Annotated in this window: 41 protein-coding genes, 3 tRNA genes and 4 pseudogenes; 29 read left to right on the top strand and 19 right to left on the bottom strand. The window is 70.8% G+C overall.

The window, feature by feature from the left end:
• Window positions 1–211 precede the first annotated feature (211 nt).
• The 3 genes from IF99_RS0106705 (at window position 212) to IF99_RS0106695 (ending at window position 3,597) form a co-directional block, all read left to right on the top strand.
• On the top strand, window positions 212–1,024 hold the full coding sequence (locus tag IF99_RS0106705; protein WP_030995419.1) for a TetR/AcrR family transcriptional regulator: 813 nt from the start codon (window positions 212–214) through the stop codon (window positions 1,022–1,024).
• A 236-nt stretch (window positions 1,025–1,260) separates the two neighbouring features.
• Complete coding sequence (locus IF99_RS0106700; protein ID WP_030995418.1) at window positions 1,261–2,478, top strand: alpha/beta hydrolase; 1,218 nt, start codon at window positions 1,261–1,263, stop codon at window positions 2,476–2,478.
• Between the two features lie 204 nt (window positions 2,479–2,682).
• Window positions 2,683–3,597 carry a DUF4429 domain-containing protein gene (locus tag IF99_RS0106695; RefSeq protein ID WP_030995417.1) on the top strand — a complete coding sequence of 305 codons (915 nt, stop codon included), beginning with the start codon at window positions 2,683–2,685 and terminating at the stop codon, window positions 3,595–3,597.
• A 12-nt stretch (window positions 3,598–3,609) separates the two neighbouring features.
• Here IF99_RS0106695 and IF99_RS0106690 read toward each other — a convergent pair whose 3' ends face one another.
• Window positions 3,610–4,062, bottom strand: coding sequence for a MerR family transcriptional regulator (locus IF99_RS0106690; RefSeq protein ID WP_030995416.1), 453 nt, complete (start codon window positions 4,060–4,062; stop codon window positions 3,610–3,612).
• Between the two features lie 117 nt (window positions 4,063–4,179).
• Here IF99_RS0106690 and IF99_RS0106685 point away from each other — a divergent pair, with 117 nt between their 5' ends.
• Window positions 4,180–4,998: a serine hydrolase domain-containing protein gene (locus tag IF99_RS0106685; protein ID WP_030995415.1), complete on the top strand. Its 819-nt coding sequence runs from the start codon at window positions 4,180–4,182 to the stop codon at window positions 4,996–4,998.
• A gap of 4 nt (window positions 4,999–5,002) precedes the next feature.
• Here IF99_RS0106685 and IF99_RS0106680 read toward each other — a convergent pair whose 3' ends face one another.
• Window positions 5,003–5,695 carry a pirin family protein gene (locus IF99_RS0106680; protein WP_030995414.1) on the bottom strand — a complete coding sequence of 231 codons (693 nt, stop codon included), beginning with the start codon at window positions 5,693–5,695 and terminating at the stop codon, window positions 5,003–5,005.
• Window positions 5,696–5,788: 93 nt separating this feature from the next.
• Here IF99_RS0106680 and IF99_RS0106675 point away from each other — a divergent pair, with 93 nt between their 5' ends.
• From IF99_RS0106675 to fabF, 5 genes are all read left to right on the top strand, one after another.
• The gene (locus IF99_RS0106675) at window positions 5,789–7,000 is read left to right on the top strand and encodes a PucR family transcriptional regulator (protein WP_030995413.1); all 1,212 of its coding nucleotides are present in this window, start codon (window positions 5,789–5,791) and stop codon (window positions 6,998–7,000) included.
• Window positions 7,001–7,089: 89 nt separating this feature from the next.
• On the top strand, window positions 7,090–8,040 hold the full coding sequence (locus tag IF99_RS0106670; RefSeq protein ID WP_030995412.1) for an ACP S-malonyltransferase: 951 nt from the start codon (window positions 7,090–7,092) through the stop codon (window positions 8,038–8,040).
• Between the two features lie 62 nt (window positions 8,041–8,102).
• Window positions 8,103–9,104, top strand: coding sequence for a ketoacyl-ACP synthase III (locus tag IF99_RS0106665; RefSeq protein ID WP_030995411.1), 1,002 nt, complete (start codon window positions 8,103–8,105; stop codon window positions 9,102–9,104).
• A 132-nt stretch (window positions 9,105–9,236) separates the two neighbouring features.
• The gene (locus tag IF99_RS0106660) at window positions 9,237–9,485 is read left to right on the top strand and encodes an acyl carrier protein (RefSeq protein WP_008748219.1); all 249 of its coding nucleotides are present in this window, start codon (window positions 9,237–9,239) and stop codon (window positions 9,483–9,485) included.
• A gap of 174 nt (window positions 9,486–9,659) precedes the next feature.
• On the top strand, window positions 9,660–10,925 hold the full coding sequence (gene fabF, locus IF99_RS0106655) for a beta-ketoacyl-ACP synthase II (protein WP_030995410.1): 1,266 nt from the start codon (window positions 9,660–9,662) through the stop codon (window positions 10,923–10,925).
• A 161-nt stretch (window positions 10,926–11,086) separates the two neighbouring features.
• Here fabF and IF99_RS0106650 read toward each other — a convergent pair whose 3' ends face one another.
• Window positions 11,087–11,638, bottom strand: coding sequence for a DUF3145 domain-containing protein (locus IF99_RS0106650; RefSeq protein ID WP_051703394.1), 552 nt, complete (start codon window positions 11,636–11,638; stop codon window positions 11,087–11,089).
• Between the two features lie 276 nt (window positions 11,639–11,914).
• Between IF99_RS0106650 and IF99_RS0106645 the strand changes: the two genes are divergently transcribed.
• Window positions 11,915–12,901 carry an SGNH/GDSL hydrolase family protein gene (locus IF99_RS0106645; RefSeq protein WP_030995408.1) on the top strand — a complete coding sequence of 329 codons (987 nt, stop codon included), beginning with the start codon at window positions 11,915–11,917 and terminating at the stop codon, window positions 12,899–12,901.
• Between the two features lie 103 nt (window positions 12,902–13,004).
• Here the strand turns inward: IF99_RS0106645 and IF99_RS0106640 are convergent, their stop codons facing one another.
• Window positions 13,005–15,509, bottom strand: coding sequence for a glycoside hydrolase family 3 protein (locus tag IF99_RS0106640; RefSeq protein ID WP_030995407.1), 2,505 nt, complete (start codon window positions 15,507–15,509; stop codon window positions 13,005–13,007).
• 237 nt (window positions 15,510–15,746) lie between these two features.
• On the opposite strand from IF99_RS0106640, the gene IF99_RS0106635 reads away from it, so the two are divergent.
• A complete protein-coding gene (locus IF99_RS0106635; protein WP_030995406.1) occupies window positions 15,747–16,322 on the top strand; it encodes a TetR/AcrR family transcriptional regulator in 576 nt (191 codons plus the stop codon).
• Window positions 16,323–16,490: 168 nt separating this feature from the next.
• Here the strand turns inward: IF99_RS0106635 and IF99_RS0106630 are convergent, their stop codons facing one another.
• Both IF99_RS0106630 and IF99_RS0106625 read right to left on the bottom strand, forming a co-directional pair.
• Complete coding sequence (locus IF99_RS0106630) at window positions 16,491–17,276, bottom strand: EI24 domain-containing protein (protein WP_030995405.1); 786 nt, start codon at window positions 17,274–17,276, stop codon at window positions 16,491–16,493.
• A gap of 180 nt (window positions 17,277–17,456) precedes the next feature.
• The gene (locus IF99_RS0106625) at window positions 17,457–18,473 is read right to left on the bottom strand and encodes an NADP-dependent oxidoreductase (RefSeq protein ID WP_030995404.1); all 1,017 of its coding nucleotides are present in this window, start codon (window positions 18,471–18,473) and stop codon (window positions 17,457–17,459) included.
• 94 nt (window positions 18,474–18,567) lie between these two features.
• Between IF99_RS0106625 and IF99_RS0106620 the strand changes: the two genes are divergently transcribed.
• Both IF99_RS0106620 and IF99_RS0106615 read left to right on the top strand, forming a co-directional pair.
• Window positions 18,568–19,044 (top strand): MarR family winged helix-turn-helix transcriptional regulator, encoded by a 477-nt coding sequence (locus tag IF99_RS0106620; RefSeq protein ID WP_051703393.1) that lies wholly within the window; start codon window positions 18,568–18,570, stop codon window positions 19,042–19,044.
• A 40-nt stretch (window positions 19,045–19,084) separates the two neighbouring features.
• A complete protein-coding gene (locus IF99_RS0106615; protein WP_030995402.1) occupies window positions 19,085–19,693 on the top strand; it encodes a hypothetical protein in 609 nt (202 codons plus the stop codon).
• A gap of 370 nt (window positions 19,694–20,063) precedes the next feature.
• Here the strand turns inward: IF99_RS0106615 and IF99_RS0106610 are convergent, their stop codons facing one another.
• Window positions 20,064–23,822, bottom strand: coding sequence for a S8 family serine peptidase (locus IF99_RS0106610; protein WP_030995401.1), 3,759 nt, complete (start codon window positions 23,820–23,822; stop codon window positions 20,064–20,066).
• A 536-nt stretch (window positions 23,823–24,358) separates the two neighbouring features.
• On the opposite strand from IF99_RS0106610, the gene IF99_RS0106605 reads away from it, so the two are divergent.
• A complete protein-coding gene (locus tag IF99_RS0106605) occupies window positions 24,359–25,390 on the top strand; it encodes a rod shape-determining protein (RefSeq protein ID WP_030995400.1) in 1,032 nt (343 codons plus the stop codon).
• Window positions 25,391–25,689: 299 nt separating this feature from the next.
• Here IF99_RS0106605 and IF99_RS0106600 read toward each other — a convergent pair whose 3' ends face one another.
• Window positions 25,690–26,250, bottom strand: coding sequence for a glycoside hydrolase family 25 protein (locus IF99_RS0106600; protein ID WP_030995399.1), 561 nt, complete (start codon window positions 26,248–26,250; stop codon window positions 25,690–25,692).
• An 822-nt stretch (window positions 26,251–27,072) separates the two neighbouring features.
• Complete coding sequence (locus IF99_RS0106595) at window positions 27,073–27,651, bottom strand: TetR/AcrR family transcriptional regulator (RefSeq protein WP_030995398.1); 579 nt, start codon at window positions 27,649–27,651, stop codon at window positions 27,073–27,075.
• An 87-nt stretch (window positions 27,652–27,738) separates the two neighbouring features.
• On the opposite strand from IF99_RS0106595, the gene IF99_RS0106590 reads away from it, so the two are divergent.
• The 5 genes and pseudogenes from IF99_RS0106590 (at window position 27,739) to IF99_RS30590 (ending at window position 31,734) form a co-directional block, all read left to right on the top strand.
• Complete coding sequence (locus IF99_RS0106590; RefSeq protein WP_030995397.1) at window positions 27,739–28,782, top strand: NAD(P)-dependent alcohol dehydrogenase; 1,044 nt, start codon at window positions 27,739–27,741, stop codon at window positions 28,780–28,782.
• 198 nt (window positions 28,783–28,980) lie between these two features.
• Window positions 28,981–29,493 carry a replication initiator gene (locus IF99_RS35560; protein ID WP_324604366.1) on the top strand — a complete coding sequence of 171 codons (513 nt, stop codon included), beginning with the start codon at window positions 28,981–28,983 and terminating at the stop codon, window positions 29,491–29,493.
• Between the two features lie 248 nt (window positions 29,494–29,741).
• A complete protein-coding gene (locus tag IF99_RS35555) occupies window positions 29,742–30,038 on the top strand; it encodes a replication initiator (RefSeq protein ID WP_324604365.1) in 297 nt (98 codons plus the stop codon).
• Window positions 30,039–30,305: 267 nt separating this feature from the next.
• Window positions 30,306–30,455 (top strand): hypothetical protein, encoded by a 150-nt coding sequence (locus IF99_RS0106580; protein WP_051703400.1) that lies wholly within the window; start codon window positions 30,306–30,308, stop codon window positions 30,453–30,455.
• Window positions 30,455–31,734, top strand: a pseudogene (locus IF99_RS30590) (tyrosine-type recombinase/integrase). The gene IF99_RS0106580 and the pseudogene IF99_RS30590 overlap by 1 nt, the downstream one beginning before the upstream one ends.
• A gap of 30 nt (window positions 31,735–31,764) precedes the next feature.
• On the opposite strand, the gene IF99_RS0106570 reads toward IF99_RS30590, so the two are convergent.
• The 3 genes and pseudogenes from IF99_RS0106570 to IF99_RS30585 form a co-directional block, all read right to left on the bottom strand.
• Complete coding sequence (locus IF99_RS0106570; protein ID WP_158716580.1) at window positions 31,765–32,274, bottom strand: hypothetical protein; 510 nt, start codon at window positions 32,272–32,274, stop codon at window positions 31,765–31,767.
• 496 nt (window positions 32,275–32,770) lie between these two features.
• Window positions 32,771–33,241, bottom strand: coding sequence for an NUDIX domain-containing protein (locus IF99_RS0106565; RefSeq protein ID WP_030995394.1), 471 nt, complete (start codon window positions 33,239–33,241; stop codon window positions 32,771–32,773).
• A gap of 2 nt (window positions 33,242–33,243) precedes the next feature.
• Window positions 33,244–33,963 (bottom strand): annotated as a pseudogene (locus IF99_RS30585) (XRE family transcriptional regulator).
• A gap of 273 nt (window positions 33,964–34,236) precedes the next feature.
• Here IF99_RS30585 and IF99_RS0106555 point away from each other — a divergent pair.
• The 5 genes and pseudogenes from IF99_RS0106555 to IF99_RS0106535 all read left to right on the top strand — a co-directional run bounded on the left by IF99_RS0106555 (window position 34,237) and on the right by IF99_RS0106535 (window position 36,629).
• Entirely contained in the window at window positions 34,237–34,488 is a 252-nt protein-coding gene (locus tag IF99_RS0106555) for a hypothetical protein (RefSeq protein WP_030995393.1), read from the top strand.
• A complete protein-coding gene (locus IF99_RS0106550; protein WP_030995392.1) occupies window positions 34,476–34,721 on the top strand; it encodes a hypothetical protein in 246 nt (81 codons plus the stop codon). Before IF99_RS0106555 ends, IF99_RS0106550 begins: the two co-directional genes overlap by 13 nt.
• Before the next feature lie 174 nt (window positions 34,722–34,895).
• Complete coding sequence (locus tag IF99_RS35695) at window positions 34,896–35,102, top strand: replication initiator (RefSeq protein WP_030995391.1); 207 nt, start codon at window positions 34,896–34,898, stop codon at window positions 35,100–35,102.
• A pseudogene (locus IF99_RS34720) lies at window positions 35,102–35,322 on the top strand (helix-turn-helix domain-containing protein). The gene IF99_RS35695 and the pseudogene IF99_RS34720 overlap by 1 nt, the downstream one beginning before the upstream one ends.
• The gene (locus IF99_RS0106535) at window positions 35,322–36,629 is read left to right on the top strand and encodes a tyrosine-type recombinase/integrase (RefSeq protein WP_030995390.1); all 1,308 of its coding nucleotides are present in this window, start codon (window positions 35,322–35,324) and stop codon (window positions 36,627–36,629) included. Before IF99_RS34720 ends, IF99_RS0106535 begins: the two are co-directional and overlap by 1 nt.
• A 79-nt stretch (window positions 36,630–36,708) precedes the next feature.
• On the opposite strand, the gene IF99_RS0106530 is transcribed toward IF99_RS0106535, so the two are convergent.
• Both IF99_RS0106530 and IF99_RS0106525 read right to left on the bottom strand, forming a co-directional pair.
• A complete protein-coding gene (locus IF99_RS0106530; RefSeq protein ID WP_030995389.1) occupies window positions 36,709–37,149 on the bottom strand; it encodes a hypothetical protein in 441 nt (146 codons plus the stop codon).
• 22 nt (window positions 37,150–37,171) lie between these two features.
• Window positions 37,172–44,359, bottom strand: a complete 7,188-nt coding sequence (locus tag IF99_RS0106525) for a polymorphic toxin-type HINT domain-containing protein (RefSeq protein ID WP_078655009.1) — start codon at window positions 44,357–44,359, stop codon at window positions 37,172–37,174.
• 525 nt (window positions 44,360–44,884) lie between these two features.
• Between IF99_RS0106525 and IF99_RS0106520 the strand changes: the two genes are divergently transcribed.
• A complete protein-coding gene (locus tag IF99_RS0106520; RefSeq protein ID WP_030995387.1) occupies window positions 44,885–48,340 on the top strand; it encodes a DNRLRE domain-containing protein in 3,456 nt (1,151 codons plus the stop codon).
• 575 nt (window positions 48,341–48,915) lie between these two features.
• On the opposite strand, the gene IF99_RS0106510 is transcribed toward IF99_RS0106520, so the two are convergent.
• Window positions 48,916–49,680, bottom strand: coding sequence for a zinc-binding dehydrogenase (locus IF99_RS0106510; RefSeq protein ID WP_199806462.1), 765 nt, complete (start codon window positions 49,678–49,680; stop codon window positions 48,916–48,918).
• Window positions 49,681–49,686: 6 nt separating this feature from the next.
• On the opposite strand from IF99_RS0106510, the gene IF99_RS34260 reads away from it, so the two are divergent.
• Complete coding sequence (locus IF99_RS34260) at window positions 49,687–49,827, top strand: hypothetical protein (protein ID WP_199806461.1); 141 nt, start codon at window positions 49,687–49,689, stop codon at window positions 49,825–49,827.
• Between the two features lie 492 nt (window positions 49,828–50,319).
• Here the strand turns inward: IF99_RS34260 and IF99_RS0106505 are convergent.
• From IF99_RS0106505 to IF99_RS0106495, 3 genes are all read right to left on the bottom strand, one after another.
• Window positions 50,320–50,393 (bottom strand) — tRNA-Ile (locus IF99_RS0106505).
• A gap of 134 nt (window positions 50,394–50,527) precedes the next feature.
• Window positions 50,528–50,600 (bottom strand) — tRNA-Asn (locus IF99_RS0106500).
• A 5-nt stretch (window positions 50,601–50,605) separates the two neighbouring features.
• Window positions 50,606–50,678, bottom strand: a tRNA-Asn gene (locus tag IF99_RS0106495).
• 496 nt (window positions 50,679–51,174) lie between these two features.
• Between IF99_RS0106495 and IF99_RS0106490 the strand changes: the two genes are divergently transcribed.
• The 3 genes from IF99_RS0106490 (at window position 51,175) to IF99_RS0106480 (ending at window position 56,401) form a co-directional block, all read left to right on the top strand.
• A complete protein-coding gene (locus IF99_RS0106490) occupies window positions 51,175–52,626 on the top strand; it encodes a xylulokinase (RefSeq protein WP_030995385.1) in 1,452 nt (483 codons plus the stop codon).
• Window positions 52,627–52,739: 113 nt separating this feature from the next.
• Window positions 52,740–54,473 (top strand): ABC transporter ATP-binding protein, encoded by a 1,734-nt coding sequence (locus IF99_RS0106485; protein WP_030995384.1) that lies wholly within the window; start codon window positions 52,740–52,742, stop codon window positions 54,471–54,473.
• On the top strand, window positions 54,473–56,401 hold the full coding sequence (locus IF99_RS0106480; RefSeq protein WP_030995383.1) for an ABC transporter ATP-binding protein: 1,929 nt from the start codon (window positions 54,473–54,475) through the stop codon (window positions 56,399–56,401). Before IF99_RS0106485 ends, IF99_RS0106480 begins: the two co-directional genes overlap by 1 nt.
• Window positions 56,402–56,484: 83 nt before the next feature.
• Here the strand turns inward: IF99_RS0106480 and IF99_RS0106475 are convergent.
• A pseudogene (locus IF99_RS0106475) lies at window positions 56,485–57,671 on the bottom strand (sigma-70 family RNA polymerase sigma factor); the annotation flags it as partial.

The raw sequence follows: 57,671 nt of genomic DNA, 5'->3' as shown, positions 1-57,671 counted from the left end.
CCGCGCAGGCTGCCGCGTGCTCCCTTGCCGAGGGGCGCGAGCGGCGTCCCGTCCTCCGGTCCGACGGTGGTCTGACTAGTCATGGGCGTCAAATTACTGTCAGAACAAGACAGTTGACAATCAATTTCATGTGCCGGCAACCGGCGGGCCCGCGCCCGGGGACAAAGGGGCAGCTCACGCGCGCGGGCCGGGCGAAGGAGCGAGGAGCAGGGTGACGGAGCAGAGGCAGGACGGCGGGGCGGACGGTGCGCCCGAGCGGGGCGGCCTGCGCGAGCGCAAGAAGACGCGCACCCGGGAGCGACTCCTGCGCACGGCGCTGGAACTCTTCGCCGCAGGCGGTTACGAGAGGACGACGGTGGACGAGATCGCCGCCCGCGCCGAGGTCTCGACCCGTACCTTCTTCCGCTACTTCGCCACCAAGGAGCACGTCGCCCTCGCGACCCAGGAACTCATCGAGCGCTGGTTCCTCCAGGCGCTGCGCGCCCGCCCCGCCGGTGAGCCGCCGGTGCTCGCGCTGCGCCGCGCGGTCCTGGAGTCCTGGGGCGAGCTGCCCGAGGTGGCCGGGCTCTCCGTCCCCGTGGACCTGCATCTGCGCACGTGCCGTCTCGTGGCCAGGACCCCCGCGCTGCTCGCCGCGCGGCTGCGGAGGGCGGGCGAGAGCGAGGAGGAGATGGCGCGGGTGATCGCCGCGCGCGAGGGCGTCGACCCGGAGAGGGACCCGCGCCCCCGCGTGGTGGTCGCGGCCTTCGGCGGCGTGATGCGGCTCGCCGAGTACCGCTGGGGCGCGGGCGAGGACGGCAGCGTCGAGGCGCTGCGCGCCCTCGCCGTCCAGCACCTGGACCACCTGGCCCCGTCCCTGCTCAGGGAGTGGGGCGGGAACGCCGACGGGAGGGGCGATCCCGGCGGTACGGGCGGCAGCGACGGGGAGCCGGGCGACCGCACGGGGCTCGTACCGCGCCAGTCCGCGACAGCCGAGCCGCCCGCCCGCGCCCGCCCGGCCGGCGAGGAGGCCGTGCCGTCCTGAACCGAGGAGGCCGGACCGCACCGGCCGGGGCACGGACCGGGAGCGGGCCGGGGGCGGGGAAGGGGCCGCGGGGCACGACCGGGACCGGGCGGGGGCAGCCTCGGGGCGCGGAAGGGCCGGTCGGTACGGCTTGTCCGGACGGGTGCGGGCCGATCGGCTTCCTTCCGGCGGGCGCCAGGGTGACGTGGCTCACCGGTTTGACCTCCGGTGCTTGCCGTCTCCTAGGGTGTGGCGCAGTGACTTCCTTCGACTCGTCCCCCCAACTCAACGCCTGGCGAGCGCTGCTCGCGGTGGCGGTCGTCTTCGTCATGCTCGCCACGACCGGCTGGACGGCGGTCAAGGCCCGGCACGCGCCCGGCGGCCCCCTCCAGTTGTCGGTACGGGCCTGGAACCACGCGCGCCTCGACCACCGCTCCCTGCCGGACGCCGCCTCGCCGCCGGAGCGCCTGCGCGAGTTCTTCGCCGCGCTGCGCCCCGCCCAGCGCGAGCGGCTCGTCCACCGCTATCCGCTGGCCGTGGGCAATATGAACGGCGCCCCGCTCACCCTGCGCTACGCCGCCAACCGGCTCGCCCTCACCCAGGCCCGCGACCACGAGGTGCGCCGCACCCAGGACCCGCGCCTGTCGCCGGAGGGACGCGAGGAGGCCGCGGACCGGGTGGCGCGCTACACGTCGATGCTCCGCCCGGACCGCGACTTCCTCGCCTTCGACCCGAACGGCTCGGGCCGCGCGGCGGAGGTCTTCGGCGATCTCGCGCACGCGCGCCGCGTCGCGGTCGTCGTCCCGGGGGTGGACACCGCGCTCATGACCTTCGAGCGCACGAACCGGCCCTTCACCGCGCCCTCGGGGATGGGCCGCTCGCTCTACGCCGCCGAACGCGCGGCGGCGCCCCGGGCCCGTACCGCCGTGGTCGCCTGGGCCGACTACACGGCGCCCGGCGGCATCGGCGTCGAGGCGGCGACGGCGACCCGCGCGCAGGAGGGCGCGGGGCTGCTCGATGCCTTCGTGCGAGGGCTGCCGGGCGGGCTGAAGGTCGCGCTCGTGTGCCACAGCTACGGCTCCGTGGTGTGCGGGGTCGCGGCCGGCCGGCTGCCGCGCACGGTCACCGACATCGCCGTCGCGGGCAGCCCGGGAATGCGCAGCCGGAACGCGGCGGGGCTCGGCACGAAGGCGCGGGTGTGGGCGACGCGGGATGCGGGCGACTGGATCAGGGACGTGCCGCACGTGGAACTCGGCTCGCTCGGGCACGGGGCCGACCCGGTCGGCAAGGACTTCGGCGCCCGGGTCTTCTCCTCGACGGGTGCGGTGGGGCACGGTGGCTACTTCGTGCCCGGTACGGCGAGCCTGCGCAATCTCGCGCGCATCGGCACGGGGGACTTCGCGGACGTCGGCTGCGCGCCGGGCGGCGCGGGGTGCAGGACGGGGGTGCCCGTGCGGGGGACGAGCCACGCCTGAGCGGCGGACCGTCCCGTGGCCGCACCGGCGGCACGCCGTCCGCGACGCGGAGCGGAGACGGAACGTCCGTACCCGCCACCGCGCGCACCGGGCGGGACGGGAGAGGGACCAGAGGTCGGGGCCCGGGAGAAAAGCGCCGGTCAAGCGGACCGGCGGGCCGCAGGAGAGGGGACGGAGAAGCGCGTGCCGCATACGATGAGCCGCATGGGTGATGTATTGGCCGGTTTCCATGCCACCTGGGAGTTCGCGGACGACTCCGTGCTCATCCGCTACGAACGGGGAATCCGGACACCGAAGCTGCTCCAGGTGCTCGGGGAGCGCCGGGTGCCGCTCGCGGCGCTCGACACGGTGACGCTCGCCCCGGGGCGGCGCGGCACCGTCGTGCTGCGCGCCGTGCCGCGCGCGGGGGCCGACCCGCTGATGGAGGCGGCGGCGGGCCAGCTCAAGGAGAACTGCGACCCGTACCGCCTCGTGCTGCCCGCCGAGCGCGAGGAACTGGCCGGGTTCCACGCGGCGCAGATCCGCGACCGCCTGGGGCCCGGCGCGGCCGAGCCCGCCGAGAGCTTCCTCGTGGCCGCGCCCGAGGGACCGCAGCAGTTCAAGGCGTACGACGGCAAGGCGAGCTTCGACGGCTCGGTGGTCTCCTTCCGCTGGTCGCGCACGGGCGCGTCGAGCGCCAAGTGGAAGGCGGGCGACCAGTCCTTCCCCGTCGCGGCGCTGAGCGGGGTCGAGTGGCGCTCGCCCGAGATACTCGACGGCTACCTGCGCCTGCTGCCCCGCCACCCCACCCCGTGCACGGCCACGGCCCCTGGCACCGCGCCGGGCCCGGACGCGGCGGCGGGACCCGCCGCCGACCACGACCCGGCGGCCGTCGTCTTCGGCCTCGGGTACGGCCCCGTGCACGAGTCCCTCCCCTTCGCCGCCGCCGTCCTCGCCGCCACCAGGAGCGGCGCGGCGAGGAGCGATACGAGCGAGACCGCCCCCGCGGTCGCCGCGCTGCGCTCCGACCCGGCCGACATCGCCGAGCGCATCCGCCACCTCGGCGAACTCCACCTCGCGGGGCTGCTCACGGACGAGGAGTTCACGACGAAGAAGAAGGAGTTGCTGGCGCAGCTGTGAGGCCCGCGCGCCTCACGGGCGCCCGGAGTAGATCCCGATCTTGTGGTCGAGCACCCCCAGCGTGTCCTGCAGGGCCGCGATCCGCGAACGGACCTCCTCGCGCGTCGCCTCCAGGAGTTCGCGGCGCTCCGCGACCGTGTGCTCCCCCGCCCGCGACAGCTCCCCGTAGCGCACCATGTCCGCCACCGACATCCCCGTCAGCCGCAGCTTGTTGACGAACGAGAGCCATTCGAGGTCGCGGTTGCGGTACCTGCGCTGCCCGGTGTGCGAGCGGTCCACCTCCTCCAGCAGCCCGATGCGCTCGTACCAGCGCAGGGTGTGGGCGCTGAGCCCGGTGAGCGTGACGACCTCGCTGATCGTGTAGTGGTCCCTGCCGTCCGGGCGCGGGTAGTCGGCGAGCTTCGCGAGGCACAGATCGCGGCCGTTGACCGGGCCTGCGGGGGCGACGGGGTGGGCGAGGGTCATGGCTGTCCCTTCGGGTGAGGCGGACCGCACCCACGGTAGAACCCTGGAGCGCACTCCAGGCAATACGCGCTCACCGGTGGCCGGAAGACGCCGCCTAGACTCGCCCGCATGGAGAGCCTGGAGAGCCTGAAGTCGATCGAAGCCTGGCCCGTCCCGACCGCCGCCGCCGGGGTCGTCCGCGGCGACGGGACCGTCGCGGGGCGGCACGGCCCCACGGACAAGCGCTTCTGGCTCGCGTCCGTGACCAAGCCGCTCGCCGCGTACGGCTTCCTGCTCGCCCACGAGGAGGGAGCGGTCGAACTCGACGAGCCCGCCGGGCCCGAGGGCGCGACCGTGCGCCACCTCCTCGCCCACACGAGCGGCCTCGCGTTCGACGAGGACCGCGTCCAGGCCGCGCCCGGCACCCGCCGCATCTACTCCAACGCCGGTTTCGAGGCGCTCGGCGCGCACGTCGCGCGGGCGACGGGCATCCCCTTCGCGGAGTACCTGCGCGAAGGCGTCTTCGCGCCGCTCGGGATGCGCGCGACGGCGCTGGAGGGCTCGCCCGCGAAGGACGGCCACTCGACCGTGGACGACCTGCTCCTGTTCGCCGCCGAACTCCTGGCCCCGCGCCTGCTGGACGCGGGCACCGTCGCGGACGCGACACGGGTGGCCTTCCCCGGCCTCAACGGCGTCCTGCCCGGCTACGGGCAGCAGAAGCCGAACGACTGGGGCCTCGGCTTCGAGATCCGCGACGGCAAGTCCCCGCACTGGACCGGTGCCCACTCCTCCCCGCGCACTTTCGGCCACTTCGGGCAGTCGGGGACCTTCCTGTGGGTCGACCCGGAGGCGGAGGCGGCGTGCGTCGCGCTCGCCGACCGCGCCTTCGGCCCGTGGGCGATCGAGGCGTGGCCGCCGCTGACGGACGCGGTGCTCGCGGAGCTGCGCGCCGCCTGACGGCTCACGCGAAGGGGTCGGCCAGCTCCAGGAGCAGCACTTCGCACGCCGTCCGCGCCCGCAGGACGGCGCCCCGCACGTCCGCTCCGGCCCGTACCCGTACGGAGTCGCCCGCGGCGAGCCGCTCCCCCGCCGCATCACCGCTGCGCAACTCGGCCTCCCCGCGCACGACATGGGCGTACCCGTACGGCGCGGCCGGCAGCGGCAGCGTCCCGCCCGGGTCCGGGCGGGCGACGCGCAGCAGCGCGCCCGCCTCGGGGACCTCGTACGCCCGCGAGAGCGCGCGGACGACGGTGTAGCGGGGAGTGAGGGCGGGAGCGCGGGCGGCGAGCCACAGTTGCAGGAAGACGAGAGGTCCGGCGCCGTCGTTGCGCTCGACGTGGTGGACGCCGGAGCCCGCGCCGAGGTGCTGGAGGTCGCCGGGGCGCACGAGGGTGGCCCGGCCCTGCGCGTCGCGGTGGCTCAGCTCCCCGGAGACCACCCAGGTGAGCAGTTCCGTGTCGCTGTGGCGGTGCTCGGCGAAGCCCGCGCCGGCCGCGAGGTGCTCCTCGTTGCAGGCGGTGAGCGGGCCGAGGCGCAGGTTGTCCGGGTCGTAGTGCGGGCCGAAGGAGAAGGCGTGCCGGGTCGTGATGCCCGCCTCCGGCTCCCCGCCCGGGTAGCGGTCAGCGCCGCGTCGTACGTCGATCACGGCGCCCACCGTAGCGTCGGCACACCGCGTGACCTGGCGGGTGCGGCACGTGACGGACCCCGGCCGCCCCGTCCGGCGACCCGATAAGGCAGTCTTGGTCCCGTGCCCGACTCCGTATCCCGCCCCGCCGCCTCGCCCGCCTCCCAGGCCCCCGCGCACCCGCACGCGGCGACCCTCAAGCGGCTGGAGCACTCCTCGGGACGGCTCGCCGCCCGTGCCATCCAGCGGATGGACGAGACGCTGCCGTGGTACCGGGCGATGCCTCCCGAGCACCGCTCGTGGATCGGCCTCGTGGCGCAGGCGGGGATCGCGGCCTTCACGGAGTGGTTCCGCCACCCGGAGGCCCCGCAGGCGATCTCCACGGACGTCTTCGGGACCGCGCCGCGCGAGCTGACCCGGGCGGTCACGCTGCGGCAGACCGTCGAGATGGTCCGTACGACGATCGAGGTCATGGAGACCGCGATCGACGACGTGGCCGCGCCAGGCGACGAGGCGGTGCTGCGCGAGGCGCTGCTGCGGTACGCCCGCGAGATCGCCTTCGCGACGGCGCAGGTCTACGCGCAGGCCGCCGAGGCGCGGGGCGCCTGGGACGCGCGCCTGGAGTCCCTGGTGGTCAATGCGGTGCTCTCCGGGGAGGCCGACGAGGGCACCGTCTCGCGGGCCGCCGCCCTCGGCTGGAACGCGCCGGAGTACGTGTGCGTCCTGCTCGGCACCGCGCCCGACGGGGACAGCGAACTGACCGTCGAGGCGATCCGGCGCGCCGCCAGGCACGCGAAGCTCCAGGTCCTCACCGGGGTGCTCGGCAGCCGCCTCGTCGTCATCGCGGGCGGCAGCGACAATCCGCTCGCCGTCGCGAAGTCCCTGATCGGCCCGTACGCGGCGGGTCCGGTCGTCGCGGGGCCCGTGGTCCCCGACCTGCTCGCCGCGACCCGCTCCGCGGCGGCGGCTGCGGCCGGGCTGCGCGCCTCGGCGGCGTGGCAGGACGCCCCGCGCCCGGTGCTCGCGGACGACCTGCTCCCCGAGCGCGCGATGGCATCGGACCCGGCAGCCCGGGACCAGCTGGTGGAGGAGATCTACAGACCACTTCAGGAAGCGGGCTCGGCACTCCTGGAGACACTGAGCGTCTACCTGGAGCAGGCGAGCAGCCTGGAGGGGGCCGCCCGGATGCTCTTCGTGCACCCGAACACCGTGCGCTACCGGCTCCGACGTGTGACTGACGTCACCGGCTGGTCCCCCTCGGACGTACGTTCCGCGTTCACGCTGCGTATCGCGCTCATCCTGGGGCGCCTGGCCGCCGCCGAGCAGCGGTCCTAGGCTTTTGTACGCTCCCGACAATTACCCTGTCGGTTATTCGTCCCTGTCCCCACCGGTGGACCGGCCCCTTCACAAGAGAGAGTGTGAGCGTGCTTGTACTTGTCGCTCCCGGCCAGGGCGCCCAGACGCCCGGCTTCCTGACCCCTTGGCTCGAACTGCCCGGCGCGGCCGAGCGGCTCGCGGGCTGGTCCGAGACGGTCGGACTCGACCTCGTCCACTACGGGACGCGGGCCGACGCCGACGCGATCCGGGACACCGCCGTCGCCCAGCCGCTGCTCGTGGCCGCCGGGCTGCTCTCGGCCGCCGCGCTCTCCGGCACACTGGAGGAGCCGGGAGCCCCCGTGCTCGGCACGCTGCGCCCCGGCGCGGTCGCCGGGCACAGTGTCGGTGAGCTGACGGCCGCCACCTTCGCGGGGGTGCTCGACGCCGAGGCCGCGCTCGCGCTCGTACGGACCCGGGGGCTCGCGATGGCCGAGGCCGCCGCCGTCACCGAGACCGGCATGGCGGCCCTCCTCGGCGGGGACCTCGCCACGGTCGCGCCGCACCTGGAGAAGCTGGGCCTGACCGCGGCGAACGTCAACGGCGGCGGCCAGGTCGTCGCCGCGGGGACGGCCGCGCAGCTCGCGGCGCTCGCCGAGGACAAGCCCGAGGGGGTGCGCCGTGTCGTCCCGCTCAAGGTCGCCGGCGCCTTCCACACCTCGCACATGGCCCCCGCGGTCGACACGCTGGCGAAGGCGGCGGCCGGGCTGAGCCCGGCGGACCCGGCGCTCGCGTACGTGTCGAACAAGGACGGCGCCGTCCTGGCGACCGGCGGCGAGGTGCTCGACCGGCTCGTGGGCCAGGTCGCCAACCCGGTCCGCTGGGACCTGTGCACGGAGACGTTCAAGGAGCGGGGCGCGAGCGCCCTGATCGAGGTCTGCCCCGGCGGCACCCTCACCGGTCTCGCCAAGCGTGCCCTGCCGGGTGTCGCGACGCTCGCGCTGAAGTCCCCCGAGGACCTCGAAGCGGCGCGCGCGCTCCTCGCGGAGCACTCCGCCTGAGCCCGAAGCCCGAACCCGAACCGCCCGCCCCGAACCGCCCGGACGACGAGGAGCCCCGTCAGATGTCGAAGATAAAGCCCGCCAAGGGTGCCCCCTACGCGCGCATCCTGGGCGTCGGCGGCTACCGGCCCCACCGCGTCGTCCCCAATGACGTCATCCTGGAGACGATCGACTCCTCGGACGAGTGGATCCGTTCGCGCTCGGGCATCGAGAGCCGGCACTGGGCGGGCCCCGACGAGACCGTGACCGCGATGTCGGTGGAGGCGGGCGGCAAGGCCCTCGCCGACGCCGGTATCACGCCCGAGCAGGTCGGCGCGGTCGTCGTCTCGACCGTCTCGCACTTCAAGCAGACCCCGGCCGTCGCCACGGAGATCGCCGACAAGCTCGGCTGCGGCAAGCCCGCCGCCTTCGACATCTCGGCGGGCTGCGCCGGCTTCGGCTACGCGCTCACGCTGGCCAAGGGCATGGTCGTCGAGGGCAGCGCCGAGTACGTGCTCGTCCTCGGCGTGGAGCGGCTCTCCGACCTCACCGACCTGGAGGACCGTGCGACGGCCTTCCTCTTCGGCGACGGTGCCGGCGCGGTCGTCGTGGGGCCCTCGCAGGAGGTCGCGATAGGCCCGACCATCTGGGGCTCCGAGGGCGACAAGGCCGAGGTCATCAAGCAGACCGTGCCGTGGACGGACTACCGCTCCGGCGAGGTCGCACGCTTCCCGGCCATCACCCAGGAGGGCCAGGCGGTCTTCCGCTGGGCCGTCTTCGAGATGGCGAAGGTCGCCCAGCAGGCGCTGGACGCCGCCGGGATCACCCCGGAGGACCTGGACGTCTTCATCCCGCACCAGGCCAATATGCGGATCATCGACTCGATGGTGAAGACCCTGAAGCTGCCGGAGCACGTCCAGGTCGCACGCGATGTCGCGACCACCGGCAACACCTCGGCCGCCTCCATCCCGCTCGCCATGGAGCGGATGCTGGCGACCGGCCAGGCGAAGAGCGGCGACACCGCGCTTCTCATCGGCTTCGGGGCGGGTCTCGTGTTCGCCGCGACGGTCGTTACCCTCCCCTAGGCGCACCATCCGGCCGCGTCCGCGCGTGTTCCCGCTGCTCAACCCGGGCGACGGAGCGCGACACGGGCCGGCCGGAGGGGCGCCACCGCTGGAATCCCCGTAACAATTCCCCTCAACGAATGGAGCGCCGACATGGCCGCCACTCAGGAAGAGATCGTCGCCGGTCTCGCCGAGATCGTGAACGAGATCGCCGGTATCCCGGTCGAGGACGTCCAGCTGGACAAGTCCTTCACCGATGACCTGGATGTCGACTCGCTGTCCATGGTCGAGGTCGTCGTCGCCGCCGAGGAGCGCTTCGACGTCAAGATCCCCGACGACGACGTCAAGAACCTCAAGACCGTCGGCGACGCCGCCGATTACATCCTCAAGCACCAGAGCTGATCTCGTGCTCCGGTCCCGGTCCGCGTCCTCGGGCGCGGGCCGGGACCGGGCCCGGTCGTTCGGTGCCCGGGGCATCGCGCCACGCACCCTCGTGCCGTGATGGCCCACCCTGTGTGACTGCCGCCGCCCGGCGGTGGCGCCGCAATCCCTCGTATCCGTGGAGAAGGAATTCCTGTGAGCCCGACCAATCGCACCGTGGTCGTCACCGGTATCGGCGCAACCACACCGCTGGGTGGCGACGCGAAGTCGACCTGGGACGGCCTGCTCGCCGGCCGTTCCGGTGTCCGCGCCCTCACCGAGGAGTGGGCCGAGCAGCTGCCGGTCAGGATCGCCGCACGTGTCCTCGTCGAGCCCGGCGAGATCCTGCCCCGTCCGCAGGCGCGGAAACTGGACCGCTCGGCCCAGTTCGCGCTCATCGCGGCCGAAGAGGCATGGAAGGACGCCGGTTTCACCGCCAAGGCCGGTGAGGACGCCTCCGTCGACCCGGACCGCCTCGGCGCCGTGATCGCTTCCGGCATCGGCGGCGTGACGACCCTTCTGGACCAGTACGACGTGCTGAAGGAGAAGGGCGTACGCCGCGTCTCCCCGCACACCGTGCCGATGCTCATGCCCAACGGGCCCGCCGCCAACGTGGGGCTCGCCGTCAACGCCCGCGCCGGGGTGCACACCCCCGTCTCGGCCTGTGCCTCGGGCGCCGAGGCGATCGGCTACGGGATCGAGATGATCCGTACGGGCCGCGCCGACATCGTCGTCGCGGGCGGCACGGAGGCGGCGATCCACCCGCTGCCCATCGCCGCCTTCGCCAACATGATGGCGATGTCCAAGAACAACGAGGACCCCGAGGGCGCCTCACGTCCCTTCGACACGGCCCGTGACGGCTTCGTGCTCGGCGAGGGCGCCGGTGTCGTGGTCCTGGAGTCCGCCGAGCACGCCGCGAAGCGCGGTGCCACGGTCTACGCCGAGGCGCTGGGCCAGGGCATCTCGGCCGACAGCCACCACATCACTGCCCCCGAGCCCTCCGGCGAGGGCATCGCCCGCGCCCTGGAGAACCTGCTCTCCTCGACCGGGCTCGACCCGGCCGAGATCGTGTACGCCAACGCGCACGCGACCTCGACGCCGCTGGGCGACGCCGGTGAGATCAAGGCCCTCTCGAAGGTCTTCGGGCCCGAGCTGGAGCACATCGCGATCTCCTCGACCAAGTCGATGACCGGGCACCTCCTCGGGGGCGCGGGCGGCATCGAGTCCGTCGCGACGATCCTCTCCGTGAAGAACCGGACGGCCCCCCCGACGATCAACATCGCCGAGCTGGACCCGGAGATCAGCGCGGACATCATCCGCGACGAGTCCCGCGCGCTTCCGGCGGAGGGCCCCATCGTGGCGCTCAACGACTCCTTCGGCTTCGGCGGCCACAACGTGGTCCTGGCGTTCCGCAGCGTGTGAGTCACCGTCTGGGGGCCGGCACCTTGCGGTGCCGGCCCCCAGACGTCTGTCCGGGACCCGCCGAAAGGTCAAGCCCCGCCAAGGACCAGGCCCCTGCGGCGTTTGAGGAGCGGGACGTGGGGCGGAGCCCCGCGAAGCCCCGCGAAGCCCCCGGCCCCGGCTCACACCACCTGGTGGAGCCACCGCACCGGCGCTCCCTCCCCCGCGTAGCGGAACGGCTCCAGCTCGTCGTCCCACGGCTTCCCGAGCAGCTTGTGGACCTCGTCCGCGAGCACGCTCTCACCGGCCCCCGCCCGCGCCACGGCGGCCCGCAGCCGGTCCTCCGGGATGAGGATGTCCCCGTGCACGCCGGTGACCGCGTGGAAGATCCCCAGGTCCGGCGTCGCGCTGTACCGCTCGCCCTCGACGCCCGGCGTCGGCTCGGACGTCACCTCGAAGCGCAGAAGCTGCCAGCCCCGCAGCGCTGAGGCGAGCTTGGAGGCGGTGCCGGTCTCGGCCTGCCAGGAGAACTCGGCGCGCCAGGTGCCCGGCGCGGCGGGCTGTCTGATCCAGTCGAGGCTGACCCGCACGCCGAGCACGTTCGCCACGGCCCATTCGACGTGCGGGCACAGCGCGCGCGGTGCGGAGTGCACGTACAGGACTCCACGTGTCGTCGTCACCGGTACCTCCTGTGGGGGACGAGGTGCCAGACCCCTCGCGCCCGTGCCGAGCATTCTTCCCAAATGGGACAGAAGTGACGTGATGCAATGTAGCCGACCGGGAACAGCGGGCCGTCACCGGGCCGGGGCGGTCGCCGTGCCGGCCCCGCCGGAACCCGCCGGGGCGTGACATGCGCCGCCTCGGGCAAAACTACCCTGCGGGAACGCCCCTGGTGTGACGTACCGTCGACCTCAGCACTACGAGCACCTGGCTTTCACCCGCCAGGGCGCCCGGCGAGGCGCCGGGGCGCACGCCCCCGGGTCCGGCGTGCCGAAGGAAGGAGCCCGCGTATGCGGAAGGTGGCCACGGCGGTACGAGTCCTGCGCGCGCTCCCCCGCGCACACCGCGCGCTCCCCCGCACGGGTGCGCCGCTCCCCCGTCCGCGTGCCGCGCTCCCCCGTACCGGCCGCCGCACCGGCCGTGTCCTCGCGGGCGCCGGTACGGCCGCCCTGCTCGCCCTGCTGCCCGCCTGCTCGGGTTCCTCGGGCCGGCCGGGCCCGCCCGGCGAGGTGATGAGCACACCGCCCGCGACCGGCTGGGACCGGCATCCCTCATCCGTGGCGGCCGTGGGCGACTCGATCACGCGCGGCTTCGACGCCTGCTCCGTGCTCGCCGACTGCCCCGCCGTGTCGTGGTCCACGGGAACCGAGAAGGACGTGGACTCGCTGGCGTGGCGGCTGCTCGGCGGCAAGGACGTCGAGGACCACGCGTGGAACCTCGCGAAGTCGGGCGCCCGGGTGGAGGCGCTGCCCGAGCAGATGAAGGCCGCGGCGAAGCACCGTCCCGCCCTGGTGACGGTCCTCATCGGCGCGAACGACGCGTGCCGCTCCACCGTGGACGCGATGACGCCCGTGGCCGAGTACCGCGCGGACATCGAGAAGGCGCTCGACACGCTGCATGAGCGGGCGCCGGACGCGCGCGTGTACTTCTCCAGCATCCCGGACCTCAAGCGGCTGTGGGAGCTGGGGCGCACGAGCGACCTCGGCAAGGAGGTGTGGAAGCTCGGCATCTGCCCGTCGATGCTGAGCGACCCGGACGCGCTCGACAAGGCGGCGACGGAGCGCAGGGACAAGGTCGAGCAGCGCGTGAACGAGTACAACAAGGCCGTCCAGGAGATCTGCGCGAAGGACAAGCTGTGCAGGGACGACGGCGGCGCGGCGAACGCGACCCGTTTCACGGCGGGCCAGCTGAGCCGCTGGGACTGGTTCCACCCGAGCCGCGCGGGTCAGGCGACGCTGGCGCGGATCGCCTACGAGCGGATCACGGCCTCCGGCTGAGCCCGCCCGGGGACAGCCCCGGGACGGGCGCGGGAGCAGGGGGCCGCCCCCGGGAGCGGTCAGGCACTCCCGGGGGCGGCCGGTCCGTGTGCGGCGCCGGGCGTCAGCCCTTCCGTACTGCCGCGGCGACCCGCAGGTCCCGCACGGAGCGCCCGGCCTCGACGCCGTAGTCCCCCGGTACGAGGTGCCACGCGCCACGCGCCTCGTCCCAGATCTCGAAGGCGCGGCGCGCGACCCGCACGACGGCCTCGGCGCTCTCGCCGGGGGCCGCCTCGACCTGCGCGAAGCCCGCGAGCCAGCGCGCCGGACGCTCGGTGGCGGGGCTCGTGCCGGGCTCGGTGGGGGCGAGGTACACCTGCACGGTCTCCCGGCCCGTCCGGCTGCCGCTGTTGCGGACCCGCACGGTGACGGTGAGTCCGTCCTCGGGGGCGGGCTCGACGGTGACGGACTCGTACGTCCAGTCGGTGTAGCCGAGGCCGTGCCCGAAGGGGTAGGCGGGGGTGCGGTCCGCCCGCTCCCAGGCGCGGTAGCCGATGAGGACGCCCTCGGTGTACTCCAGCTTCCCGTCCGTCGGCGTCGTGTTGACGACGGGGGCGTCCTCCAGGACGGCCGGCCACGTGGTGGGCAGGCGCCCGCCGGGCTCGGCGGCGCCGGTGAGGACGTCGGCGAGCGCGGCGCCGCCCTCCTGGCCGGGGAACCAGCTCAGGAGCACGGCGGCGACGTCGTCGCGCCAGGGCATCTCGACGGGCGAGCCCGCGTTGACGACGACGACCGTACGGGGGTTGGCGGCGGCGACCGCGCGGACGAGGTCGTCCTGACGGCCCGGCAGCCGGAGGTCGGCGCGGTCGAAGCCCTCGGACTCGACGCGCTCGGTCGTCGCGACGACCACGACGGCGGTGTCGGCGGCCCGCGCGGCCTCGGCGGCGCGGGCGATCAGCTCGTCGGGGTCGTGCACGGGGTTCTGGTGCAGGACGGTGAAGCCGACCGCCTGGATGGGCAGGCCCTCGGGCTTGGCGACGGTGTGGAAGACGCTCAGTTCGACGGGCTCGCCCGCGGTCAGTTCCAGGCGCCCGCGCTCGGTGGGCTGGCCGAAGAACGCCTCGAAGGGGTCGCTCGCCGCGCTCATCTCGACAAGGCCGTCGAACAGCTCGCGGCCCGCGACGGCGACCTTGAAGCCGCCGATGCCGCGCGTGCCGAAGACGTGCTCGCCGCTCTCGCGCGGCGTGAAGGTCCCGGTGACCTCAATGGAGTGCAGGGTGTCGTACGTGACGCCGTCGGGCAGGTCGCTGCCCATCCACTGGATGTGGCCGCTCGCGAGCGGGACGTTCGCGAGGACCTCGCCCGCCTCGTCGCGGCACACGGCGCGCAGGGCGAAACCCTGGCCCGCCACGTCGAGTTCGTTGTTCGGGTCGGCACCGACCTCGTACGAGAGGGCGCCCTCGGGGAGCGCGGCGCGCAGGCCGTCGAGCGGCGAGACGACGTGCGCGGGGAAGACGGTCGCCGAGCCGCCGCCGAGGACGCGCGCCTCGCGGGCCGCGGCGCCGCTGAGGGCGACGCGGGTGCCGGGGGCGAGCGGGAGGGCGGCGTCCTCGTTGCGGACCAGGACGAAGGAGCGCGCCGCGAGTTCGCGCGCGAACGCCTCGCCGTCGATCTCGGCGGGGAGCGCGGCGGCGGGGACGACGGGCTCGGTCGTCTTCAGGGCCCCGGTGCGGGCGGCGAGGAGTAGGACACGGCGTACCGCGGCGTCCACGACGCTCTCCTCGACGTCGCCCGCGCGCACGGCGGCGGCCAGGTTCTCGCCGTAGACGGTCTTCGGGCCGGGCATCGCGAGGTCGAGGCCGCCGTGGGCGTCGGCGACGGTGTCGCGCGCGGCGGTCCAGTCGGAGACGTTGACGCCGTCGAAGCCCCATTCGCCGCGCAGGACCTCGTTGACGAGGTACCGGTGCTCGGTCATCGTCGTGCCGTTGACCCTGTTGTAGGCGGTCATGATGCCCCAGGGGTGGGCGTTCGCGACGATGGCGTCGAAGGGGGCCAGGTACAGCTCGCGCAGCGGGCGCGGGGCGATGCGGTTGTCCACGGTGAAGCGGTCGGTCTCCGCGTCGTTGCCGACGAAGTGCTTGACGGTCGTACCGACGCCGCCGGACTGCACGCCGCGCACGTAGCCGGTGCCGATCGCCCCGGTGAGGTACGGGTCCTCGCTGTACGCCTCGAAGTGGCGCCCGCCGAGCGGCGAGCGGTGCAGGTTGACCGTGGGCGCGAGCAGCACGTGGACGCCCTTGCGGCGGGCCTCCTGGGCGAGCACCTGTCCGGCGCGGACGGCGATCTCGGGCGCCCAGGTGGCGCCGAGAGCGGTCGGGGACGGGAGCGCGAGCGAGGGGTCCTCGCTGGTGGAGCGCACACCGCGTACGCCGATGGGGCCGTCCGAGACGACGAGCGAGTCGAGGCCGATCTCCGGGATCGCGGGCAGCGACCAGAAGTCCTGCCCGGCGAGCAGCCGGGTCTTCGTGTCGAGGTCGAGCCGCGCGAGGGCGGTCTCGACGGCGGCCTCGTGGGCGGCTTGCTGTTCGGGGGTGACCTGGGGCTCGGGTCGGGTGGACGCACCTGTCACGGCCGTACTCCTCGTGGTCGCTGTCTGCCGGCTGCGGGGGCCGCGCCCCCGGGTCGGTGGGAGCGCGCACTCATCTTGCACCCGCGACCTGTAGACCGGTAGGGGACGTTATTTTTACGTGACATAGCGATGCCGTACGGTCCTGCTGGAGCGGGATTCCCGGGCCGGGCAGGGGCCCGGCGGGCGAGAGTTCCCGGGCCGGTCACCGGCGCGGCGGGCGAGAGGGGTGCACGGCGGATGGTCAGGGCCAAGGGCGAGGAGCGGCGCGCGGAGATCCTGCGGGCGACGCTGGAGGTGATCGCGGAGCGCGGCTACCGGGGGGCGACGCTCGGCGCGGTCGCGGAGCGCGTGGGGCTGACGCAGCAGGGGCTGCTGCACTACTTCCCGACGAAGGAGGCGCTGCTCGTCGCGCTGCTCGCCGAGCGGGACCAGTGGGACGCGATCCCGGGCGACTCCTGGCGCCTGGACCTGCTCTCCTCGCTCGTGGACTACAACGCGATGCGCCCGGGGGTCGTGCAGACCTTCAGCGCGCTGCTCGGCGAGAGCGTGACGGACGCGCACCCGGCGCGGGATTTCTTCACGCGGCGGTACGTGGTGGTGCGGGGCAACATGACCTCCGTCCTGCGCACGGCGTACGGCGAGCGGCTGCCGAGCGGCCTGACGCCGGAGCAGGCCGGGACCTTGATGGTCGCGGTCATGGACGGCCTCCAGTACCAGTGGCTCCTGGACCCCGAGGCCGTGGACATGAGCGCCGCGTTCCGCGACTTCCTGCGCCTCCTGGAGGGCGCGGACGCGGACCGGCCGAGGGCCTGAGCCGCCACGCCGGGCGGTGGTCGCGCCGGGGTTCCGCCCCGCGCGGTACTGACCGCCCCTGACGCGTACCGGGCGGCAAGGCGGAGTACGCCGCCTCCGGACCGTCCGCGCGGCGGGTGAGGGATCCCGGCGGGGGCGGGACGTCCGCGCCGCTTCCGCGAGGTGTGCTCAGCGCGGCTCGACGGTGGGCCTCTCCTCGCCCGCGACCGCTTCCAGCGGTTCCCCCCGCAGGTCCCGCGCGAGCAGCGTGGCGCCCGCGACGGCTCCCGGCATGAGGAAGACCGCGACGACGGGGACGAGGAAGACGAGACCGAGCGGGACACCGAATCCCCAGGTCAGGCGCTTGCGGCCGCGGAGCAGCGCGAGTCGTTCGCGCAGGTCCACACGGCGGCGGGCGAGCGCGATCGAGGCGAGTTCCTCGGCGAGGAAGAACCCGGTGACGAAGAAGCCGATCACGGGGACGACCGTCTGCCCGACGAAGGGCAGGAACCCGGCCGCGAAGAGGCACACGCCCCAGATCGCGGCGCGCACGAGGATGCGGACGCCGTCCCGCACGGAGATCCAGATCTCACGCCCCAGGGAGAGCCCGGACTCGGTCGGGAAGCCGTCGATCTCGCGGTCGACCTCCTCGGAGAGCGCGTCGTAGAACGGCTGCCCGATCACGAGTGTGACGGCGGTGAAGCCCAGCACGCAGCCGAGGAGCACGAGCGCGAAGAGCACGACGGTGAGCGCGCCCCGGAAGAGCCCCTGCCACGGCGACTCCCAGTCGTCGGCGAACGGCGTGGCCCACGCGACGAGATCACCGCCCCACAGCGCGAGCGCGACGAGCACGGCGGCGTACAGGACGAGCGTGATGAGCCCCGGGAGCAGGGCCACGCCGTACCGCTTGCCGTGCCTGCCTGCCCAGCGCTGGCCTTCGACCAGGTACCGGAATCCGAGGGCGAGTTCACGCATGGCCGGACCCTACCGGGCGTGAGCACGCCGGGAGAAACCGAGGCGGGGGCGGATCTCCCGCGCCCGCCCGAAACGGGGGCCGACCCCGCACGCGCGGGGCGGGGGCCGACCCCGCATGCCCGGGGGCGGGCAGGCTTCGCCCGCCCGCCCCCGCCCCCGCCCTCGCCGGTCGGCGTCGTCTCACGTCAGGTCGACGATCATCTTCCCCGTGTTCTCGCCGCGCAGCAGGCCGAGGAACGCCTCGACGCCATTCTCGATGCCGTCGGCGAAGGTCTCGCGGTACTTCAGGCTGCCGTCGCGGACCCAGGCGGAGACCTCCTCGACGAACGCGCCCTGGAGGTCGGCGTGGTCCTGGACGAGCATGCCCTCCATGCGGATGCGCTTGCCGATGACCAGCCCGAGGTTGCGCGGGGCGGCCGGGGGCTCCGTGACGTTGTACTGCGCGATCATGCCGCAGATCGCGAAGCGCGCGTGCAGGTTGGCGCGGCTGATCGCGGCTTCGAGGTGGTCGGCGCCGACGTTGTCGAAGTAGACGTCGATACCGTCGGGCGCGGCCTCCTTGAGCTGGTCGGCGACGGGGCCGTTCTTGTAGTTGAAGGCGGCGTCGAAGCCGAGTTCGTCGACGAGCCAGGCGACCTTCTCGTCCGAGCCCGCCGAGCCGATGACGCGCGAGGCGCCCTTGAGCTTCGCGATCTGCCCCACCTCGCTGCCGACCGCGCCCGCCGCGCCGGAGACGAAGACCGCGTCGCCCTCCTTGAAGGCGGCGACGCGCAGCAGCCCGGCGTAGGCCGTCAGGCCCGTCATGCCGAGGACCCCGAGGTAGGCGGAGAGCGGCGCGGCGTCCGGGTCGACCTTCGTGGCGTGCTGGGCGGGGACGGAGGCGTACTCCCGCCAGCCCGCGAAGTGCAGCACGTAGTCGCCCTCGGCGAAGCCCTCCGCCTCCGAGGCGATGACCTGGCCGAGCGCGCCGCCCGTCATGGGCTCGTCGAGCGCGAAGGGCGGCGTGTACGACTTCACGTCGTTCATGCGCCCGCGCATGTACGGGTCGACCGAGAAGTACAGGTTGCGCACGAGCACCCGGCCCTCGGCGGGAGCGGGCACGGGGGCCTCGCGCAGCGCGAAGTCCTCGGGAACCGGCCAGCCCTGCGGGCGGCGGACGAGGTGCCAGGCGCGGCCGGACTCGGGAAGGGTGGTCATGCGGGGTGCCTCCTGCGGGGAATTTGTTTCATGAGCTGAAACAAACATGCGCATGAATATTTCACTATGTCAAGCACATCGGTACGATGAAGGCATGACACTCCCCGCCACAGCCCCGCGCGACCCCCTCACCCTGGAGGTGGTCCAGCTCATCGGCGCGGTCGTCGGGCGGTACCACGAGGAGTACGAGCGGGCCGCCGCGGCGCACGCGCTCACCGGGGCGCAGGCCCGGGTACTGAGCCTCCTGTCCCTCGGACCGCTCCCCATGCGCCGGCTCGCGCGGACGCTGAAGTGCGAGCCCTCGAACGTGACCGGGATCATCGACCGCCTGGAGACGCGCGGGCTCGTCGAGCGCCGCCCCGACCCCGACGACCGCCGGGTCAAGCTCGCGGCGTCGACGGACGAGGGCCTGCGGCTCGCGCGCAGCCTGCGCGACGGGCTCGACTTCGCGCGGGAGCCGCTCGCGGACCTGAGCCGGGAGGAGCGGCTCGTGCTGCGGGGGCTGCTGCGACGGATGCTGGGCGAGGACGCGGAGGCGCGGGGCGGGAGCGGGCCGGCGCGGGAAGACTGAGCCCGTCCCCGTACCGGCCCCTCACCACGACGGAGGCCCCGTGCCCTCCTTCACTCCCCTCGACCTCACCCTCGTCCTGCTGCGCCGTATGCAGGACTTCCACCCGGCGCTCGTCGAGCGCGCCCGCCGCGAGCTGGGCGCCGACGCCGCGCGGATGCGCGAGGCGAACCGGCGCTGGCAGGCGAGCGCGCACGGACGGTACGGGCGGGGCGAGGCCTCCCGTTACCGCGCCGCGCTCGGGGAACCGGAGGCGCGTGCCCGCGTGCGCCTCGGGGACCTGGAGTGCGAGGCGCTGCGCTGGCCGCTCCCGCTCTGGCCCGCGCTGCGCTTCGAGGTGCTGCTCGGCCCGGACGGGCGGGCCTGGAACGCCTGGCTCGTCCGGGCGCCGGGGCACCCCGCGCCCGTCCTGCGCGCCGCGGCCGATCTCGCCCCGTGGACCGCGACGGTGGACGAGGTCGCCGCCGCCTTCCCGCCCGCGCGCCCGCTGGAGGGCACGGCGCCGACGCGGACGCGGCTCCTGGTCGAGGTCCCCGAGGACGGGGGCACGGCCCCATACCTCGTCGATTTCACCTGGGGCCTGCTCCAGACCGCCACGCGCCGGTCCCCAAGGCACGAAGATTCGAACACCGGGCCGGACACTCGCCCGTAAAGGTGATCAATCCCGTTCAAGTTGCCTCGGGCTACCGGTACGTCAGATGCTTACGGGGCGCCAGCGACGGGATGCATACCGTTACCGGCGCCGGAGTCCCCGGCGGACATGTCCCTTTGCGCACCGGGGAGTTCGTTGTCCCAAGGACCCCTGCCACAGGGGTCCGCACGTCCCACGCAGTACCGAAAGAGAAGGCAGTAACACGATGAACCTCCTCACCGACATCCTCGCCGGCCTCATCCACGTCGTGGGCTGGCTCGTCTGACGTCACCCGTCAGGCACAGCGCGGCGCCGTCTCCCCCGGTCCCACGGGGAGGCGGCGCCGCCGCGTTGTGCGGATCGGGGGTGTCCCTCGCGGGCACCCCCGGCCTCACCGCACGTTCAGGGCGTCCGTGAGGACCTGCGTGGCCGAGCCGCCCCTGTCATCGCGCACCGAGGCCCGCAGCGAGACGGTCCGCGCGTCGCGCGGCACGCTCAGCCGGCCCTTCCAGGTATCGCCCTTCCTCGTGAGGCCGACCTGCTGCCACGTCTTCCCGGCGTCGTACGAGACCGCGAGCGCGCCGGTCGTGAGCCTCCCGGTGCCGCTCGCGCCCGCTACGTACGCGCCGGTGAGCGCGAGCGGGAGCCGCTTGCCGGCCCGTACCGAGCCGTCGAGCGCGGTGTCGATGGCGTAGTTCAGGTTGATCATCGGCAGCGTCGTCTCGACGTCCGCGGGCGTCCCGGCGGAGCGGACCTCCCAGGCGGAATGGCCCTTGACGCCGGTGCCCCACACCTTCGGGTCGAGCGTCGTGTCGGTGATGACCTTGTAGGTGTGCTCGGCGGGATCGGCGTCCCAGACGTAGGCGCCGGAACTCGTCGCCTGGGTGACGGTCTCACCGTCGACCTGGACCTGCGTCGTCTGGGTCATCGAGTCGTCGCTCCACACGTCGCCGAAGCCCGTGTGGTCGGGGCCCGAGTCGCCCCAGCCGGGCGTGTTGAAGGCGAGGTCGTCGCCCCTGCGGGTCTGGCCCCAGCCGAGCCCCGTGCCGAGATAGGGGTGCAGGACGGGCTGGAACCAGTCGAGCTTCGTCTTCTTGCCCGCCGGGTAGTCGGCGAGCCCGCCCCGCTCCTCCAGCGTCAACTGGGGCCCCGCCTGCACGGTCTCGTGCCAGCGCAGGTCCTTGCCCGTCGAGACGTAGTCGGTGCGCGTCCCGGGGAAGGAGGCCCGCTCCAGGAAGCCCACGCCGATCGGGAAGGCGTCGGTGATCGAGTAGCGGAACTCGCCGCCCGACTGGGCCTTCGCGCCGTAGTACGTCGTCTCGACCGTGGCGAGGTCCTTCGCCCGCGGGGCGATCGTGAGGTCCTTGTCGGGGATCGCGCCCGGGTGGCCGGCCGAGAGGTCGTAGAGGTACGGGGCGTTCGGCGTCCCCGTGAGCTTCAGCTTCCCGCCGTTCTTCGCGGCGCGCGTGAGGGTCTTCCCGTCGGCGGCGTTCACGGTCGCGACCGGGAAGGCGCGGTCGGCGCCGTCGGCGGTGCCGAAGAAGGCCATGAGCCGCCCCGGTGCGTCGTCGGTCACGAGCAGCGCCGCGGCGCCCGCGTCCGCGGCGTGCTGCGCGAGGCCGGCGGGGTCGAGGGTCTCGTCCGCGTGGACGAGCACCGCGCGGCCCTTGGCCTTCTTGCCCTCGTACGCGGCGGCCGAGCCGTTGCCCGCGTCGAGGAGCCTCGTGTTCAGCTTCCCGTCGAGCAGACCCGAACCGGGCTGGAGGGTCAGCTCCGAGACCGCGTCGCCGCCCGCCCTGGCGGTGAGCGACGGTGCGCCGAGCCGCCACACCGTGCGGTACTCGAAGGTGCCGTGGCTCGGCTTCGCGGTGGGCGTGGCGAAGACGCTGTCGTACGTGAGCGGGACCTGCGCCTGCGCGGTGTAGGTGGATCCGTTCGCGGAGCGCGTCGCCTCCATGACGAGCTGCCGGGTCTCCGTCGCGCGAGGGAGCCTCGTGCTGATCTCCCGCAGCGTGCGGCCGTCGAGGGTGATCTCGCGGTCGCGGTCGAGGGTGATCTCGGGCGCGGTGAGGTAGCCGAGGCCGAGCGAGTCCTTGCCGTGCGAGCCGCGCACGTCGAGGAAGGTGCTCAGCGCGTAGGCACCCGGCTTGAGGCGCAGAGCGAGGGTGCCGGACGCGCCGACCGTCGCGGGCACCGTGTCGGCCCCCGCGCTGAGGGTCTGGAGGGCGAGACGCGCGGAGGTCGCCGCTCCGTCGCGGTCCTTCACGTGGACGGTGAGCGTGTAGCGCTCCTCCTCCTTGACGAGGCCGAAGGCGGTGTGGGCGAGGAGCGTGCCGTCGGCGTCCTTCGCGAGGACCTGTCCGGAGAGTTGGCCGACGGGGGCGCCCGCGCCGTCACCCGTGACGGTCGTGTGCGCGCTGCCGTGCGCGGGGACGGTCAGCTCGGTGGCTCCGAGCGTGACGGTCCCTTCGGGCACGTCGCTCGTGGAGAGGCGCACGGTGAGCGGGCTGCCGGACTCGTTGGTGTACGTGAGGGCCTTCGTGACCGGCTTGTTGTCCTCGTACGGCCAGGAGAAGAAGCCGAGGTCGGCGCTCCCGGTCGCGGTGAGCGGGCTCGTCGTCGCCTCGGGGACGCTGACGCGCCCCGCGCCGAGGTCGTAGGCGGAGGCGTCGAGGGTCTTCGACGTGGACATGAGCGCGTTCTTGAGACGCGCGGCGTCCCAGTCGGGGTGCTCCTGGGCGAGCAGGGCCGCGACGCCCGCGACGTGCGGCGTCGCCATCGAGGTGCCGCTCATTTTCGTGTACGCGCCCTCGCCCGGGACCAGCGAGGAGCGCGCCGCGAGGATGTCGACACCCGGCGCCGAGACATCGGGCTTGAGCGCGTTGTCCAGGAAGCGCGGGCCCTTGCTCGTGAAGTACGCGGCCTGGTCAAAGGAGTCGACGGCGCCGACGGTGAGCGCCTCGTCGGCGGCACCGGGCGAGCCGATCGTGCCCGCGCCGCCCGCGTTCCCCGCGGCGACGACGAAGAGCGCGCCGGTCTCCTCGGTGAGCGTGTTGACGGCTTGGGCCATGGGATCGGTGCCGTCGCTCGCCTCGGTCGAACCGAGGCTCATCGAGACGACCTTGGCGCCGAGGTCCTTCGCGGCCCACTCCATGCCCGCGATGATCTGGGACTCGCTGCCCTCGCCCTCGTCGCTGAGGACTTTGCCGATCGCCAGGTCGGCGTCCGGGGCGACGCCCTTCTCCTTGCCGTCCGAGGCCGTGCCGCCGCCGCCCACGGTCGAGGCGGTGTGCGTGCCGTGACCGTTGCGGTCGGCGACCTCCTGGCCCTCGATGAAGCTCTTGCTCGCGACGACGCGGCCCTTGAGGTCGGGGTGGTCCGGGTCGATGCCCGTGTCGAGCACGGCGACCTTGACGCCCTTGCCCGTGAGCCCGGCCTGCCAGGCCCGCGGGGTGCCTATCTGCGCGTTGGACTCGGCCATGTCGGCCTTGACCTTCGCGTCGAGCCACACCTTTCCGACGCCGGTGCCCGCGGAGAAGGACCGCGCGGTCCCGTTCCGCTCGGCGCCTTGGTTCGCGCTCCCGGTGAGGCTCTTCCAGAAGGCCGTCGGCTTCTCCACCGTCACGGCGGTCGCGCCGATGCTGGGCAGCGCGCGGACGCGGGTGGCGCCTGCCGGAGCCGTGGGCACGGTACGGGACCGGGCCTTCGCCGCCGTCCCGGTGACGATGAGGGGCAGCGGCGCGGGCGCCTTGCCCGCCTTGCCCGCGAGACCCTGGGCGACGAGTTCGGTGACGTCGAAGAGCCTGGGGTCGAGCTTCCCCTGCGCGAGGTACGGCTCCGCCTCGGCGGGGACGACCCTGACGTGCCCGTCGGCCTCCTCGGTACGGACGGTGCCGGTGGCGCCGGGGGCGCGGTCCACCGTCACGGTCCGCTTGCCGCCGGGGAGCGGGGTGAGCGTGACCCGGTCGCCGGTCACGAGGGTGACGGTCGCGGTGGCCTGGGCGGTGCGGGTGCGGTCGGCGGCGCGGGGGGCGGAGTCCGCCGTGGCCGGGCCGGAGGCGTGGGCGAGCGCGGTGCCGGGGAGCAGGGCGAGCGCGAGCCCGGCCGGCAGCAGCCCGGCTCTGCGCCACAGGGGAGCGGATCTGGTCATGGAAGCCCTCTCTTCGTCAGCGCGGCCAGGGGGTGGGACGCACTGCGGAAGAGTGTGAAGCGCGCTGTATTACGGGAGAGTTGCGGAGTACTGGCGGAAAGCGGCCATGGCACATTGCCGCCAACGGGCAGGTCAGTCGCGGCGCATGGGTTTCAGTCATCTCGTGCGCGGGAGGCCGCGCGGACGTACAGGGGCGGCGATGGCGCCGTACGGGGGCCGCTCCTCCGGTGCGCGCCGGTCCGGGGCGGCACGGGGGCCGGGCGGGCGGACCGGGGCGGGAGCGAAAGGATCAGGCCACGCCCGGCGCGCACCCCCGACGCGATCTTGACAGCCGGTCCGGCCTGGCCGGTAACGCCCGGCCACGTGGTGCGCCCGTTACCGCACCCCTCGTCCGGCGCAAGCCGAAGCGCTTCACCCGTTCCGCCGCGACCCGATCGGCCCAGCCCGGCGGGCAGCCGGGACGGGGGACGACCACCCTCGTGCACAGGGGCGCCGACCGGTGGCTCCTTCCGGTCCGTACCTCGGGAGGCAAGGCCGTGACCGTCAGCCTGGAGCAATTGCGCCGCTGCCACATCGCCGTCGATCTGGGCGCCGCCCGCACGAGGGTGTTCGTGAAGGGCCAGGGCATCGTGGTCGACGAGCCGAGCGTCGCGGCCGTCAACACGCGGACCGGGGGGCTCATCGCGGTCGGCGACTTCGCCCAGCAGATGACGGGCCGCACCCCCGAGTACATCCGCGTCGTGCGGCCCGTGTCGGGCGGCACGGTGGTCGATGTGGACATGGCGCAGCGGATGTTGCGGCACCTGCTCGGCGACAAGCTGCGCCGGGCGCTGCGCCGCAAGCCGCGGCTGCGCGCCGCCGCCTGCACGCCGCACGAGTCCGACCCGCTCGCGCGCCGCGCGACCGTCGAGACGCTGGTCGGACTCGGTGCCCGGCGCGTCGAACTCGTGGACACGCTCATCGCGGCGGCGGTCGGCTGCGGGCTGCCCGTGGAGCGGCCCGAGGCGACGATGATCATGGCGTGCGGCGCCGCGACGACGCAGATCGCGGTGCTCTCGCTCGGCGCGATCGTCACGGCGCAGCGGCTCCCCGTCGGCGGCGACGCCATCGATCACGCGATCGTCTCGCACCTGCGCCACCGCCACGACCTGCTGCTCCCCACGCAGTCCGTACGGCCGCTGCGCCTCGCCGTCGACGCGGCCGACCCGCGCACGGGGACCACCGAGATCCACGGCCGCGACGCCGTCACGGGCCTGGCCCGCTCGGTCACGGTGGACACGGCGGCCCTGCGGGAGGCGATCAGCGCCCCGTTCACCACGATCCTCGACGGCATCAGCCGCGTCCTGCGCTCCTGCCCGCCCGACCTCGTCGCCGACCTCGCCGAGGGCGGCCTCACAGCGGTCGGCGGCAGTGCGCTCCTGCCCGGTCTCGACCGGATGCTCAAGGAGGCCACGGGGATGCCGATCCGCATCGCGGAGAACCCCGGCATGTGCGCGGTCCAGGGCCTCGGCGCGATGCTGGAGGGCGGCGTGGGCCCGATGACGCTGAGCCCGCTCTCGGCACGGTGAGGGCGCTCCCAGCACGGTGAGGGCGGTGGCGGGGGCCTGAAGGCGGTGGGGCTGGAGGTACGGGCTGGCGCACGGTCCGCTACGGGGCAACGTTCGGCATCCGAGGGGAACGGCACGGCGGGGGGGCGGGGCTTGGACGGGCCCGGAGGCCGGGCCGGGGGCTGCCCGCCCCCATGCCCGGCCGCCGCGCCTCCGGCCCGCTGTCCCACGGTGGCCGGGCGCCCCGCGGCAGCCGACCGCCGCACGGGGCCCGGACGCCCCGCGGGTTCAGCGGACCGGACTGCGACCCGTCCTCCGGCTCAGCCCTTCGCCCACTTCTTCAGGGCGGGCCTGTCCTCCCAGTTGCCGATGTTCGTGTCGATGGGCTCGGAGGTGTACTGGTGGATGCGCCAGGGCGCCTTGATCCCCGGCTTGCCCGGCTTGCCGTTGTAGTCCGCGATCCACAGGCCGTCCGCCGCGAAGGAGGTCGTGTCCCTGTTGAGCCAGAAGTCGCGGTTGCAGTAGAGCAGCACGCGGTGGTTGGAACCGCGCAACTTCTGCACCGCTTTGAGGAACTGGTCCTTCTCCTTGTTGCTCGCCGCGGTCCCGTCGCCCGTGTACTCCCAGTCGCAGGCGAGCAGGTCGTACGGGACGCTCGCGCACTGCTCGACGAAGTACTCGGCCTGCGCCTGGATGTTGCCCGGCCACAGGAAGTGGTAGAAGCCGACGACGGCACCCGCGTCCCTCGCCCGCTTCGCCTGCGCCCGCTGGCGCGAATTGGTGTAGGTGCGCCCCTCGGTGGCCTTCACGAAGACGAAGGCCATGCCGTCCGCGTCGAACGACTCCTGGTGGCTGCTGACATCGATCCCTTTGACGGCCATGCGTACTCTCCCTGTCGCGGGCCCGCTCTCCGGTGGGCCCGACGGGCGGCCCTCGGAGTCGCCCGCCGGACTGTTTAGCCTGCCCAGGTCCGGCCGCCGCACTCCGGCCGGAACCCGGTCTTCAGCGCTCCGCGCGACAAGCCGTACGGACGTACGAGCAAAGCCGTGCGAAGCGGAACGGACAGGCGGGGCGAGGCGGCACGGACGGCTATCGGCACCCCGGCCCCTCCCGGCACGGGGCCCGTCAGCCGTTTCATAGCCCCGTTTGGTGCCCGCCACCAGGAAGTCCGCGCGCGTCTACGCGGAAGAGGGACCACGAGCCCGCCCGGTACGCCGTCCTCACACACAGCCCCTCAACCCGGGTAGCCGCAACCGCTCCTGAAGGGGGATGAGGTAGCGAGACCGTGGACCGATGCGCCGCACGGACGCACTCGGGCCGTACCCGAACCCCCTACGCCACGTGCGGAGACGACCCCGGCCCCGATCGGGTTGCGGCGGGGAAGGGCAACAACACCGTGCGGCCGCCCGACCGCACCTCGGAGAGCAGCGCCACCGCCGAACGCGCGCCGTGGCCTGCCATCGACCTCGAACCCTCCACGGGCGAACCGGACTTCGGCCCTGCGGCCGGTGCGGGACCCCGGTGGGGAGCAGCTCGACGCCACCGGGGCAACTCCCCGTTGCACAGGCCGTCGCTCCGAACCCACTGCCCCAGCCCCTGGGTGCGGGGCCCGCGAGCGCTGTCGGCAGAGACGAGGGCCCCGGTCACGCGGCCGTGACGGGGGTGGACCGGCATTCTTCAGCGCGCGGCCACCGCCCGCGCGATCAACCGGCGCGGAGTCCGGCGAGGTGGATGCGCAGGAACCGCCGCCACGGGGCATCGTCACCCTCTGGTGACGCGGCGACCACTTCCCTCAGCGCGACGACGAGCGACTTGATGTCCTCCGCTGTCACCTCGTGCGCGAGGTGCCCCGCGTCGACCGCCTTCCGCGTGAGCTGCCGGACGCGGTCCGCTGTCCGCGCGCTCACGTCGTCGTCCTCCGGGATCCGGTCGGTCAAGGCGGCCGCGTACCGGCGCTTCTCGGCGTGGAACGCCCCCACGAAATCGAGAAACCCCTCAAGGCCGGCGGCGGGATCAGGCTCCGCGAGGGCGGCCGCGGCGGCCTGGTCCAGTTCCTCGGCGAAGAGGTGCGCGACGGCGTCGAGCAGGGCGTCCTTACCGGCGAACCGCCGGTAGATCGTGCCGACGCCGAGACCGGCGTGGGAGGCGATGGCCTCCATGCTGGCCTGCGGCCCCTGCTCGGCGAAGACCGCGCGCGCGGCGTTGATGACGACGGCGTCGTTGCGCAGGGCATCCCGGCGCGGGGCGCGCCGCCTGGCCGAGTTGCTGGGTCGTGGGCTCACGGAGCCAGTGTACTCAGAACGGAATCGTCATTCCGCATCATGCTAAAGTGAATGAAGATTCCGGATCGACGAGAAGGAGCTGTGCTCATGAGGACCACGACCGGCTTGCAGAGCCTCGACCCGAACAGCAACGTCCTCACGCGCGTCACCATCGAGCGGCGCGACCTGCGCCCCGACGACATCGCCGTGCGGATCGACTACTGCGGTGTCTGCCACAGCGACCTGCACCGCATCCACGGGATGCTCGGAGAGAAGGACCTGGTTCCCGGCCACGAGGCGACCGGCGTCGTCGTCGCCACCGGCCCGGCGGTCACCGGCTTCGCCGTGGGCGAGCGGGTCGCCATCGGCACGATCATCGACTCGTGCGGCGAGTGCGCCATGTGCGAGGCCGGGCAGGAGAACTACTGCTACAACCAGGCGACCCCGACCTACGGCGGCACCGACCGTGTGGACGGCACCCCCACCAAGGGGGCCTACAGCCGCGAGTACGTCCTGCGCGAGAAGTTCGCGTTCCACCTGCCCGACGGACTCGCCCCGGCCTCCGCGGCACCCCTCCTGTGCGCCGGTGTCAGCGTGTGGGAACCCCTGCGGGCCGCCGGTGTCGGTCCTGGCAGCCGCGTTGCCGTCGCCGGCCTCGGGGGACTCGGTCACCTCGCGGTGAAGCTCGCCTCCGCGCTGGGAAGCGAAGTGACCGTCCTCAGCCGCAGCGCGGCCAAGGAGCCCGACGCGCTGAGCCTGGGGGCGGCCGGACTGCTCGTCACCACCGACGAAGCCCGGACAGCCGCCGCACAGGGCCGCTTCGACCTCATCCTCGACACCATCCCGGCCGACCACGAACTCACGCCACTCATCGGCATGCTGGGCCTCGACGGGACCCTGTGCGTCCTCGGGAACCCCCTGCTGGCGGGCCCGAAACTCTGGGAGTTGGGAGCCGGCCGCAAGAAGCTCACCTCCTCCGGCACAGGAGGGCTGCGGCAGACCATCGAAATGCTCGGGTTCTGCGCCGCGCACGGCATAGCGGCCGACGTCGAAATCCTTCCGTCGAGCGAGATCGAAACAGCCTTGAACCGCCTCGCCGACAGCGACGTCCGCTACCGCTTCGTGCTCGACATGTCCGACCTCGACGCCTAGCAGTCCTCCACGAGGCCAGGCCCGAGGCGCTCAGCGGCCCGGGCCCGGCCTCGTGGGACGAGACCGACCGGCCGCTTCCCGTGAGTCGCGGCGGCGGATGCCCGGCTCGCGCCCCTCAGCCGCAACTACCCGGCCGCCAGGGCCAACCTCCCGCCTTTCTCCCGCCCCAGGTGGCGTTCCGCGAAAACACATGAGTGGCTGGTTGCTGCTCGGGGTCACCCACCGAACCGAAGAACACGCCCGAATCGTCACTCTGGGCCTGCGCCACGTGGCAAGCCCCGCCGTACGGGACCTGCTCCACCTGGTCAACCACCCCTACTTCGACCGCGCACGGCAGCAGATCGAACCCCTCGGCGGCTGCACCGAACCCGTACGCTGCCCCGGCCGCACCCCACCCTCGACGCCACAACCGGCGAAGCTCTGCGCTCCTACTCCACCGATACCGAGCCCACGGGCAACCTGCTCACCACGTGCGGCAACTGCCGCACCTCCCGCTGCCCGGCGTACTCCCGCTTCTGGGCCGCCGACACCTACCACCTCATGCGCGCCGACCTGACCGGCGGCAAGACCTTCCGCATCCCCGTCCTCCGCCACCCTCACCACCCTCTCCTTCGGTCCCCTCCACAACCCCGACACCGGCCTTGCCGCTGCGGCACTCACCACGAACCCACAGGCCCATGGCTGGGCACGCTGCTCAACCTGACGACGTAGAACTACGGGGGCGCCATCCTCTCCAATGCCCACACGGGAGCCCTGTGAGCCCGCTCCACCACCCCCCTGCGGCGGCGAGCTCGCCGCCCGGCTCGGCCTCACCCAGAAGGCCGCCCGCACGGTTCTGCGGGTGCCCTTCGCCAAAGTGACCGACCACCAGAAGCGTGACCTGGTCCGCTTCCACGCCGTGATCCCCCTCGACGACCCCGCCAGAGTTCAGACCCTGCCCTCGAACGTCCACCGTCGCCCTGCTCACCGACGCCATCAGGGCCGCCGCACCTCGCGCCCGCATCTCCGTCGCCTCCGACGCGGTCGGGGAACGCGCACTTGGCTGGGGCCAGCAACTCGACGTACGCGAGATCGGGGCCTTCGGCACCGACGCCGAGTTCACCGACCAGGCCGTGGCCGCCTACGTGGCCAAGTGCGCCACCAAGGTCCGCCGACGCCTCCGGCACCCTCGACCGGGCTCTGTTCTGCCGCCCCTGCCAGGGACGCGGCGCCACGTTCCTCCCCCACGGGACCTCGCAGCTACTCCACGACTCTGAGCTGGCGACACCCGCCGCGCGTGGCGGGTCGAACAGGCCCGCACGCAGGCGGGCCTGCCCGAGTCCGACCCGACGACCACGCTCGTCGTCGGCCGCTGGGCCTACCTCGGCTCGGGCTACAGCCGCGGCACGGCCTTCCTCGCCGCCGACGTCTGGCATCGCAGGCAGTTCGCGGCCGAAGGGGGCTGTTGATGACTTCACCCCCCGCTCGCCGTCCTCCACACGGAAGCGGCCCCGGCGCTGGATCTGCTCACAGTGCCCCAGGCCATGGCCCGCCTCCAGCTCGGCAGCTTCGCCGTCTACGACCTGCTGCGCTCCGGCCAACTCGCCTCGATCACCCTCGGCCGCGCCCGCCGCATCCCCGCCCACGCCCTCACCGCCTTCATCCGCACCCGCCTCGAACAGGACGCCGCCTGATGACCACACCCCGCCCCACCTCCTCCCGCCGCTCCCGGGCCAACGGCGACGGAACCGTCTACCAGCGCAAGGACGGACGATGGGAAGCCGCCGGATACGTCCTCGCCCCCGGCAACACCCGCAAGCGCGTCCGCGTCTACGGCGCCACCCGCAAAGATGCGATGAGCAAGCTCACCGAAAGGATCGCCGCCAGCAACCGCGGCCTCCCCGTCGCGACGTCCGACAGCACCGTGAGCGCCTACCTCGCGTACTGGCTCGACGGCGTCGCCGTTCACCACCTCCGGGAGAACACCCACACCCGATACGCCGCCTCCATCCGCCTCCACCTCAACCCCGGCCTCGGCGCTAAAAAGCTCGCCCGGCTCACCACCCGCGACGTCCGCTCCTTCCTCGACGGACTCCGCACCACCTGCCAGTGCTGCGCCCAGGGACAGGACGCTGTTCGGCGGTCCTGCTGCGCCATCGGCCAGTGCTGCGAGAAGCGGCTCTCACCGCTGACCGTGACGTACGTCCACGCGGTCCTCAAGTCCGCCCTGGAACACGCCGTCCGCGAGGACGAACTGCCGCGCAACGTCGCCCGGAACGTCAAGACGACCACGCCCCGCCCCAGACGTTTCCAGCCCCTCACCGCCGCCGAAGCCCGACAGTTCCTCCAGTCGGCCGGCGCGCCGACCGGCTGCATGCCCTGCACGAACTCGCCCTGCGCACCGGACTCCGCAAGGGCGAACTCCTCGGCCCCCACTGGGAAGACCTCGACCTGGACGGCGGAACCGCCACCATCCACCGTTCCCTCCAGCGCACCCGCAGCCAGGGTCTGACTGCCCTGAACACCAAGACCCTCGCCTCCGAACGCCGCATCGCCCTCCCCACCGAATGCATCAGTTCCCTCAAGCTCCACCAGGAACGGCAGCGGGGAGAGCGTCAGGTAGCCGGAACAGGCTGGACGGACAACGGGCTCGTCTTCACCACCTCGAAGGGCAGGCCACTCGACCCCGGCAACCTCACCCGCCGCTTCCGTCGCCTTCTCCATAGCGTTGGGCTCCGGACGATCCGCTTCCATGATCTCCGTCACTCGACCGCCACCCTGCTCCTGGAACAGGGCGTCGACCTAGTCGTCATCAAGGAACCCCTCGGCCACGCCCACATCGGCGTCACCGCTGGCGTCTACGCCCACGTCCGACTCCGCCTCCAGCGCCAGGCCATCGACACCCTGAGCGAGGCACTGGCCGAGGGCGACGACTCCGAAGAGCCGCCGCCCTCAGCGGTGGTCGTCCGCTGACGTTGCCGTCAGCGTTGCCGTCAAACGGCGTTACGCAGGACTCTGGCCATCTTCTTCCACAGGAATATGAGCCACAGTCACTACGCCAGAGAACGAACTCTCCACCACAATGCGATCACCCGGGGAATAGATCCAGAATTCCGGTACGGATTCTGCAATATCCAGCAGGCGAGAGATGGAGAATTCAAGCCCCATCTCTACACTCGGAACCGCCAAGCTCTCCCAGAAAAAGATGAGGCTGTCAGCCCTCGGGGCGAACTGTTGGATTACGGCGCTCAGCTCGATGGAACCAGACTCCATCGAGCTGAGCACCAAACCATCAGCCACCGCGCCCCACGAGATCGCACCGTCAGAGCTGCGCGGGTAATGACTGAGGCTTTCGCGCTCGTACTGGAGATGCTGATCCAGGTTCAGCAGCTGCACACCCGGCCGGCCAACCCAAGTCAGCCGTCGGCCACCCTGCTGATCTGCACGAACCACTCGAACCATAGATTTGGGCAGGAGGTCCGGCCTGGTTCCGTATAAATCGTCGAGCGTCACGAATTACCGCCAAGCATTCTCGCGAAATCGTCTTCCGTTCCATTCCATGGCACTGCCCACTTACGCGCCGAATCCCCCTTGCCGACTTCCACGTTGATATGGGGACCCTTCACTGGATCGTAATCCATCCTGAACCTCTTGAATTCACCGTTAACCCGAGTAGTGAATCCCACTACCTTGCCGTAGGTCGTCGGCGCAGATTCGAGACGTCCGATGTACGGCTGCCGAGTAGCTGGATCAACCTCACCCAACAGATCAAGCGCTTTGTTGCGGGCTTCTTCGAAGCTGTCGAAGCTAGGCGGGGTTACTTCCTTGCACGCCCCTCCGGAATTATGAACCAGAACCGGAGTCTGCCCCGCCAGCACATAGTACGTGTGCTACGCGACCCCTCTCTATCTGCGTATTCGCAGATCAGCGGCGGTTTCGGGTTCCGCTGGTGTCCGTGGCTGTGCGGGGAAATCCGTGGGTTTTGCCGTCGCTACTGCCGTCAGGCGGTTCAGCCCAGGTACGGCTTCTCGCGGTGTTCCAGGAAGTGCTGGAGCCTGAGTCGTTGGGTGTGGTGCATCGGCAACTGCTCGATCTCGTCCGGAGGCACGAACCGGAGCTCGGTCGACTCGTCGGAAATCTCCAGCCGGCCGCTGGTGATGCGGGCGGTGAAGCAGACGTTGAACTGTCGGCGGACCTCGCCGTCGGTGTAGGCGATGATGTGCTTCGGGTCGGTGTAGGTGCCGACCAGGCCGGTGATCTCTACGTCGAGGCCGGTCTCTTCCTTGATTTCGCGGACGGCCGTGCCTGGCAGGGAGTCGGTGAACTCCATGCCGCCGCCGGGCAGTGCCCATAGGTCGTTGTCGCGGCGGCGTTGGAGGAGGATGCGCCCATGGTCGTCGGTGACGACGGCGGATGCGGCGACGACCATGCTGTTCGGCTCGGGCGCGTTCGGGTCGTCGTAGTACTCGGTGCGGGCCACGGTCAGCCTTCCTCTCGCACGGGCGTTGCCGTCATCCACACGGCGTCGAAGCTTTCGGCGTAGGTGTCGAACATGCCGCCTGTCTCGTGTCGGCGAAGATGCCATACGGGGGCGGCGTAGGCGTTGACGCCCCAGACGTGTGCGTTGACGAGTTGTTGGTCGTCGGCGCGGTAGAGGGAGTTGTAGAGCGTGGTGGCGTGGGTGCGGACTTCGATGCCGGGTGTGGCAGCGAGCGGCTTGTAGTGCATGAGCGCGAGGCGGCAGCGGGATTCGATGCCGTGGCCGAACCGCTCCTCCTGGCCGCGGGCTTGGACGTTGTCGCTGTCGGCGTCCCCGATCGCGATGTGGACGGTGCAGCCTTCGGCGGCGCGCTCGGTGAGGAGTTCGTTCAGCCGCGGGTACGCCTCGTGGAGGAAGACAGCCGCGTAGACGAGGATGTCGATCCGTTCCCGGGCCTGGGCCATCAGGTCGGTGAACGCCGAGACGGGGAGGTCGGCCCGCTGCTCGTAGAGCGCCACTAACTCAGGGCTGATGGCGCGGGCAGGGCGGGCCTGGCGGAGCGCCGGCCAGAGTGCGTGCACGTCTTCTCCCAGGGCCTTGGCCGCCTGGAGGGCGGTGGCACGACGTGGGATACGCCCGAGATTCACTCAGCGCTCGACCGACTTGGGGTCGACCTCGACCTGCTGAGCGAGTGCGGCGTACGTCCAGCCTCCCGCCGCCATGACGGCTCGTAGTCTCTCGTTCGGCACGAGTCTCCCCCTTCGCCTCAGGACGGCACTAGGGACGTTCTACACGGTGCAGGACGTCCCGAAGTGGGGTTTGGTGGAGGTTCCTTCGTCCCGGTGACCGGCGTGAGGATCGGTGCCGACCCTGCGGCACCAACAGGCCCTGGGACACGCATCAACGCCGCCGAGGAGCGTCACCGTGCGAATGAGCGCCACCCCACGTGTTCCTGCCCCGCGACTGGACGCCCGGTCACGCGCCGCCTCGCCGGGGTGGTCACGATGACGGCCCCCACCCCTGATGCCGACGGGCACACCGTCTCGCCCGATGCCGGCGCCCTGGTGGTCGACCGGCGGAACAGCAAGGTGGGCGTGGTGATGGGGCATGTGGGGCCGTACGTGCAGCTTCGGCCGCCGCGCGGTGGCCGGGAGTGGGACGTGCCGCCCGAGGACGTACGTCCACCGACGCCGACGGAGGAGTTGAGCGCGAAGGTGGCCGTGGCCAACCGGAGCTGGGGACGGTGACCCCTCGCTCGGTCCTGCGCTACGAGACCTGGACGCTCCAGCCCGACCGCGAGCCGGACGCGGAGCCAGTCCTGTACGCGATGCAGTGCGCCGTGGACGGAGAGACCTCACCGGCAAGCGAGGAGTTCGCCGAACCGCAGGAGTGGGTGCTGCGGCACTGCGGTCAGAACCCGTCCCACCACACCTACCGGGAGATCATCACCCGCCCCTGGCGGACCTGGCGCCAGACGTGACCCGCCTCGCTCGCTCAGGAGCCTCACCGCGCTGACCCACCCGACTCCCGCCCCTGCCAGGGACGCGGCGCCACCCTCCTGCCTCACGGAACCCCGGTCCCCTGCACCGCCTGCGGCGGCACCGGGCAGGCCCGGCCCCTGCCCCGCCTCGCCGTCGCCCGGCACGTGCGGCAGATGATCCGCACCTGCTGGGAGTTGGGCCGCCTGCAGGAGTTCGCCGAACTCAAGCTCTGGAAGTGGGCACACATGCTCGGCTTCCGCGGCCACTTCTCCACCAAGTCCCGCGCCGCGGGTTACAGCCCCGGCGCGAGTCTCCTCGCCGCCGCTGTATGGCATCGCAGGGAACTGGAACGGCAGTTCATCGCGGAAGGCGGCTGCTGATGGTCTCGCCTCCGCTCGCGGGTCTCCGCCCGGAAGTGGTCCCGGTGCTGGATCTGCTCACGGTGCCCCAGGTGATGGCCCGCCTCCAGCTCGGCCGCTCCGCTGTCTACGACCTTCTCCGCACCGCCCAGCTCGCCTCGATCACCCTCGGCCGCGCCCGCCGCATCCCCACCCACTCACCGATTTCATCCGCACCCGACTCGAACAGGACGCCGCTTGATGACCACGCCCCGCGACACCCCCGCCTCCCGCCGCGTCCGCGCCAACGGCGACGGAACCGTTTACCAGCGCAAGGACAGCCGCTGGGAGGCCGCCGGATACGTGCTGGCCCCCGGCAACACCCGCAAGCGCATCCGCGTCTACGGCACCAACAGGAAGGAGGCCCTGGCCAAGCTCACGGAGAAGATCGCCGCCAGCAACCGCGGCCTCCCCCTCCCGTCTGCGCAGGGCAGCGTGGCCGCGTACCTGACGTACTGGCTCGACGCTGTCGCCGTTCACCAGCTCCGCGAGAACACCCACACCCGCTACACCGCCGTCGCCCGGCTCTACCTCACCCCCGGCCTCGGACGGAAGAAGCTCGCCAAACTCACCGCCAAGGACGTCCGCACCTGGCTCAACCAGCTCCGCACCACCTGCCAGTGCTGCACCCGCGGCCTCGACACCGCCCGTGTCGAGGCCCTCTGCTGCGCTGCCGGAAAGTGCTGCGCAAGGCGGCTCTCACCGCTGACCTTGGCCTACGTGCACTCCGTCCTCAAGTCGGCCCTGGAGCACGCCGTGCGCGAGGAGGAGATCCCGCGCAACGTCGCCCACAACGTCCCTACTGGCACGCCACGGCCTCGCCGCTTCGAACCCCTCACCGCCGACGAAGCGCGGACGTTCCTGGCCGCCGTGCGCGGGCACCGGCTGCACGCCCTGTTCGAACTCGCTCTTCACACCGGGCTCCGCAAGGGCGAACTTCTCGGCCTGCGCTGGGAAGATCTCGACCTGGCCGGCGGGACGGCCAGCATCCGACGCACCCTCCAGCGCACCAATAGTGGCGGCCTGACCGCCCTCCCCACAAAGACCCAGAGCTCGGAGCGGCGGATCGCACTGCCCACCGAGTGTCTGCGCTCCCTCGAACAGCACCGCGAACGGCAGCGTCAGGAACGCGAAGCGGCAGCGACGGGCTGGAAGGCGAGCGGCTACGTCTTCACCCGCCCCGACGGCACCCCGATCGAGGGTGCCACCCTCACCCGGCACTTCAACACCCTGCTCCACCGGGCAAGGCTGCGCCGCATCCGGTTCCACGATCTCCGGCACTCAGCGGCCACGCTCCTCCTGGAGCAGGGAGTGGAACTCGTCGTGATCAAGGAGCTGTTGGGCCACGCCCACATCGGCGTCACCGCCACCGTCTACGCCCACGTCCGGCTCCGCCTCCAGCGCGACGCCATCGACCTCCTCGGTCACGCCCTCCGCGAGCCCACCAGGAACACCAGCAAGCCCGACGACGGCGACGAACCACCCCTCTGCGCAGCCCCCGTCCGCTGACGTTGCCGTCAACTACTGCCGTCAAGAGCCCCAGAGGCCCCGCCGGATTCAAGAAATCCCGGCGGGGCCTCTGGCTTGTTCAAACTGACAGCTCCTGCTGCGCCTCGGCATACGAATTAGCCGGGACAAGCTCTGACATCTTCCTGAAGAAGATCATCCCCGCCGCTTTGACAGCCTCTAGGAAATCCGAAGATGAAGCATTTACCGTCTTCGTTTCTTCGCCAATCTTGGCGGTCACCAAGACGCGAGACCCTGCGGCCCGAAAAGAGAGCTTGATCGGCTGATCCGGGAAATAGGTCTCCGCATAACCCGACGACTGCATTTTTGTCACCATCTCAGCGATATAACACCAGAGCTGGTCAACGTAGTCCCACTCTTCAGTGCCGATGATTTCCAATCCATCAACGGACAGTCGAATGGCGCCCTCAATGTAGTCCAGGTCGGGCGGCGGGGTACGGCAGGCTTCCACCTGCACGAACCCACCGTTCGCGCCCTTCAGGAACGTCTCGATTTCAACCACGTCTCAGGTCCTTCGATGATGGTCATTCCGGATAGAACTGGCCCACTCGACCTCTATTCATGCCGAGTACGTAATCGACGCCGTTGACGTTCCCGCGAATCTGATACATGCCTTGGCTGCCTCGCTGAACCAGCGTATCGCGGTTCTGCCGCATGACTTGACCGATAGCGCCTTGGACGTCATCAACACTCATGCTCGAATCGAAAAAGGACTGCGTTTTCTTCACCGAGCCATCCCAATACTTCGGGTGATGTCGAGTGAGGATGTGCTCCATTCCCTTCTTATCCAGCATGAGGGACTGATTCCCGAACTGGAACCGCTGACTGCTCCAGTCCCGGAGAGCGGGAAGGCACCCTCCACTGTTATGAACCAGAACCGGAGTCTGCCCCGCCAGCACATAGTACGTGTGGAAGACGTCAACGGTCAGGTTGTAGGTGCGCTGGCGCTTCTCATAGTGCCGTATTGCGGTGACCGTGGCCTTGTCGCCGGAGGTCGTGCGCAGGTGGGTGCCGATTTCGAGCTTGCCGGCGTCGATCCAGCCGTCAGCGTCGACGGACCAGAACGGATGTCCGTCCGTTGCGGTCAGAGAGGCCGGACCATCCTCCGTAGCGATCGCCAGGTCGACGAATTTTTTGTCGTGTTCGGTCGTGATGGTGGCGGTGACCGTATGCGCCCGCGACTCTCCAGTGGAAGGGTCGGTCGCTATGACCTTCTCCCCGGTCTTGACGTCCTCGATCTTTTTCGTACTGCCGTCAGCGAGTGCCACCTCGGTATCAGCAGTGAAGCTGTTCTTACCGCCGCATGTGATTGCGGAAAGCCCATGCGCCTTAGGCGCAGTACCTCTAGCCCTTCCTCCAGGCCGCCCTCGGATACCCTCGGGTAGACCTACATCATCGGAACCCGGCGGCACCGATCGCAATCCAATGAGGTAAACGGGATAGCTGTCACCGTTACCACATTTCAGCCCCGTACAGATGCTCAGTACAAGGTTTACCTTCTCATTCCATTCGCTTTCATAGTCGAATGACCCATACTTCTCATAGTCTTTCTTGAATGCCTCTATGAATTTTTTCACGAATTTCTTCACGTTGCGGGAAGGAATTCGCAAGACTTGCCCAGTTTGTTCGTTCTTCCAAACCGGTGAAGTCTGAACTGCGGCGCCGTAACCGTCTGCCCTTTGATCGATCGATTCCAGCGGGACCGGGTCTCGCTCCTTGGCGTCTCCGCCACCCAGACCGTGGTACCTGCCGTTCTCGTCCCTCAGCTGTAGAATCAATCCGGTTGGATCTGATTGGGAAACGGGGCTGTTGTTGCTGTAGCTGTACCCGTTGATCTGTTGCGGATCGGTGAGGCTCACGATCGGGTCGGCGCTGATGAAGCGGCCTCTGGCAGCGTCGTATTCGCGGGCGCCGATGTGGGTCAGGTCGGTGGTGGTGTCGTCGATACCGACGCCGAGATAGGTGTGTTTGTTTGGCCAATTGGTGGGTTTTGTTCCGCGGGTTTCGCCGTAGGGCTTGAATTCGCGGCGGGTGATCGCTTGGTTGCCGGTGAGTTCGACGGCGCTTGAGGAGGTGCCGAGAAGGTCGGCGGGGGTGACGGTGAGGCGGTGGGCGGTGGTGGCGCCGTTGCTGGTGGAGCGGGTGACAGTGGGGGTGCCGGCCTGGCTGTAGCTGCGGGTGGCTTTAGTGATCTTGCCGTTGGCGTCGGTGGCGAGTTCGGTTTCGCCGAGGTAGAGGGTGCTTCCGGTGGCGGAGTGTTCCAGGAGGCGGTTTCCCTCGGTGTCGTAGACGTAGGTCGTCTGGGACGTTCCGACGGTTGCTGTTCTGAGTTTTCCGTCCTGCGTCCACTTCAGGTCCTGGGTCCCGGTGGGCAGGGTGCGGGTTTCGGTGTTGCCGAGGGCGTCGTAGCCGTAGGTGCTGTTCTGCCCTGCGTCGGTGGAGGTGACGGCGGTGAGGGTGTGTGGTTGGGCGAGGGTGGGAACGCTGGTGCCATTGCCGGTGACTTGCTTGCCGTAGGCGTAGGTGTTGGTGACGTTCTTGGTGGCGTCGCTGGTGTTGTGTTCGGTGAGGGTGTTGCGGTTGGCGGCCCAGTCGTAGGTGAAGCTCTGCCAGTAGCTGGTGGCTCCGGTGCTGACCGTGGTCGCGGCGGGGGCTGCGCTGGTGAGGGTTTCGGTGAGGGAGGTGTCAGGAGTGCCGGTGGTGTCCGCAGCGGTGTCGGAAGCGTCCGCACCTGCGAGTCCGGAGGGCTCGGCGTTGGTCTGATAGCCCCACTTGGTGCCAGCGGTGTTCTGGCAACCACTTCCCTTGCCATTGGGGACCAGGTTGGAAGTCCAGGCGTGGACGAGTTGACCGAGGCGGTCGTAGGTGTAGCACTGGTTGTCCCAGGTGCCGTCGCCGAACTGCCGTGCCTGGGAGGAGATGAGGCCGGAGGCGTCGTAGGAGTAGGTGCTGTCGGTGACGCGGTGGGGGCCGGCGGTCTCACGGTCGGTCACGGTGCGCTGGAGGCGACCCGTGTGCTCGTCTATGAAGTTGGTGGTCCACAGGCGGGAGGGCTGCTTCCCGCTGACGGAGCGCAGGACCTCGCCGAAGGGCGAGTAGGTGGTGTCGGAGGTGTACCAGTCGATACCGGACGTGGATTCGGCAAGGCCGTCCTCGTCGTAACGGGTCAGGACGCGCTCGGCGGCCAGTCCCCCGACAGCGGGCAGCGTGACGCTGAGGGGCTTCCCGGTGGGCGTGTAGGTGTACTGATAGGAGTAGGCGTCCCGGTCCAGTCCCTTGGTGAGGTCGTTCTTAGGAATGACGATGTCTTTGCCGGTGGGACGGTAAGCGGCGTCGTAGCCGGTGACCCTGCTGACGTATTTGCCGGTGCTGTCGTAACGGGTGGAGGAGACAGGCTGGCCCAGGGCGCCGGGGAGCGTGTCGTACGTGTACTCCTTGGCAAGGGTGGGGTTCTTGTCGCCTTCCCACACCTTGGTGACGCGGCCGAGGATGTCGTAGTCGATCGACGTGACCCGCTCGAGAGCGTCCTTTGCCTTGGTCCGGCGTCCGGCGTCGTCGTACGCGAAGCTGCTGTTGCCGGAGTCGGGGTCGTTCTGGTTCTTGAGCTGGCCGAGGGCGTTGTAGGTGTAGGTCCACTCGGTGCCGTCGGGGCCTGTGACGTGGTTGAGGTTGCCCCGGGCGTCATACTCGTAGCCGGTGACTCGCTTCGCGGTCGCTGCGGCGTTGACGTACTGGCGGATCGAGGTAGTGCGTCCGAGGACGTCGGTGTAGGTGTCGGTCACGGGTGTGGTGGAGCCGGGTGCGTCGACCTTGGTGTAGTTGTCACCGTAGGTGGTGTAGGTGGCGTACTTGAAGGTCTGACCGTAGAAGGTGGAGACCTGGACGGGGCGTTCGCGGCCGTCGTAGCGGGTACGGGTCTTGCTGGGGAGCAGGCTGTCCGAGCGTCGCTCGAACAAGTGGGTCGAGGGCTCGCCCTTGGCGAGGTAGGGGCTGGTCTGCTCGTCGACGAGGCCGTGGTCGTTGTAGCTGGTGTCGGTGACGATCCGCCCGCTGCCGTGGGCTTCGCTCTGTGTCTGGACAGCGCGTTGCAGGCCGTCGTAGAGGGTGACGGAGCTGCTGTAGGTGCCGTCGTCCTTCAACGTACGTGTGGTGACGGCGGCGGGCGAGGTCGTCTTGGCATCCGCCACAGCCGCCTGGTAAGCGATCTGCACGTCCGGGTTGGTGGCCGAGGTGTGTTCCGGTAGCCAACCCTTGATCAGGCGGCCCAGTGCGTCGTACTCGGTGCGTGTTACCCGGTTGTTGGGGTCGGTGACTGTCAGGGCGGAGCCGCGCCCCGGGTCGAAGGTCGTGGTCGTGCCACGGCCCATGGCGTCCAGGACCTTCATGGAGGTGACGGGGCCTCCCTTGTCCTCCGGCTTGTCCACAGAAGGGGTGTACTGCGTCTCAACGGTGCCTTCACCGGGCTTGCTGAGGGTCTGGGTCCGGCCCGCAGCGTCGTAGGTGACGGTCGTTTTGAGGTCGCAGCACTTGCCGTCGCCATCGGTCGTGGCGAAGGCCGTGGCCTCACCCTTGGTCGGTGTGGCGCCGTAGCTGCCGCCGTCGTAGCTGGTCTGGACGGTACTGATCAGCTTGGTGGCCGGGTCGGCGTCGGAAGTGCCGGAGCAGGGGGTCGCCGTGGTGCGAATTTGCTTGGCCAGGCCGATGATCCAGCGGTCGGCCGCCGGGTTGTGGACGTAGTCGGTGATGGTGCAGTTCTGCTCGCTGAGGGTTTCGCCGCCCGACTTGGGCTTGACCACAGAGGTCTCCACCCTCACCGGTAGTCCATAGGTCTCCTCGACCTCGGTCGTGGTGCGCACGGCCTCCCAGGTGGTGCCGACGGTCCTGATGGCGTCGGTGCGCTTAGTCCCTGAGCGGTACGCCTTCAGGGGCGGGAGGTCCGTGCCGTCCTCGCTCTCGCGCTCCCGCGAGGCTGTCTGCTTGAGCCAGGGGTAGTTCAGGGTGCGCTGGACGACTCGCCCGTCGGTGCGGTCGTAGGTGATCGCCTCAGCCACAGTTCCGGCGAAGGGCCCGGCGTCGTCGTCGGTAAGGGTGTACGCCCCCGTGGAATCCTTGACCGCACCGCCTGTGCCCTGGAAATACCTGGTGGTCTGCGTCGACTGGGCCTGCGGGTCGCCGGCCTTGACGTTGCCCTTCTTGCCCTTGGTCGTGGTGACGCTGCGGTAGCCGCGCCAGTCGCTGTAAGTGCGCAGCGAAGGCTTGCTGAACTCGTCGTCGCTCTTGGCCCAGGCCGGGTCCTTGTAGGTGTACTGCGTGTAGATGGGGTCGCCGTGTGCGGCGACCTTGTCCGTCTCCACGACCGAGGAAACGACGTACTTGTTGAACCACGCCTTCGCCGGCTTCTTCTCCTCGCCGTCCGGTGACCAGCGCACGGGGAAGCAAGTGCCGTTCTTGCTCTCCGCGTCCGAGGCGGGCTCGGCGGAACAGCCACCTGTGTACTGGACCTCGATGTCACCGCCGTCAGGGGTGGAGACGATTCCGATGCGCGGGCGCGTGAAGGGAGGCCGCTGGTCCTTGGGCCCGCTGGTGACGAGGTTGGGGAGCTGGCGGTCGAGGAGCCTGCCGTGCAGGGGGTCGCGGCTGCCGACCGTGTACGCGGTGAAGCTGACGCCGAAGGCCGAGTCCTGAGTTCCGGTGCTGTCGCCGGGGGCGTAGCCGCGGTGGGTGATGGAGTTGAGCCACAGGCCGGGCGCACTGTCGTACCAGTCCTTAGGGAAGGACTGGTTGAGCTTCCAGCTGTCGACCTTCCCGAGGGTGCTCTGTCCTGGGCGGGCAGCCTTGGTGGTGATGGTGTCCAGGCGCATCTGCGTCCAGAACGACGGGAAGCTCGGGCACAGGTCCGAGGTCGACTTGCAGTTGAGGCTGCCGGGGGTGTCCCACCAGTACCGGTAGGCGCCGGGGTCGTCCGTCTTGGCGAAGTTCGCGGACGCGCACAGGGTGGCCGACTCCAGGCACCGCTGAGCGACGGTGAACTCGATGGTGGCAGCGGCCTTCGTCAGGTCCGAGGCGCGCATCCCGTACTCGATGGACGTCGGGTAGGCGAAACGGTCGTACTGCTCGGGGGACTTGTACTTCTTCCGGGCGCTGTAGTAGTTGGTCTCCTGCTTCCAGTTGACCACCGTAGTGTTGCCGTGCAGGTCGACGATCTTGTCCAGGCCCCACCGCCATGCCTGCTGCTTGCCGCTGCCGCACCGGGAGTCGGCGAAGGGGTCCTGGTGGCAGGGCTCGCCGGGGTGGTTGCCGAAGACGGGGACGGTGGAGACGGAGTCCGTGGTGGCGTGCCCGCCGCCGACCGCGTTCAGGCCGTAGTAGTAGTCCGTGCCGTCGGTGGTCGTGACGACCCAGTACTCGCCGTCGTTGTCGTCATTCGTACCGCCCGTGCGCAGCTCGATCCGGGTGCCGTCGTCCTCCTGCGGACGGTAGACGTCCCCGTCCGCGCCGACCTTGACGAGTTCGGTGCTCTTCCCGTTCAGGGACATCACCGCGTTGTCGGACACCCAGCACAGGTCACCGGTCTTGTCGCTCTTCGCAGTGTTGTTCGGGGTTCCGGCGTTCAGCTTCTTCGTGTCGTCCGAGCAGGAACGGTAACGGCGCTCGATATGGCCCGGGTCGTACCCCCAGCCCTCACCTATCCACGACGACTGCGGCGAAGCGATCGCCGTCTTCCCGTCGACTTCCTGTGAGTTGTACGAAAGAGAGACCTGGGGGGTGGGCCCGGCGGGCGCCGGCGGAGTGGTGAGGGGGTAGGACCAGGCGAACGCGCCGGAGGAACTGCCCGCCGACCACTTCCCGCTCGACGCCAGCGGCGTTGCCTTGAAGGATCCGCCGGGGCCGCTGCCGGAGTCGACGGCGCCGACCACCGCCGAGGAACCCGAGGCGGCGGCCGAACTGATCGCCGTCTTCGCCCACTGTGTGGAGACGCCTTGCGTGACGAGAGGTGTGTTCGGGCGGGGTGCGACAGTGGCGGTGACGGTCTTGGTCAGGGTGTCGTTGGTGGTCTCCAGCTCCTCGTACTGTCGGCACTCCTCGATGTCCGGCGTCGTCCGGAAGCAGTCGGGGAACTGCACCAGCCGCAGCCGTGAAGCCCAGTCGGCACCGTAGAGGTTCTGGAACTTCGCGTAGTCGAGCTCGACCGATACCGGAACGGCATCCGCCGAGGGAGCGTCGACCTGAACGACGGCACCGTCAACGCCCTGTTCGACCACGTCGGTACGCGCGTCCAGACTGACCTGCCAGGTGCCCGTGGGCGCGGGCTGGTCGGGAGCCTGCCCCAGCTTCACCGGCAGCGAGCCGACCGGCACCGCGTCAGTCGCCGCCTGGGCGGACAGGGTGCGAGCGGCGGTACCGGAGAAGGTCACTGTGCCCGAGCCGGCCGCAGGTGGTGTCGCCGTCCCCGAGGGAGCCTCGTGCTGGTCGTCGGGGACCTCGGCCTTGAGCGTGTCCAGGTTGACGTCGAAGGTCCCGCCGTCCACAGGCTTGTCCTGCTTCAGCTTCTCCAGAACCAGCTCATCGCGGCCCACCTCGGCCTGATCAGGACTCGGTGGCACCGCGAGAGCCTGCGCCGGCAACAGCCCGAGGACCAGCGCCACACCGAGGACTGTCCTGATGGCACGACGTGATGGACGGCGATGTGCACGCCGCGATTGACCGAACACTGGCGGAAGTCCCCTCGGACCGTGGGAGCGAGACCAGACCGGTCACGCGGGAGACAGCAGATGCCCGAGATTTTGTGACGCTGAAGTGAAGAACCGCCAGCTATGAAGTTCCTGCGTGAACATCATCACGCGTCAAAACATGACTTCAATTACAGCAGCAACCTCTTCGCCCAAACTGATGCCTTCGAGCCGAACAGCGCAATCAATCCGCCACCAAACAAAAGCCCCCTGGGGTGTCTAATGCCGCATCACTGAGGGTCTTTTGTAGCTATTGACGAGTGTTTAGCGCTTCGTGAGAGGAGTACGGATGGCGCGACCTGCCTCGATGGGCGATCGGAGCGGCAAATCTGATGCCCTGGATCGCGTGTTCCATGTGTGGAGATTCCGTGACCTGCGGTGCGGTGGCGGGGCATCATCAGCACGCTGACCGCGCCCTCTACGTGCCCCGCACGCGAAGTCCGGCCTGTCGCAAAGCCGTGCCGGGTCGTTACGGCCAGGCCCCAAGGGGAGGAACACGTACCGTTGTTGTCACAACGACAGAGGCGCCGCAGACGCGGCGCCCTCACAGCCGGCGGACTCGCCGCAGCGATCCTCGCCTCAGGGCTCATCTACGCCGGGCTCCACGACGACCCCGCGCAGTCGGCCGCCGCGCCTGCCCGCCCCGCGAAGGCCGCACCCCGCACGGTCGACGAGGCTGTCGCCGCCGCTTCCCGAACCGGGAAATCCGTCGAGGTGACGGCGCTGCGCGCGCCCACCTCGACGACGTGGGCGCGCCCCGATCACCTCATGGAGCGCCGCATCACGCCCGTACCGGTCAGGGTCTTCAAGGACGGCGAGTGGAGGCAGATCGACGCCACCCTCACGCGCACGAAGAGTGGCTGGGAGACCAAGTCGACCAGCGCCCGCATATGGTTCTCGCCCGGCGGACGTGGCGAGGACAAGCGGTCGTCCCGGTCGGTGCGCCGCGTGTCCCTCCTCCAGCAGGCGGCAGCGGCTGACGCCGAGCTGCAGACCCCACTGGCGTCCCTCGATGTCGGCGATCACACGGTGCAGTTGACGTGGCCCGGTGCCGTGCCGGCACCCATCGTGGACGGCTCCCGCATCCTCTACCCCGAGATCCTCCCCGGCGCCGACCTCGTCCTGACCGCGGACGACGGAGGCTTCGCGCAACTCTTGGTCGTCAAGAACCGGCAGGCGGCGTCCGACGCGCGCGTGCGCCAGCTCTCGTACGGGCTGACGTCGAGCACCCTCGTCTTCCGCATCGACCCGCTCTCCGACATCGTCTCGGCCGAGGACAAGAACGGCGACGAGGTCGCCTTCTCCCCGTCCCCCGTCATGTGGGACAACGCCGGAATGCCCGCGGTGACCGACGGCCAAGTGGGCGCGAGCGCGCAGCCCTCCACTGCCGAAAGCCTTCCCCCGGCCTCCTCCGAGACGCCCGAGGAGAGCACCACTGGCACCCCGGAAGAGGAGACCGAGGTGGAGACGGACGAGCAGACCGACACGAACCCGGAAGTGCTCCCAAGCTCCAGCGAGGAGCCGGCCCCCTCCTTGTCGGAAGCCCCTCTGCCTTCCGTTCCTGCGGAGCCGACCGCTGCCCCGAGCCAGTCCGGCAGTGCGGCAACCCTCGGCCTTCCCTCACTGGACGGGCCCGGTCCCGACAGCCACGGCTCCCTCGTGGACGCCGACCTGGTGGGGGACCAGTGGCTCATCAACCCGGACGCGGACTTCCTGGACGCCGACGACACGGTGTATCCGGTCTTCATCGACCCCTCGATCTCGAAGCAGCTCAAGAGCTGGACGACCGCCTACAGCCGTTTCCCGAAATCCACGTTCTACAACGGCCGCAACTTCAACAAGGGCGGCACTCACGAAGCGCGTGTGGGCTTCGAGTCGGACACCTGGGGAACGTCCCGCTCCTTCTTCAATATGGACTTCGGGTCGGACCTGAAAGGCGTCAAAATGGAGGACGCCACGCTCCGGCTCCTGGAAACGTATTCCTGGTCGTGCAGCGCCCGCTCCATGAGCGTGCACGTCACCGGGAAGATCGGGTCGAAGACCAACTGGTCCAACGCACCCAAGCTCCACGACGGCAACAAAATCACCAGCCGGTCCTTTGCTCACGGGTACAAATCCGGGTGCGGTGACGCGTACGAGACCTTCAAGGTGACCAAGCAAGCCCAAGCAGCTGCCGAGGGCGGAAAGGACATCATCACCTTCGGCCTGCGTGCAACGGACGAGAAATCGCAGTACGCGTGGAAGAAATTTCGCGCCAATGGCAATGACGGCATCCCCATCCTGAAACTCACCTACAACCGCAAGCCCTCCGCCCCCACCGGCCTGGACCTGAGCCCCGACTCGAAGTGCACCACCACGGAGCCTTACGTCCGCATGGGCGCCGAGGACATCACCTTCACGGCCAGTGCCGCCGACAAGGACGGCAACCTCGACTACCTCGACTTCGACCTGTGGCCCACCGGTAAATGGGACACCACGAAGGACCTGCTGAAGACGACGGGACAGGCCAACCTCTCCGGCTCCTCGGCCAAGGCCACCACTGCCAAATTTCCCACGAGCAAACTGACCAACAACACGCTCTACTCATGGCGTGTACGAGCCGTAGACGACCGCAAGGCGACCTCCTCCTACTCGCCGTCGAAAACCCCCTGCCGGTTCATCCTCGACACCAAGGCTCCCAAGGCCCCACAGGTGACCTCCACCGACTTCCCTGACGCCGATCCGAGTGACAACGGCTTCGGCAACGGCAACGAAGACGCGGCCTGGAGCACCAAAAAATTCGGCACCGCGGGCTCCTTCACCTTCCGCGCGCTGAACACCGACGTCGTGAAGTACGAGTACAGCTTCAACGGCGGCAACTACAACTTCTCCCGCACCCGCACCGCCGGGACAGCGACCTCCGTCAAACTCACCATCACCGACGCCAAACCGCCCACGGCAGGCCCCAACGTTCTCTTCGTCCGTACCGTCGACGGAGCGGGCAACGTCTCCCAGCCCACGAAGTACTACTTCTACGTCTCCCCACGCGACGAAGCCGACGCCCCAGGCGACTTCACCGGCGACAAGCTGCCGGACCTCATGGTGGTGACCGAGGCCGGCAACCTCGCGCTCTACCCCTCCCAGGGGAAAGCCACTGACGTCACGAAGGGCAGCGGGGACCTCGACTACTCGATGTCCGGCGCCTACCGCGCCAACCCGAGCAAGGACCCCGCGGGCGACGACCTCCCGCCCTACGTCTCCGCCTCCGGCCACTTCAAGGGCAACGCCCTCATCACCCACAACGGCGACATCTACGGCGGCGACGGCCTCCAGGACCTCGTCGCCCGCGTCGGCGGAAAACTCTGGGTCTACCCCGGCGACGGATACGGAGCGGTCAACACCGACAAACGACGCGAGATCCTCCTCCCGTCCAACGCACCCGACCCCGCCACCCTCACCCAGATCGTCGCCGCCGGCGACATCACCGGCGACGGCAAAACCGACTTCTTCGCCACCGTCGGAGACGCCCTCTGGGCCTTCACCGGCTACAACGGCGCCGCCATCTCCACCGCCACCCGCCTGACCAGCTCCCCTTGGCTCGACCGGGACATCGTCATGGTCCAGGACGTCAACGGAGACGGCGCCGCCGACCTCGTCTTCCGCGACGACTCCACGCAAAAGCTCCACCTCCGCCTCGGGAAGAAAGCCGCTTCCGGCGGCACGGACATCAACTCCCTCGCTGTCGCCGCCAACTCCGTGACGGGCGTGGACGACCCCTACAGCGGAGGCGGCTGGTCACGCGCCAGCATCCCCTTCGTCATCGGCACTCCCGACGCCAACGGCGACGGCATACCCGACGTCTGGACTGTCCGCAGTGACGGCTCCGTCCGCTTCTACGCAGGAGACAGGACCGTCCTGCCAGGCGCGGGCACCACCATGATCACGGCGAACGACGCCTGGAGGAAACGCATCGCGGTCGGCTGAACAACAGCCGTCGACCTGGGCCGAAAGTGCGAAGTGCGCTTCATCTCTCTTCGGCCCAGGTCCCCCGCGTTCTTCGTCTCCTTCGGAGCCCGGAGAACGCGGTCCCGCATCTACATACAAGCTGGTGCGTGATAGCGGTTGACGGGTGATCGAGCGAGGGTGGAATGAGCCGTGGTGATCATGGTCGGCCGGAACGTCCTCGCGCATCAGCTGTGCACCGGTGTCTCCACGGCAGCATCTGGCTTACTTGATCGAGGAGTTGCCTGGCGCGTGGCAGGCCATGATCGAGGGTCGTCGTCACGAGGCCTCCCGCGCCGCCCGGCCAGTCCCCAGCAAGGTCTACCGCTTCCTCGGACCATCTGGCCGCTGACCTGGTCAGGGACGGGGTCGGTCAGCTCGTGGTCGGTGCCCTCGACCGGCGTCGTCCACTCCCCCTAGCTGGACAGCCACTCCGGTTCACGCATGACGGGGTCTTCGTCGGGAGGGAAGCGATGAGGGGGCAGGGTGCTGGGCGGCGAGACCGCCCGGCACCCCGGGGGTCCGCAGAGTGGCGGGCCCGGTGGGGCTTCCGTGGGTCAGGCGTGCGGGGTGAGCACGCCACGGAAGCGCATCTTGCCCGAGGAGAGCCGGTCGTAGGCCTCGGTGGCCCGGTCGAGCGGGAACGTCTCGGTGATCGGCTTGACCTTGCCCTTCGCGGCGAGGTCGAGCACCTCGGACAGGTAGTGCTGGCCTCCGTGGGTGGAGCCGATGACCTGCTGGCGCATCATGTGGAACGGCACGCCCTCGGAGGAGATGGAGAACGGCCGGGTGAAGTCCAGGCCGCTCAGCACGACACGTCCGTCGGGGCGCAGGCCGGTCATCGCCTCTTCCGCCGCGTCGAAGGCGTTGGTGGTGATCAGCAGGACGTCCGTCCCACCCAGGTCGCGCAACTCCTCGCCGTTGGCGACGACGTGGTCGGCGCCCAGCCGGGCGGCCAAGTCGTGCTTGTCGGGTGAGTGCGTGAGAGCGATGGTCTCGAAGCCGGATGCCTTGGCCATCTGGATGGCGACGTGCCCCAGCCCGCCGATGCCCACGACCGCGACCTTCTCGTGCGGCCTCGGGGAGGCGTCCCGCAGGCCGCTCCACGTGGTGTACCCGGCGCACATCATCGGCGCCGCGTCCTCGTAGGCCAGGCCGTCGGGCAGCAGGACGGTTCCGGCGGCCGTGACCGCGATGTACTCGGCGTGGCCGCCCTGCACCGAGAAGCCGGTGGTCCGCGCCCCGGGGCAGTTCATCGCGGTCTGGCCGGTCAGCGGCCGGTTCTCGCGGCAGTAGTCGCACCGGCCGCAGGACGCCTGCACCAGGGATTGACCACCGCGTGGGCCAACGCCTCCCCGGCCCTGCGGTCGCTGGCCGACCGGCCGGCCTGGGACCCCGAACGCCTGCGGACCCACCGCGCCGCGATGATCGCCGCGGTGCAGGCTCTCACCACCCCGCCCCCTCCCTGAACGGGAGGAAGCAACTGGGCCATCGCGCACGGCTCTCACGCCCCGAGGCGCCGGACGCTGCAAGGGGCCGGTGATCCGCTGAGGCGTCTCCTCCGGGGCCTGGCACACGGCATGGTCGCGAACGGAGGAAGTGCTGCCGGGCGATCCGATCGCCGCCACGGCGGACACCTCGGCACCTGGTCCAGCCCTCAGCCGGTCAGGGGCGCCGGACCCCGGTTCTCTGGAGCCTCGCCGCTGGGTCGCCTACGGTCTTTTGGCGCCCGCCGTTCTTCTCCGGGCAAGCTTTCGGCCGCCAGGCATACGCTCCGTAGCCACTGCCGGGACGGCTTCAGGAGACCGTGAGCTGCGTCCGTTCGGCCGAGTCGAGCAGAACCCGTGCGCTTCGCGCGAGCAGCGGATGAGCAAACGGTCTTGGCCCTCCGGAGGAACCCGCCCGCGGAACGAGACCGGCTCAGATCCCCGCGCCACCAGGTTCCCCCGGGAATCTCGCGGTGGGGCGGCTGGGACTCGAACCCAGGACCGACGGATTATGAGTCCGCTGCTCTAACCGGCTGAGCTACCGCCCCGTTGCGGCGCGTCGGGTGGACCCTGTCTGCGCCGTCTGCCGCAGCATAGCCGGTCATACGATCTCTCGCCTCGGATGGGGCCGACCTGCTGTGACACGCAGAAGGACCCCGGCGAACCGGGGTCCTTCGCTGTGCTCTCCCGACTGGACTCGAACCAGTAACCTGCCGGTTAACAGCCGGCTGCTCTGCCAATTGAGCTACAGGAGACCGAGCTCCCCCGACTGGACTCGAACCAGTAACCTGCCGGTTAACAGCCGGCTGCTCTGCCAATTGAGCTACAGGGGATCGACCTGCCGCAGCGGTCACGGGCCCGCTCTGGGCGGGGGGTGCTCGCTGCGACTCATACATTAGCGCAAGCAGGGGGGTGCTTTGCCAATCGGTTGGGGCTGGGGCCCGGCTCACGGGGAACCCTCATCGGGACAGGCCGGTGCGCCGGGCGATGATCGGGCAAGATCACGTACGGGCAGACCGACGCAGACCGAACACGAGGGAAAGGGTGGCCGCCATCATGCGCTACCGGATCGCATTCGCCGCGGGCGCGGCCCTGGGGTACGTCCTGGGGGCCAAGGCCGGGCGCGAACGCTACGAACAGCTCGCGAAGTACGCCCGGCAGGTCTCGCGCTTCCTGGTCACCGACTCACGTGAGTCGGTGACCAGGAAGCCGGCCCGCCCTTTCGCCGTTCGCGGGAGGGGCCGTGCTCCTCGCGCCGGAGGGCCCGTGCCCCTTACGCCGTACGGCCGAGTGCCGCTCGGCCGTGCGCGTGCGGCACAATCCCCTGTCATGGGGATAGTCGCGGGACTGGACAGCTCGGCAGAGGCGACCCGGATCGTGGTGTGCGACGCGGACACCGGGGCCGTGCTCAAGCAGGGGTACGCCCCGCACCCCTCCGAGGGCGCCGAGCCGCACGAGACCGATCCGCAGTCCTGGCTGCTCTCGCTCGGCGAGGCGGCCGGGGGCGGGGTGCTCGAAGGAGTGCGGGCGATCGGGGTCTCGGCGCAGCAGCACGCGCTCGTACCGCTCGACGCGCAGGGCGCGACGGTGCGGCCCGCCCTCATCGGCTCCGACAAGCGCATGCAGGCGACCGCCGCCGACCTCGCCGACGCGCTCGACGGCGGCCGTACCGCCTGGGCGGAGGCCGTCGGTTCCGTACCGGGTCCCGGGCACCAGGTCACCAAGCTGCGCTGGCTCGCGAAGAACGAGCCGGAGAACGCCGCGCGGACCGCCGCCGTGCTCCAGGCCCACGACTGGCTCGTGTGGCAGCTGCTCGGGCGGCCCGCGCGCCGTACGACGGACCGGGGCGGCGCCTCGGGGACCGGCTTCTGGTCGGCGGGTGAGGGCGTGTGGCGTCCCGATCTCGCGGAACTCGCGCTCGGGCACCAGGTCGCGCTGCCCGAGGTGCTCGGCCCTTCGGAGGCCGCCGGGACGACGCCCGAGGGGCTGCTCATCGCGCCCGGCACCGGCGAGACGATGGCCGCCGCCTTCGGGCTCGGGGTGTGCGCGGGCGACGCGGTCGTCTCGCTCGGCGGCTCGGGCTCGGTCATGGCGGTCCACCACGAGGCGATCGGGGACGCGGCCGTGACCGCGCTCGCCGACGCGACCGGGATGCACCTGCCCGTGGTACGGCTGCTCAACGCCGTACGGGTGCTGCGCGGGACCGCGGAACTGCTCGGCACCGACCTCGACGGGCTCTCCGCGCTCGCCCTCAAGTCGACCCCCGGCGCGCACGGCCTCGTGCTGCTGCCCTACCTCGCGGGCGAGCGCACGCCCGACCTGCCGTACACGGCGGGCACGCTCAGCGGGCTGCGGCGCGAGTCGATGCGGCCCGAACACCTGGCACGCGCGGCCTTCGAGGGGATGCTCTGCTCGGTCGCCGACGCGCTCGGCGTGCTGCGGGCGCGAGGGGTCGAGGTGGAGCGGGTCTTCCTGCTCGGCTCGGCGGCCGAGCTGCCCGCCGTCCGGGCCATCGCCGCCTCGCTCTTCGCCGCGCGCGTCGTCGTGCCCCAGCCCGCCGACTACGCGGCGCTCGGCGCGGCGCGGCAGGCGGCGTGGGCGCTCGGGGTGCACGAGGGACGGCTCGACCCGGCGCGACCGCCGCAGTGGCGGGGGGCCGCCGCGCAGGTCATCGAGGCGGACGAGGAGGAACGGCTCGTGGGGGCCGCGGTGCGGCAGCAGTACGCGGCGGTGCGGGAGGAGACGCACCCGGGGGCCTTCGGGGAGCGGAAGCCGCTGTGATCCCGCACCGGGGGCTGCCGGATTTGACCCGGGCTTGAATTAATCGGTTGGTCCGGGCGCGGGCACATCGCTCAGGATAGGGAGGCTCTCGACCCCTCTCCGACAGGCGCAGTGTGCTCATACGACTCCTGCGGGCCTCGCTGGCCCCCTACAAACGCCACATCGCCCTTCTCGTCCTGCTCCAGTTCGTCCAGACCTGCGCCGCGCTCTACCTGCCCACGCTCAACGCCGACATCATCGACAACGGTGTCGTGAAGGGTGACACGGGCTACATCGTGAAGTTCGGCGGCCTCATGCTGCTCGTCGCCGTCGTCCAGATGGCGGGGAACGTCGGAGCCGTCTTCTACGGGGCCCGTACCGCCGCCGCGCTCGGACGGGACGTGCGGGCGCGAATATTCGGCCGCGTGCAGTCCTTCTCGGCGCGCGAGGTCGGCCAGTTCGGCGCCCCGACGCTCATCACGCGGACGACGAACGACGTGCAGCAGGTGCAGATGCTCGTCCTGATGTCGTTCACGCTCATGGTCTCGGCGCCGATCATGTGCGTCGGCGGCGTGATCCTCGCGCTCGGCCAGGACGTGCCGCTCTCCTCGATCCTGCTCGTCGTGATCCCCGTGCTCGGCGGCTCGGTCGGGCTCATCGTGCGCAAGCTGCGTCCCCTCTTCCGCACCCTCCAGACCCGGCTGGACACCGTGAACCGGGTGCTGCGCGAGCAGATCACCGGGAACCGCGTCATCCGCGCCTTCGTGCGCGACGAGTACGAGGGCAGGCGCTTCGACGGCGCGAACGGTGAGCTGACGGAGGTCTCGCTCGGCACCGGGCGGCTCTTCTCGCTGATGTTCCCGACCGTCATGACCGTCGTGAACCTCTCCAGCGTCGCCGTCGTGTGGTTCGGCTCGCACCGCATCGACAGCGGCGGGATGCAGATCGGGGCGCTGACCGCGTTCCTCTCGTACCTCATGCAGATCGTGATGGCCGTCATGATGGCCACCTTCATGTTCATGATGGTGCCGCGCGCCGAGGTGTGCGCCGAGCGCATCGAGGAGGTGCTCGGCACCGCGTCGAGCGTCGTGCCGCCGCGCGCCGGGATCACGGAGCTGCGCCGGCACGGGCGGCTCGAACTGCGGGGCGCGGGCTTCCGCTTCCCCGGGGCCGAGGAGCCGGTCCTGCGCGGGATCGACCTCGAAGCGCTTCCCGGCGAGACGACGGCCGTGATCGGCTCGACGGGCAGCGGCAAGACGACGCTGCTCGGCCTCGTGCCGCGCCTGTTCGACGCGACCGAGGGCGAGGTCCTGGTCGACGGCGTGGACGTGCGCGAGATCGACCCCGCGCTGCTCGCGCGCACGGTCGGGCTCGTCCCGCAGAAGCCGTACCTCTTCTCGGGGACGGTCGCGAGCAATCTGCGGTACGGGAACCCGGACGCGAGCGACGAGGAGCTGTGGCACGCGCTGGAGGTCGCGCAGGCGAAGGGCTTCGTGGAGGAGCTGGAGCACGGGCTCGACGCGCCGGTGGCGCAGGGCGGCTCGAACTTCTCCGGCGGGCAGCGGCAGCGGCTCGCGATCGCGCGCGCGCTCGTGCGGCGCCCGGAGATCTACCTCTTCGACGACTCCTTCTCGGCGCTCGACTACGCGACGGACGCGGCGCTGCGCGCGGCGCTCGGCCACGAGACGGCGCGGGCGACGGTGGTGATCGTGGCGCAGCGGGTCGCGACGATCCGCGACGCGGACCGCATCCTCGTGCTCGACGAGGGGCGCATCGTGGGCGTCGGGCGGCACCACGAGCTGATGGAGACCAATGAGACGTACCGGGAGATCGTGCTCTCCCAGCTGACGGAAGCGGAGGCCGCGTGATGGCCGGACCCGGTGGACGGATGGCGGCCGGAGCGGCCGGAGCGCAGGGTCTGGAGGACTTCAGGGGGACGGCGAAGCGGCTCGTGCGCCGCTTCGCCCCGTACAAGGCGCTCCTGACGGGGATGCTGCTGCTCGGCCTCGTCAGCGTGGCCGCCTCGGTCTCGGGGCCGAAGATCCTCGGGCACGCGACCGACCTGCTCTTCGGCGGGGTGATCGGCGGGCAGTTGCGCGCCGGGCAGACCAAGGAGCAGGTCATCGAGGCGGCGCGCGAGCGCGGTGACGGGGGCTTCGCCGACCTCCTCAAGGGGGTGCACTTCACACCAGGCGAGGGCATCGACTTCGGCGCCATCGGTGAGGTGCTGCTCGTCGCGACGCTCGTCTTCGCGCTCGGCGGCGTGCTCATGTCGATCTCGGTACGGCTCTCGAACCGGGCGATCAACCTCATGATCAGGCGGCTGCGCGAGGACGTGCAGGCGAAGCTGTCGCGTCTTCCGCTCTCGTACTTCGACCGCCGTCAGCGCGGTGAGGTGCTGAGCCGCGCGACGAACGACATGGACAACCTCCAGCAGACGCTCCAGCAGACCCTCGGGCAGCTCGTCAACTCGGTGCTGACGATCATCGGGGTGCTCGCGGTCATGTTCTGGATCTCCTGGCTGCTCGCGCTCGTCGCGCTCGTGACCGTGCCGCTCTCCGCGCTCGTCGCGACGCGCGTGGGCAAGCGCTCGCAGCCGCAGTTCGTGCGCCAGTGGAAGTCGACGGGCGAACTCAACGCGCACATCGAGGAGATGTACACGGGCCACACGCTCGTGAAGGTCTTCGGGCGCCAGGAGGAGTCGGCGGAGGTCTTCCGCCGGCACAACGAGGCGCTGTACGACGCCTCGAACCGGGCGCAGTTCACGAGCGGTGTCATGCAGCCGCTGATGATGTTCGTCTCGAACATCAACTACGTGCTCGTCGCGGTCGTCGGCGGGCTGCGGGTCGCCTCGGGCACGCTGTCGATCGGTGACGTTCAGGCATTCGTCCAGTACTCGCGGCAGTTCTCGATGCCGCTCACGCAGGTCGCCTCGATGGCGAACCTCATCCAGTCCGGGGTCGCCTCCGCCGAGCGGATCTTCGAACTGCTCGACGCCGACGAGCAGAGCCCGGACCCGGCCGAGCCGGAGCGTCCGCGGGAGCTGCGCGGGCGGGTCGCCTTCGAACACGTCTCCTTCCGCTACGAGGAGGACAAGCCGCTCATCGAGGACCTGTCCCTGGAGGTCGATCCGGGCCAGACGGTCGCGATCGTCGGCCCGACGGGCGCGGGCAAGACGACGCTCGTCAACCTGCTCCTCCGCTTCTACGACGTGACGGGCGGGCGCATCACGCTCGACGGCGTGGACATCGCGCGGATGCGCCGCGACGACCTGCGCGCCGGGATAGGGATGGTGCTCCAGGACACGTGGCTCTTCGGCGGCACGATCGCGGAGAACATCGCGTACGGGGCCGCGCGCGAGGTCGGCCGCGAGGAGATCGAGGAGGCGGCCAGGGCGGCGCACGCGGACCGCTTCGTGCGCACGCTGCCCGAGGGCTACGACACGGTGATCGACGACGAGGGCACGGGGGTGAGCGCGGGTGAGAAGCAGCTCATCACGATCGCGCGCGCCTTCCTCTCGGACCCGGTGATCCTCGTGCTCGACGAGGCGACCAGCTCCGTGGACACGCGGACCGAGGTCCTGATCCAGAAGGCGATGGAGCGCCTCGCGGCCGGGCGCACGAGCTTCGTCATCGCGCACCGGCTCTCCACGATCCGCGACGCGGACACGATCCTCGTCATGGAGAACGGGGCGATCGTGGAGCAGGGGACGCACGAGGAGCTGCTCGCGGCGGGCGGCGCGTACGCGCGGCTGTACGCGGCGCAGTTCGCGCAGGCGGTGGCCGAGGTCGAGTAGCGCGCGGGGCACGGGGCGTCTTCGGCGCGGTACGGGGCCTCTCCCCCGTACGGCGTGGGGGCGCCCCGTTCCCGTGCCGTGCCTCAGTCCAGGTAGCCCCGGAGCTGGTCGGCGAAGGCGTGGGAGCGGAGCTTGGCGAGGGTCTTCGCCTCTATCTGGCGGATGCGTTCGCGCGTGACGCCGAAGAGGGTGCCGATCTCCTCCAGCGTGCGGGGGCGGCCGTCGTCGAGTCCGTAGCGGAGCTGGATGACCTGGCGTTCGCGCTCGCCGAGGGTCGAGAGGACGTCTTCGAGGTGGCGCCTGAGCAGGAGCAGCGCGGCGGACTCGGGGGGCGAGGGGGCGTCGCCGTCCTCGATGAGGTCGCCGAGCGCGACCTCGTCCTCGCCGCCGACGGGTGTGTGGAGCGAGACGGGCTCCCGCGCGAGGCGCAGGACCTCGCCGACGCGTTCCTTCGTGAGGCCGAGGAGCGCCGCCACCTCGGCGTCGCTCGGCTCGTGGCCGCGCTCCTGGAGCAGTCCGCGCTGGACCCGTACGACGCGGTTGATCAGCTCGACGACGTGCACGGGCACGCGGATCGTGCGGGCCTGGTCGGCGAGCGCGCGGGACATCGCCTGGCGTATCCACCAGGTGGCGTACGTGGAGAACTTGAAGCCGCGCGTGTAGTCGAACTTCTCGACGGCGCGGATGAGGCCGAGGTTGCCCTCCTGGACGAGGTCGAGCATCGTCAGGCCGCGCCCCGCGTAGCGCTTGGCGACGGAGACGACGAGGCGCAGGTTGGCCTCGATGAGGCGGCGTTTGGCGGCGCGGCCGAGGACGACGAGGCGGTCGAGGTCGAGGGCGAGGCGGGTGTCGAGGGGGCCCGGCCCTGCGAGTTTCTCCTCGGCGAAGAGGCCGGCCTCGACGCGGCGGGCGAGTTCGACCTCGTCGGCGGCGGTGAGGAGCGGTATGCGGCCGATCTCGCGTAAGTACTGGCGGAAGAGGTCGGGCGCGTGGCCGCCGGGAGGGGCCGGGGTGCGCGCGCCGGTCCGCTGGGCGGGGAGGCCGGGCAGGGGCTGGGCGCGGAGCTGAGTGGACACGGAGACCGGCCTCCTGGAGTTCGCTGCCACGTACCCCCGGCGGCCCCGCGGGCGGGCGGGTCCCGGGAACCTTCTTCAGTGTGGGACAGACGGGGAGCGGTCACGAGGGGCGTGCCGGGACTTTTTGCGAGCGGGCTGTGACGGGGGGTCAGCGGGTGGGGCGGATGCGCGCGGTGGGGCGGGCGGGGGGGGCC

The sequence above is a fragment of the Streptomyces sp. NRRL F-5630 genome (assembly GCF_000719475.1).
In the GTDB taxonomy this organism is placed as follows: domain Bacteria; phylum Actinomycetota; class Actinomycetes; order Streptomycetales; family Streptomycetaceae; genus Streptomyces.
This window is presented reverse-complemented; position numbering and strand designations above follow the sequence as displayed.

Excerpts from the sequence above, each read along its gene's own strand:
- IF99_RS0106695 (WP_030995417.1), top strand. The coding sequence starts at position 2,683 with ATGGGTGATGTATTGGCCGGTTTCCATGCCACCTGGGAGTTCGCGGAC.
- IF99_RS0106690 (WP_030995416.1), bottom strand. The coding sequence starts at position 4,062 with ATGACCCTCGCCCACCCCGTCGCCCCCGCAGGCCCGGTCAACGGCCGC.
- IF99_RS0106665 (WP_030995411.1), top strand. The coding sequence starts at position 8,103 with ATGTCGAAGATAAAGCCCGCCAAGGGTGCCCCCTACGCGCGCATCCTG.
- IF99_RS0106660 (WP_008748219.1), top strand. The coding sequence starts at position 9,237 with ATGGCCGCCACTCAGGAAGAGATCGTCGCCGGTCTCGCCGAGATCGTG.
- IF99_RS0106650 (WP_051703394.1), bottom strand. The coding sequence starts at position 11,638 with ATGCTCGGCACGGGCGCGAGGGGTCTGGCACCTCGTCCCCCACAGGAG.
- IF99_RS0106645 (WP_030995408.1), top strand. The coding sequence starts at position 11,915 with ATGCGGAAGGTGGCCACGGCGGTACGAGTCCTGCGCGCGCTCCCCCGC.
- IF99_RS0106635 (WP_030995406.1), top strand. The coding sequence starts at position 15,747 with ATGGTCAGGGCCAAGGGCGAGGAGCGGCGCGCGGAGATCCTGCGGGCG.
- IF99_RS0106630 (WP_030995405.1), bottom strand. The coding sequence starts at position 17,276 with ATGCGTGAACTCGCCCTCGGATTCCGGTACCTGGTCGAAGGCCAGCGC.
- IF99_RS0106625 (WP_030995404.1), bottom strand. The coding sequence starts at position 18,473 with ATGACCACCCTTCCCGAGTCCGGCCGCGCCTGGCACCTCGTCCGCCGC.
- IF99_RS0106620 (WP_051703393.1), top strand. The coding sequence starts at position 18,568 with ATGACACTCCCCGCCACAGCCCCGCGCGACCCCCTCACCCTGGAGGTG.
- IF99_RS0106610 (WP_030995401.1), bottom strand. The coding sequence starts at position 23,822 with ATGACCAGATCCGCTCCCCTGTGGCGCAGAGCCGGGCTGCTGCCGGCC.
- IF99_RS0106600 (WP_030995399.1), bottom strand. The coding sequence starts at position 26,250 with ATGGCCGTCAAAGGGATCGATGTCAGCAGCCACCAGGAGTCGTTCGAC.
- IF99_RS0106590 (WP_030995397.1), top strand. The coding sequence starts at position 27,739 with ATGAGGACCACGACCGGCTTGCAGAGCCTCGACCCGAACAGCAACGTC.
- IF99_RS0106580 (WP_051703400.1), top strand. The coding sequence starts at position 30,306 with ATGGCCCGCCTCCAGCTCGGCAGCTTCGCCGTCTACGACCTGCTGCGC.
- IF99_RS35695 (WP_030995391.1), top strand. The coding sequence starts at position 34,896 with ATGATCCGCACCTGCTGGGAGTTGGGCCGCCTGCAGGAGTTCGCCGAA.
- IF99_RS0106535 (WP_030995390.1), top strand. The coding sequence starts at position 35,322 with ATGACCACGCCCCGCGACACCCCCGCCTCCCGCCGCGTCCGCGCCAAC.
- IF99_RS0106490 (WP_030995385.1), top strand. The coding sequence starts at position 51,175 with ATGGGGATAGTCGCGGGACTGGACAGCTCGGCAGAGGCGACCCGGATC.
- IF99_RS0106480 (WP_030995383.1), top strand. The coding sequence starts at position 54,473 with ATGGCCGGACCCGGTGGACGGATGGCGGCCGGAGCGGCCGGAGCGCAG.